The following is a 57,671-nucleotide window of genomic DNA, read 5'->3' as shown; positions in this document are numbered from 1 at the left end:
AAGTCCTCTCGCATAGAACAGCTGTTATTTCGAGTAAGCTTGATGACCTGCATGATATCGTCAAGTAACTCTTCTTTATCTATATGTTCTTTAATCTGATCAGCAGTAATGTCCAATAATGCAATCCACACTTCTTCAAAGAGCGCGCGAACTTCTTCAAGGTGATTGAGTAAGCCACCGTTCTTTATATTTTTCACACTGCACAAAGGATTTATAATTGCGTTGACACAGAGTTTTCGAAATAAAGCCCATTCTATTTGTTCATGAAAGACTGCGTTAGGGTGGCAATTTAGGAAAAATTGAGCGATTGATGGGTCTTGTTGTTCTACTGGTGTGTCAAACCAACCAAGATCAAGTTTGCCGCTTGCTGTTTGCTGACATTGCAAGCTTGAAGCTTTGAAGCCAGCATCAGTGGTTGTGCCAGCAAGGATCGGGTTAGTTGGGAAATGTGCACGCAGAGCATGCCCACCGCCCATCCCATTTTGTAAAAGAAATAAGGTCGTAGAAGGTTTGACTAGTAATTGGTATTGCTGACAGAACTCGCTTACTTGATAGCACTTTATTGGCAACAATAAGCAGTCGAAATTGCTCGATTTAAGTGAGGAAATATCTGTTAGTTTTGCTTGAATTGGCAAAGGTGATATCGAATCAAGTGACTCTTTGATTGTCAACGTTTGCTCATCGGTATACCGTTTTTTGTTTCGAATGAGGAAGCTTAGTGGGTTGGCTAGTTCTTTTTTGCTATTACCCCTCACAGCAGCACCATATGCTTTGGCGATGTATTGGCCTAGGATTAACCCAATCGCGCCCTTGCCGACGATTGCAATGCGGATAAGCTTACTTGCCTGACTTACCCCTACCACTGAATATCCTCAGGTTTAAAAGTTGATGTAAAAAAAGTATTTAGTGTTTGTGAGTTGAAAAAACTTCCTTCATTAGGCAAACAAGTGAAGGTGTATTGTTTTTTATTCAATTCAAAACTGATTAAATAGCTATGCAGGTAAAGCCTATCGGAGTTACTTCCTTTGTATCTACTATCACCGAGGATCGGCGCGGACAAAGCTTTAAGCGCAACACGAATTTGATGAGTTTTTCCGGTAATAGGTTTACAAACAAACAAGCGAACCTTGGGAGCAAGAGAAAAAGATTTAAATTGAGTTATCGCTGGATTATTTAAAGATTGCTTTAACTTGTAACTACCGTCGCGAGACTTCTCCATATCACCTTTGATTTTGCCTTGTTTCTTTTTGGGTTTTTTTTCACTTAAGGCTATATATAGTTTGTAGACCCATTTTTTCTCAAAGGCTTTTCCGAGTTCACTAGCAGTTTGTTTGTTTTTTGCCAGTAGCAAACAGCCAGAGGTGGGCGTGTCTAGTCGATGAGTAAGATATAGTTGTTCCAAGTTGAATAGTGATTTGCACTGTTCTATGACACCTAGGGAGTTGTTTTGACTGTGCATATCCAAGCCGATTGGCTTGTTAACAACTATAAAGTCATCATTTTCAAAAACGACTGGAATATGCATAACAACGGCTAATTGATTAATCGCAATGCTTCGATAATACTAAGTGTTGATTAGTGCAATCGCATCAGGGTAGTTAAGTTCTTCTATATATTTTATCAACAATTGCGCTTTATCATCCTCAATACGAAGCGCAGAGACCAGTTCGATAAGTGCATCATCATCGATAAACTCGTTGCGTTCCAATTTAGTAAGAAGAGCTTTTTTGCCGTCGCTTTCACTGATGTTGGTATCAACCATTTCTACAGGCACTTCGGCGCTATTCGCTTCTGAATGTATGTGGTTTATCGTCGCGGTAAGGATATCTTCATACACTTTAAGCAAGGGTTCTGGGCAGTTTTGGTTGCGCAACTCTGCGTCTAACTCTGTCGCACACGCATATAAAGCCTGTAACCCTAAGTTACCCGAAATACCTTTTGTAGTATGTACCTTGATTTTTGCGTCACTAAAGCGTTGCTCGGCCACAGCGTTTCTAATCAAGTCTATACTGCCTTTAAATTCGTCAACAAACTTACCAAGCATTTTGTCTAGTAAGGCTTGGTTACCGCCCAATTGAGAAAGCCCGAAGTCATGATTAAATAAAGGTTTATCTGCGCTCATATAGGTCTCAAAATAAATGTTTAAACATACGCTACTTCGTAGTGTACTCTTATAGAATTAAAAAGCATCACAAAATTAACAAAGGATTTTGAATGAGATTTCGATTTAGTCGCTTGTTTTACAAAGTATTATGGGTGTTGCTATCAATGCTAACAATTTCAGCTTGTTCTCATTCCACAAGTACCATAAAGAGTATAGCTAATGACCATATAATTGAAAGTATAAGCATAAAGCATGAGAAATATACGCTTGAAAATGGTCTAACGGTTATCATTCATCAAGACGACTCCGATCCTTTAGTTCATGTCAATCTCACCTATCATGTTGGTTCCGCTCGCGAAGAATATGGCAAATCAGGTTTTGCTCATTTTTTTGAGCATATGATGTTTCAAGGCTCTGAAAATGTCGCAGATGAAGAGCACTTTCAGATTGTGACCGAAGCAGGTGGTTCGATGAATGGGTCTACCAATTCAGATATTACTAATTACTATCAAACTGTGCCCGCAAATCAGTTAGAAAAAATATTGTGGTTAGAAGCTGACAGAATGGGATTTTTACTTGATGCAGTGACCCAAGAAAAATTCGAAAATCAGAGAGAGACTGTTAAAAATGAACGTGGCCAACGCGTTGATAATCGTCCTTATGGATTAAGAGGGGAGCGAGTCGGTGAGGCATTATATCCAGTTGGCCACCCATACTCATGGTCGGTAATTGGTTACATTGAAGACTTAAATAGAGTAGATGTTAGTGATTTAAAAGCGTTCTTTCAGCGCTGGTATGGTCCCAATAATGCAGTACTCACCATTGGTGGTGATCTAGACAAAGCACAAACGAAAGCATGGGTTGAGAAATACTTTGGCTCTATTCCTCGCGGTCCAGAAGTAGAAAAGGCAAAGAAACAACCCGCAATACTCAACGAGACTCGCTTTATTACGCTAGAAGACAATGTCCATTTGCCCTTATTGCAAATAACCTTACCCACCGTATATGTTGGACACGAAGACGAAGCCCCATTAGACGTACTTGCAGATATTTTGGGTGGCGGAAGAACCTCTTTGTTGTATAAAAATATGGTTAAAAATGGATTGGCAATTCAAGCACTTGCAAGCCATCCATGTCGAGAACTTGCTTGTGAATTTAATCTAATTGCCCTAGCCAACCCACAGCAGGTCGCCAATCTTGACCAATTGCAAACCATCGTTGAGCAAAGTCTAGCTGAGTTTGAAACCAGAGGCGTTGAAGATGATGACCTGCAACGGACGAAATCAGCGATCGAAACGGGCGCGATTTTCGGCCTACAAAGTGTTGAAGGTAAAGTCAGACGCCTCGCATCTAGCGAAGTGTTTTATGGAGAACCAGATCGCATAGAGTTTGATTTAAAACGCTATAATGCAGTTACGAAAGCAGACGTCATGCGTGTATACGAAAAGTACATAAAAGATAAAGCGTCAGTGACTTTGAGTATTGTGCCAAAAGGTCAAACTCTACTTCAGGCAAACGCGCCTAACTTTGAACTACCTACACGAGTGATTGAAGATGATGCAGAGCCTGTTGAATTAACCGTCGTTGAGATAAAAGATGACTTTGATCGTTCTATCGCACCTACTCCTGGCGTTAATCCAAATGTTAAATTACCTTCTTTTTGGCGAACAGAGCTTGCTAATGGAATACAGGTCTTGGGTGTCGAGTCAAACGAAACACCCACTGTTACTTTGTATTTAGCGCTTGAAGGCGGCGTGTTATTAGATCCGCTTGATAAAATTGGGCTAGCATCAATAACTGCTCAAATGATGAATGAATCAACTTCTTTATCGAGTAATGAGTCTCTCTCCAATAAACTTGCATTGTTGGGCAGCCAAATTAGTTTTAGTACCTCTGGTCGCTATACCAATATCTATGTGAGTAGTTTGGTGAAAAACTTAGATGCAACTATGGATATTTTGCATGAAAAACTGTTCCAGCCAGGATTTGTGCAAGCCGATTTTGAACGCGTAAAACAGACTAATTTACAAGCAATGCAGCAGGGGCTAAAAAATCCTTCTGTACTCGCAAATAGAGCCAGAGACTTAATTTTATATTCAGAGAAAACGCGAGTAGGTCTGCCAGATGCAGGCACTCTTGAGAGTGTAAATAGGATCACGCTTGAAGATGTAAGCGCATTTTATGATGCCAACTACTCTCCTAAAGTGGCTCAGATCGTGACTGTCGGTGCGATTAGTCAAGCCCAAATCCTGACTAAATTATCCAAGTTGTCAAAATGGCAAGGTGAGCAGGTGAATATCCCAAGTTTTAAGGATTTGGCTAACAAGCCTAAAAGAGCGATATATTTAGTAGATAAACCAGATGCCGTACAGTCAGTCGTGTCGCTTGTTAAGCCAGCAATGACCTTTGATGCTACAAAAGAGTATTTTCTGTCAAGCTTAATGAATTTTCCCTTGGGCGGAATGTTTAACAGTCGTATCAATTTAAATTTGCGCGAAGACAAAGGCTTTACCTATGGTGCTAGAAGTGGCTTTGCTGGGGGCAAAGACTTAGGCATTTTTAGCGCAGGGGCGGATGTAAACGCCGAGCATACTGTCGCAAGTATTCAAGAGTTAATAAAAGAGCTTAAGTTGTATGCCGAAGACGGTATGAATCAACAAGAGTTAACCATGATGAAGCGTTCAATTACACAAAGGGATGCGCTGAGATATGAAACACCGAATAATAAAGCTGGGTTTTTGATTCAAATGCTTAGCTATGGCTTAGAATCTGATTATCGCGACAAGCAAAGTGAAATTATATCAAACGTTGATATTGAGACACTTAATAAATTGGCGAATAAGTGGTTAGATCCGGATTCGATGGATATTATTGTGGTTGGGCAAGCGCAGACCCTTAGAGACGAACTTAAAGTTTTTGAAAGGAAAATAATTGAGATAGACGTTCCGCAATAAAAGAATGCAAAAGATGACGTTGACCTTAGTTTTGTACTAAACTTAGCAATATAATGATTTTAATGAACCAAGGCCCTTGCTACTCATACGCAAGGGTTTTTATTGTTCACCAGAACGGATATATGATTTGAATCAAGCCACTCCAGCTTCTCAGGCAAATAATACGGCCCAGCCTGAGCAAAATGAACACGATTTTCTGACTAGACTTTCACGTATAAACACTGATGCATTTAAACGTTCGTTGACAGGGATTAAGCGAGGTGTTGAGCGCGAGGCCTTGCGAGTTAATCCTCAGGGCGGGCTTGCAACTACGCCGCATCATTCAGCCCTTGGTGCGCCATTGTCTCATGAAACTATTACCACAGACTTTTCAGAAGCATTATTAGAATTTATAACGCCTCCAGAAACGTCTGTAAAAAGAACGTTATCGCAATTGGCCGATATTCATAAATACGTCCAGCAAAGCATTGGAGAGGAACGTCTATGGCCCTTGAGTATGCCTTGTTTTGTGAGTCAAGAAACCGCGATTCCTATTGCGCGCTATGGCACTTCCAATGTGGCCCAAATGAAAGAGGTTTACCGTAAAGGGCTGCACAATCGCTATGGCAGTATGATGCAGGTCATTGCTGGTGTTCATTTTAATTGGTCACTGCCCGATGAGTTTTGGCAGTTATGGTGTCAGTCTCAAGGGCTTGGCTTCAACAAACAAACGGTGAGTAATGGATATTTTGACTTAGTCAGAAACTTTAAGCGTTTGGCTTGGTTAGTACCCTATCTATACGGAGCGTCACCTGCTTTGTGTAAGTCTTTCCTAGCAGGGAAAGAGCAAAAGTTTGATTTCAAATTACTTGGCAAAGGAACATTATATTTGCCATATGCGACCTCACTTAGAATGAGTGATCTTGGCTATACAAACTCAGAACAGTCTGCACTTAATATTTGTTACAACGACCTGGATTCCTACGTAAAAACAGTCCGAGCGGCGATTAATACGCCATCAGAAAGTTATGCAAAATTCGCCAGTGGAGAGAACGGTGAATGGCAACAACTGAATTCAAACGTACTGCAAATTGAGAATGAGCTTTATTCTCCTATTCGTCCTAAGCAAGTTGCAAAGTCATTAGAAAAACCAAGTGATGCATTAGCGGATAGAGGGGTGAGTTATATCGAGGTGCGCGCGTTAGACGTCAATCCTTTCTCGAGCATTGGTATCAAATCAGAGCAGTTTTACTTCCTTGATGTGTTCTTGTTGTATTGCTTGCTTACACCGTCACAAAAATTTGAAGCGTCAGCTTATGCAGAGGCGAATTCAAACTTGACTAAGGTAGTATTGGAAGGGAGGAAGCCAGATCTTTCATTACTTGATAATGGTGAAGAAAAAACACTCAAAGTTTGGGGTGGCGAATTGTTTGAGGCGTTTGCACTAATCGCTAAGGTTTTAGATGAAGCAAATGGGACTGATTGCCACAGTGAGGCTGTAAAGTCGGAGCTTGAAAAGATAAACGATCCCGACTTAACGCCTTCAGCTCGGTGGCTAAATGAATTACTCGCTAGCAATCTCGATAACAGCAGTTTTGGGTTACAAAAAGCTGCTGACTATAAGGTTCATGCATTAGAGTTCGATTATTTGTATTTAACGAAAGCGACTTTTGAGCAACAAGCAAAAGACTCAATTGCTCAGCGAGAAGCAGTCGAGGCTTCTGATAATCAAGACTTTGCGTCCTTTATCAAAGACTATTTTGCGCAGGACAATAAATAGAATAAGCAGTAGTTCACACAAAAGGGAACTTAGAGGTAAAAAAAATGCCTGATAATAATCAGGCATCAAGGAGTTTCAGGGAAACAAATGAAAACTCATACACATTACTTAAGAGTGATAAATGTTTTATAAGTTCAAATTATTTGTCATTAAATGCAAATATTTTTTCGTTTCTGCGTTTTTAATAGTGTTTTTAAGTGCTTGTAGCACCACACCTCCCAAGAAAGCAGAGAACCTATGTGATATTTTTTATGAAAAGCGTGATTGGTTTTATGCCGCCCAAGATATGAATGAAAAGTGGGGCGTTCCGATTCATGTTCCCATGGCCATGATGTATCAAGAGAGTTCATTTAAACATGATGCTAAACCGCCAAGAGACTATATTTTGTTTGGCCTTATTCCATGGGGACGGGTAAGCACTGCCTATGGATACTCTCAAGCAAAAACGATGACTTGGGCAGATTATAAACGAGAAACCGGAAATAATTCGGCTGACCGAGATGATTTTGACGACGCCATTGATTTCATGGGTTGGTTTATCTCTAAAACACACACCATCAATAAAGTCTCCAAATGGGACGCTAATCTCCAATATCTAAATTATCACGAAGGGTGGGGCGGTTATAAACGTCGCTCATATCGCGCTAAGCCATGGTTAGTTAACGTCGCGAAAAAAGTCGATGCCCGCTCAAAGCGCTACGCTAGCCAGTTGCGCACTTGTAAAGATGATTTGGATAAGAGTTGGTTTTGGCGTTTATTTGATTAGTTGAAAAAAGCTTCGCTAACACGATCACAGTACCGCTATACTCCATAAAAATTCACGCCAAAAATCTACTTTTAATGCTAAACAATTGATCTAGATTAAACTTTTGTGCGAGTGTTACAAAAGCAGCTTTTAAAGTTGATCGAGATCATACTTCACCTCCGATAATTACCCTAATCTAAGTACATACAAACCGAATAACTCAATTTAAAACATGAGGTGATTTATGCTTTCTATGTTACTCAAAGATCCAGTGGTATGGGGTTCATTACTTGGAATATTTATCGTTTGCGTGATGGGTGCTTATTACACGTATCTATTTATTCATCATAGCTCACCAGAGTATCCTGACGAATCGTAGTATTAGGCAGACATAACAAGTGTGTGTGGCCATCTTTGTGGGTTAGGGGTGCATTAATCGTACTTGCTATGGATACCCTCTTGCTCAATGAGTACGAGCAATGCGCCATTTCCTCCCCATTCTAGGGGAGCTTGATGAAAACCAAGTACGTGAGGGTGTTGCACTAACCAACTCGGTACGCGCTGTTTGAGTATGCCCGAGCCTACCCCGTGTACAATACAAACGCATTGGTAGTGTTTTTTGCGCGCTTCAAACAACAATGCAGCGATTTCGTGCTTCGCGTTTTGGCTGTTAAAGCCATGTAGATCAAGTATTAATTCTGGCTGAATCTCACCTTTCCTTGCCATTTTGACCAGATCACTTCGTTCTCCTTCTTTAACGTATTTCAACGGGCCTTTTTCGCTAAATCTAGCTTCAAAACCGTCTGAAAATTCGAAACTGGCACTGGCTTGTTTATCGCGTAAGTTTTCATCAATCATTTGCTTCTTTTTGATTGCTCTTTTCTCTTCGCGAGAAGGCACGTATTTGTCGCTGACTACTGGCTTTGCGTCTGAAAACAGATTTGCAAAAGAGAGGTCTTTGTTGGGTTCGTTATCGTTTTGATTCATTTTTAGAGCAAAAGGCAGATTTTCAGCGATTAATTAAACGTATTTTAGTATTATAACGGGATAAATCATTACTTCGCATTAAATGCTGTATATTTCTTATCTATGAACGAACAAACAGTACAGAACGACGCGTCAAATTTACATACCGTACTTGATTGGGTGCGTTACGCCATTAGCCGTTTCACGCAAGCGGGTATTTTTTACGGGCACGGCACTGATAATGAGTGGGATGAGGCCAACAGCCTAGTGTTTCAGGCGCTTAACTTGCCACTTAATTTGCCCGAAAAACAACACTATGTGCTGCTTGATTCGCGAGTCACCGATACTGAAAAAACGATTTTAGACAACTGGATTAATGTACGAACGTTTGATCAAAAGCCATTACCGTATATCAGTCAACAAGCATTTTTTGCGGGCTTGCCGTTTTACGTTGATGAACGGGTACTTATACCACGTAGTCCTTTTGCTGAGCTATTAAGAGACCAATTTAGTCAGTGGTTAAACGAATCGCCTAACTACATTTTGGATATGTGCACAGGTGGCGGTTGTATTGCGATTGCGACAGCACTGACATTTGAAGATGCAGTGGTAGATGCAGTTGATATTGACATTGACGCCTTAGATGTTGCATCGATCAATATTCACGAATACCAACTAGATGAACGGGTATTTCCATTGCGCTCAGACTTGTTCGAAAATCTATCTGGACAAAAATACGATTTAATCATTTCAAATCCGCCCTATGTAGATGCCGTAGACATGGCTGACTTACCCAGTGAATTTGAACATGAACCCGAACTTGCGCTTGCCGCAGGTGACGATGGTCTTGATCTTGTTGAGCAGATTTTAATGCAAGCTCCTCATTACATGAACGAAAAGGCTTGGTTGTTCGTTGAAGTCGGTAATAGCGAAGTGCACTTTGAGGCTCGCTTCCCTGATTTAGAAGTTCAATGGTGTGAGTTTAAGCACGGTGGTAGCGGCGTATTTGCGGTCGACTATCAAACACTAAGCGCATATTGGGATAAAGCTTAGGTTGGTTTAAGAATCTCAAAAAATAAAGATGAATGGAATAAAGCATAAGTAATCTGTCTTCTCAATTCAGGTCGACTTCATTTACACTTCCAATCAAAGAAAAATGGGTGAGTAAACCTAGCGTAAAATGTATACGCGTTTACTGCCCTTGGCAAAGTATTAAAGGAAACATAAAACATGTCAGGTAACTCTTTTGGCAAGCTGTTTACAGTTACCACGTTTGGTGAAAGCCACGGAATCGCAATTGGTGGTGTTGTTGACGGTTGCCCTCCCGGTCTTGAATTACATGAAGACGATTTGCAGGTTGATCTAGACCGCCGCAAGCCAGGCACATCTCGTTATACCACGGCTAGACGCGAAGATGATGAAGTGAAAATTTTATCAGGCATTTTTGAAGGCAAAACAACCGGCACCAGCATTGGTTTGTTAATCAATAATAAAGATCAGCGCAGTCAAGACTATTCAAAAATTGCTAACACGTTTAGACCAGGCCACGCAGATTACACCTACCAACAGAAATTTGGTTTCCGCGATTATCGTGGTGGTGGTCGTTCGTCAGCGCGTGAGACAGCGATTAGAGTGGCAGCCGGCGGTATTGCAAAGAAATACCTTAAGCAAGTGTTTGGTATCGAGGTAAGGGGCTACCTTTCTCAACTTGGCCCGGTAGCAATCGACAAAGTAGATCATGAGTTTACCAATACCAACCCTTTCTTCTGCCCAGATGAATCGAAAATTGAAGCGCTTGATAGCTACATGAGAGATCTTAAAAAAGAAGGCAACTCAGTCGGTGCAAAAGTCAGCGTGAGCGCAACCAATGTGCCAGTAGGGCTGGGTGAGCCTGTTTTTGACAGACTCGATGCTGATATTGCGCACGCAATGATGGGCATAAATGCTGTAAAAGGTGTCGAGATTGGCGATGGTTTTGGCGTTGTTGAACAAAAGGGCACCGAGCACCGAGATGAAATGTCACCAGAAGGGTTTCATACTAATCATGCCGGTGGCGTTTTAGGCGGGATTTCAACTGGCCAAGAAATATTGGTGCATATGGCACTCAAACCAACATCAAGTATTAGTATTTCAGGAGAAACCATTGATATTGATGGCAATGCGGCCGAAGTTATCACAAAAGGTCGCCATGACCCCTGTGTTGGTATTCGAGCCGTGCCCATTGCAGAAGCAATGTTAGCCATTGTATTAATGGATCATTTGTTAAGACATCGCGCTCAAAACTTTGGTGTTAACTCACCAACACCTGCTATTCCTGCACAAAAATAAATAGCGCAATCCATTGAGAAACGCCTCTCCCGATAGTAACAAAAATATCACGGTGCTTTGTGTAACCTACTTTTTTTACTTCGGGATTTTAGGGGTGATGGTGCCGTATACGGGCGTATTCCTAGACGGGCGTGGCTTTACCTCTGAGCAAATAGGCAGTCTGCTAGCCGTGGTAACGATTACGCGAGTATTTGGTCCCAACCTGTGGGCAGCACTTGCTGACGAAACTGGCAAAGTCGGGCAAATCATGCGCTTTGGTTGTTTGATGGCGTTTATCTGCTTTTTATTTGTATTTGTCGCCCACGGTTTTTGGCAACTTAGTATCACCTTTGGCTTAATGATGCTGTTTTGGACAGCAGTTTTGCCGCAACTTGAAGTTATCACCGTTAATGCAACACGCACTCGAAAAGGTGGTTATGGTTCGGTTCGTCTTTGGGGGAGCCTTGGTTTTATCGTGTTGACTATATTTGTTGGCTTTTTGCTTGATGTGTATTCAACAGAAATCATCATTGTATGTATTGCCGGTTGCCTTTTCAGCCTATATCTAGCCACACTCTATGTCAGTTCGCCTAAAAATGGTCGAAAGCCTCGCCAAGCGGATGACAAACACTGGTCGTTAGTATTTAAAGCGCCCTTTTTGGCATTCATACTAGCCGCGGTGTTATTGCAAGTCAGCTTTGCAAGCTACTACAATTTTTTCGCGCTATATATGCAGGACTATGACTATTCGGGTAAGCAGACTGGCGTGTTATTAGCCTTGGGTGTGGCCGCAGAAATTCTAATATTTTTAGTCGCAGCGCGTTTAATCAGTAAAGTGGGCGTTAAATGGTTGTTGTTTATTGGTATGGCGATGACAGCCCTGCGATGGACTTTGCTTGCAGAATTACCTGAATATATTACTGCTGTTGTCTTTGCCCAACTTCTGCACGCATTTAGCTTTGGTTTGACTCATTCCGTATCCATTCATTTTTTACATACTTACTTTCCTGAAAGCTTTCAAAGCAGAGGACAAGCTATCTATGGCAGTATCGCATTCGGTTTTGGTGGTGCGCTTGGTAGTTACGTTTCTGGTTTGACTTGGCAGCAAGGGCAGGGCGCATATTTCAGCTTTATGATGTCTGCTGCGTTAGTTGCATTTGCCGCTTTTGTTCTTTTTATGGTGCCGAGTCAACGATTTAAGCGATAGGCGTTTTTTGTTGTGCCTCAAGGCGCTTACGTGCCATGATATTAAAAAAACAAGAAGAGTATTTAGCCAATCATGTTTAACTTGTGCAAACAGTACCTATTAAAACTTTTATTTATCACTTCGATTTTTTCTTTCAACGTGTTCTCCACCATCGCTTACGCTCAGACACCTCCTGGCTCTAATATATGGGTTGGACAATTAGTTAAGGAGGAAGAGTCGATAGTGATTAAAGGGCTAAAGAAGATGACTGACTCTGATGATTACACCAATCAGCCCTATTTTTTGAGTGAAGAAACACTTTTATTTACACAAGCGGTTAATGATAAGAATATCAGCGAAAATGAACAAACCGATGTGTTTAAGCTCAATCTAGTTACGGGTGAGCAAACTAACTTAACAAAATCTTCGACTAGCGAATATTCGCCGACACCTATGCCTAAACAAACTGGATTATCCGTTATTCGTGTGAATGAGGCTGGGTTACAAGAACTGTGGCAACTGGACTTTAATGGTAAGCCGATTAGCAACTTGTTACCCGCTATTGAACCTGTTGGCTACCATGTTTGGCTCAACGAACACGAACTCATGCTCTTCGTGCTGGGTGAACCTCACCAATTGGTAAAGGCTAATATAAAAAAACCAAGTTCAAAAGGCACAGTCCTTGATACAAACCCTGGCCCAAGCTTATTTAATATTCCAAATACCCGACTATTCTCATATACACAACAACCCAATACAGACAACGCCGAGGTTTGGCAATTAAAAATCCAAAGCTTTGTAAATTCATCAACCATTGCTCTTGATAGTATTCTCTTGCCTGATACTGCCTATTATTACGCCTGGTCGCACGAGGGCGATTTACTGACAAGTGATAATGGCGCTTTAGTTGCTATGGATTTATCTGAGAAACCGCGTCTATTTACTCAGGTAAAGGGAGCTTGTAAAACTAACGTTTCTAGAATCGCGGTCAGTGCTGCTGGGAAGATAGCGTTAGTTTGTAGTGTGTAAATGGAAAGTGTTTCGACTTGGTAATGAGCAATACTTTTAACAAGAATTGCGCCAATAATTCTGGCCTATAAATTCGAGAACACCTATTGATAAAGAAGCAAAACACAGAAAAAACAACGATTGCGATCATTGCGGCTGGCGCCTCTGTTCGAATGGGAAAAGTAAAACAAAACCTTATGTGGGATACACGCACTTTACTGCAAGTGAGCGTTGAAAATGCGCTCCAAGCTAATCCTGATTCGGTGTTCACCATTCTCGGGGCAAATTATGATGAGATATTGCCTACATTGAATACTTATGAAATTGAAGTCTTAAAAAACAAACAGTGGCGGGCTGGAATGGGCACTAGTATTGCGCTAGCGGCCGATTACGCTCTCGAAAAAGGCTTTGATAGAGTGTTGATGATGCTTTGTGATCAACCCAGTGTTGATGCTCAATATATCGAGCAACTTTTCAGGCAAGCCAATATGAGTGAAGCGCAGGTTGTGGCTAGTCAATATGGTGAGCGAAGGGGAGTTCCCGCTGTGTTTGATAAAACCATTTTACATAGACTATTAACGCTTGATGAAGATATGGGAGCAAGGACGCTGTTGAATCAAGCGTCGACAAGCATTGAGTCAATTTCGTCCCCTCAGCCTTTGTTCGACATCGATACCGCAGAAGACTACGAAGCGTACAAGCGCTTATACCTGTAAAGCCTGAAAGGGAGCGAGTATTGCTTTTGACTCATGATGATAAAGCGTTTGATGTATTTCAGCTAATGTTGCCAGCGCGATACTTTCTGGGAGACGAGCGCCAATATCAAATCCGATTGGACCGTTAATACGTTTGTGATGCTTATCAAATGATAACTGCGCTTGCTCGAAAACCTGTTCTTTTCGATGTACTGGACCTAATAGCCCAATATATCCTAAATTGGTGTGTATAAGCTGCTTTAGTGCATGTGCATCTAAAGCAAGTGTGTGTGTCATTAAGACGGCCGCGTGGACTTGTTCCTTTTCGACAAAGTACTTAAAGTCCAGTGCTTTATCGCTTAGGCACCTTGTCGCATGCTGAAAATGTTCAAGCCGCGCATTAGCTGGCCTAGGGTCCCATATACTTACTTCCCATCCTACCTTTGATGCAAACTCTGCTAATGGCCGAGCATCAACACCTCCACCGCAAATCAGTAGATGCGCCCGAGGGAATATGTGGCTTTCTAACACCGATTCTTCGTCAATTGATATCAAACTTGTTTTGGTATCACTAAAACTATTAGGGGGACTCGAGCTACTTAACTCGATACTTGATTCAAGCTTTTCACAAGATATGAATTGGCGGTAGATTATCGACTGTTTGTTGACTAGGGCTGTGCGAATTTTATCTAGATTTAGGTAGCTGTTATTGCTGTTAACTGCTTGGAGCATGATATGCACCACACCACCGCAACCTATGCCTAACTGATAAGACAGGTCATCCTCATCGGTAGCGTCATAACAAACAAGCATCGATTTACCGGTTTCCATGACTTGCCTTGCTTTTCTGACGATATCTGATTCTAGGCAGCCACCACTCAACAAACCCAGTTGTTGAGTGGATGAAGACAACATCATCATTGCCCCCGCTTTGCGGTAACTTGAACCTTGTGTTTTATAAATCGTACCTAGCACCCAGTCATGGCTATCTTTTTGTGGATACCATTGCTCGAGCATGCCGTGGAGCGTGTTATGTGCCTGGGACAATGTCTTGCCTCCCTATGCGCGCAGAGGCTGAATTGGTAAGCTTCGATAGCGTTTTCCCGATGCTTGGTAAATTGCATTGATTAATGCAGGCGCAAATGGGGCCATACCTGGCTCGCCTAAACCTGTTGGCGCAGCGTCTGATTCAATAAAGTGAACATGCACCTCTGGCATATCATTAATACGCATCACTGGATAATCATGGAAGTTACCATTAACAACGGCGCCCTCCTTGAAAGTGATTTCACAATATTTAGACAACGACATACCCATTACTACCGCGCCCTCTTGTTGGGCGGCTGCACCATCCTTGTTGAGTACTTGTCCGCAATCAACTGCGCTGTCTACACGCAGCACTTCAAAATCATCTCCTTTCATTTTTACGTGCACAGCCATAGCAACATAGCTTTGGAAACTATAATGGACCGCGATGCCAATTCCTTCGCCTTTTGGTAGTGGTTTTCCAAAGTTTGATTTTTCAGCGGCAAGTGCGAGAACAGCTTTCGAACGTGCAACCTGTTCTGCTTGTTCAGCGTTTTTGTTCGCATCGTAAATACGATTAAGCATGGTGACCGTATCCACACCAGCCGCAACGGCTAGTTCATCGGCAAACACTCCATAGCCGAGGCCGTAAAAAATAGCATAAACCGCACGATACCAACCGATACGAGTATGTGCAGGTGCTAGACCAGATTCACTTCGCAAGTTAGTAATTCCAAATGGATGATTTTCTATTTCACCTACTGCGTTTGCAGGCGCAAATTGTACAGAAGGGTCAAATAACGTATTGATAGAAGGAAACGCTATTCGATGAAGCCATCCGCTGACATTGCCATCTTTGTCTAATGAAGCTTGAATATGTTGGGCACTATTAGAGTGATAATATCCCGTCCGTGTGTCTTCTTCACGAGTCCAGGTTAACTGAATAGGTGTACCTACCGCCCTAGAAATGGCAGCAGCTTCCTGCACATAGTCACATTTAAACTTACGTCCAAATGCACCGCCACAAATCATCACGTTTACTTTTATTTTCTTTTTATCCATCCCTAGAAAGCCAGATAGCACCGATTGAATGTCATTTGGGCTTTGAGTAGGGGCCCACACTTCGCAATGGTCATCATGAACCCATACCACACTGGCATTGGGCTCCATCGGGGCGTGCACTAAATGACCTTCTGTGTAGGTTGCGGATATTGTTTGCGCGGCATTAGCAAAAGCGGCATCAAGATCACCACGTTCGGCTATTTTGTTTGCAGGTTTTTCGACATTTTTTACTAATTCGGCCATGTACACATCGGTATCATAATTGCCGTGTTCACCTTTATTCCATTCAACCTTTAGCTTATCGACGGCCTGTTGTGCAGTCCAAGAGTTATTAGCAATGACCGCCACGCCACCAAGAGAGCCAAAGGGAACTTTTAAAGGTTTAACTTCAACAACTGCGGTGACACCCGGCACTTTCATGGCTTCAGTTTTATCAAATGATTTTAGTGTGCCTCCCATGACAGGGCAGTGAACAATCGCAGCGTATTGCATACCAGGCACTTTTACATCCACACCATACGTTCGCTTACCTTCGATGACCATGCCAACATCATGCCTAGGCAGTTTTGTGCCTATATAACGAAAGTCTTTACTGGATTTTAGTGCGGGTGTTTCTGGGACGGGCAAAGTGGCGGCAATGGCGACTAATTCGCCGTATGCTAGCTTTTCTTGGCTTCCTTTTTTGTGAACGAAATGCTGTTTTGCGTAGCAATTATCTGCTGAAGTGTTCCAAACTTTCGCTGCCGCGGCGACCAACATTTCTCGTGCTGATGCACCTGCTTTTCTCATTGGCTCGTACATCACACGTATACTTGCTGAACCGCCGGTTGCCTGAGAGCCAAACTTTTCCTCATCACCTTCAGCTTGCTCTACTTTGACTCGCTGCCAATCCGCTTCCATTTCATCAGCAACGACAGAAGGCAACGCAGTGCTGATCCCTTGGCCCATTTCACATCGTCCGGAGTAAATCAGCAGGTCCCCATTTTCTTGCAAATGAATAAATGCATTTGGGTTAAACTCTTTCACGCCTGCTGAATTCGCTGCCATGGCACTGGATGGCATGGATACGCCAATAAATAACCCACCTGCAGCGATACCTGATAGCTTTAGAAAGTTTCGTCTGTCAACAGTGAGGTTGATTGGAGTATGCTCATTTAGGCTTGCTACTTCGTTTGCTTGTCTTACTCTTTCTTCTTTTAAGAAGCTTTCAATATCAGCACGCATTACGAAACCTCCTTGGCTAACTCATCGGCGGCAATATTAATTGCTTTTTTAATGCGCTGATATGTACCACAACGACAAATGTTACCTTGCATGGCATTGTCTATATCTTGTTCATTTGGCGCTGGATTAGTTGCTAATAGACTTGCCGCATTCATAATTTGACCTGCTTGACAATAGCCACATTGCGGCACACCTACTTCTAACCACGCCTTCTGCAGAGGATGATCAGCGTTTTCAGATAACCCCTCAATTGTGGTAATACTTCTTCCCGCAAGCGCACCAACAGGCATTACGCAAGAACGCGTGGCTTGACCATTTACATGCACTGTACACGCTCCACAAAGGCCTTTGCCACAGCCAAACTTGGTACCAGTAAATGCTAAGCGATCACGCAGAAACCACAATAATGGCATGTTATCGGGCACATCAATGTCAAACTCTTGGTTGTTGATGGTTATTTTTTGGTCATCATTCTTCTCGTTGTATGCGGCTAATGTCAGAAATTCTATTTGTCTTACTAATACTATTATTTGAGTATATGTCTTAACAAGTCAATTACATAATTGAGGGTAGTAAAATCTGCAATAAAGGAAATGCAAGCTATTCATTTAGTTTTCACACTAACTTCTTAATGCAGCATAGGCCTTATCGGATCATATTAAGCCAATTATATTCATATACGCCGGTTCTATTGCTCGGGTGTTCGATATACACTTCATTAAAGTATAAAAATAAATGGAAGTTCTGATGAATATTAATGCAACACTATTTTGTCAAATCATTGTTGTTCTTGCAATTTTCATGGCTGTCGTAGGTTTTTACCTTGGAAAACGCAAAACTAAAAATCCTATTCTTACCTCAGTGATCGCCTTTTTTACGGCGGTCGTGCCAGTGTTTGCTTTTGTCTTTTTGGCGTATCTTGTTATGAAAGAAGATCTGCCAAAGGATGTGAGTAACTAGCACTGTGGTGAGTTATTGATTGCGCAGTGGTCGTATTTTCAGGAAGCAAATGGATGGATATAAGAACAGATGATCTAAGTGATGGAAAAGTAATATCACTAATGGAAGAACACTTATCAGATATGTACGCCACATCGCCTCCTGAGTGTGTTCATGCATTAGATTTAAACTCGCTTAAAAATCCGAGTGTGACTTTTTTTAGTGCTCGAGAGAATAATGAAATTGCAGGTTGTATTGCTATTAAACGTCTCTCAACAACAGCAGCTGAAATTAAATCAATGCGCACGGTTCACGCCTATAGAGGTAAACGTGTTGCCTCAAAACTGCTATCTCACTTACTAGCATTCGCTAGGCAGAAGGGCTATACCTCGGTTAGCTTAGAAACTGGCACTCAAGCTTACTTTTTACCCGCTTGTAAACTCTACAAAAAGTTTGGTTTTAAAGACTGTAGTCCTTTCAGTGACTATAAAGAAAATCCTAATAGCCAATTTATGACCTTGAACCTCTGAATTAATATTGAGTAAAGCTTGTTCAGTAAAGCAGCGATCATGGCGGGCATAAAAAAACCAAGCAGATGCTTGGCTTTGAAAAAGAAACTAGCGTGTTTGCTTATGCGAAGTTTTCTGCCGCGAAGTCCCAGTTAGCTAGTGCCCAGTATGCTTCTAAGTAGTTAGGGCGTACATTGCGGTAATCGATGTAATAAGCGTGCTCCCACAAATCGCATGTAAGAAGTGGTGTGACGCCATCTTCTGTAATAGGTGTTGCAGCGTTACTTGTATTAACGATGTCTAAAGAACCGTCAGCTAGTTTTACTAACCACGTCCAGCTTGAACCGAAGTTGTTCACTGCTTTATCGTTAAAAGCTGCTTTGAAGTCTGCAAATGAGCCCCACTTAGCGCTGATCGCATCAGCTAATGCGCCAGTTGGTTCACCGCCACCGTTAGGACTTAAGCTGTTCCAGTAGAAAGTGTGGTTCCAGATTTGAGCAGCGTTATTGAACACACCACCGTCAGAGTTCTTAACGATCTCTTCTAGTGATTTGTTCGCCATGTCTGTACCTTCAACTAGACCATTTAATTTAGTCACGTAAGTCGCGTGATGCTTACCGTAATGAAACTCCAGTGTTTCTGCTGAAATATGCGGCTCTAGCGCGTTTTTTTCGTAAGGTAATGCTGGTAATTCAAAAGCCATTTTGTTCTCCGTTAAGGTCTAGATTGTTCAACTGTGTTTTTATAAAAAGATAAGTATGGTCTATTTTAAGTAAACCAAGGGAATATTGCTTAAAAAAGTTTTAATAACCATGACCTTTTTATCTAATTTATGCACATAAGATCATTTTTCTTAGAAATTTCGTTTTATAATAGGCATTGAACTTTTAGAGGTGCATTCTTTTGTAAGCGGATTACTTGTAGGCGGAAGCTTTTATAGGTAATCACGGCTTGATTATTTACATCTTGACCCAAAATACAAAGCAACTCTTCGAATTAATAAGGTATAGCATGGAAACGGTAGATAAGATTAAAGAACAAATTAGCGAAAACTCGATTTTGCTTTATATGAAAGGCTCACCTAAGCTGCCAAGTTGTGGCTTTTCAGCTCAAACTGTTCAAGCACTTATGCAATGTGGTGAACAATTCGCTTATGTGGATATTTTGCAAAACCCAGATATTCGCGCCGAATTACCAAAATATGCAAACTGGCCGACGTTTCCTCAATTATGGGTAAACGGTGAGTTGATAGGCGGTTGTGATATCGTGATGGAAATGTTTCAACAAGGTGAATTACAGCCATTGATTAAAGAAGCGGCTGATAAACCTGATAGTGCTGAATAACACTATTACCTGTTAGTAATAAAAAAAGGGCTGATAGCCCTTTTTTTGTGGTTCGTTTTTATGTTTTATTTGATAAATAGCTTTGTTAAATAACTAGCCCACATCTTTAAACAAGGATTCATCCATAATAGTGTCATCAATAATGTCTTGAGCCATTTGTACACATTTACCACATTGACTTCCAAGCGCCATCATCTGCTTAAGTTCGCGAACATTGCCCACGCCCTCTGACTGCACAGCAGCTTTGATTTGCTTATCGGTAATGCCGTAACACATACATACAAACATCTAGGATCTCATTACTATTGAATATGGTAATGATAATAGTTGTTATTTAGCTTTGCGGCAAGTGTTTTTTTTAAATACTCTATACTTTCATTCAACAGATAATGGCCATCCACCTAATGCCTTATATTTATTGACAATAAAGCAAAACAGTTCAGCAGTTCGTTGAGTGTCATAAAGTGCAGAATGTGCTTCTTTTTGATCAAAGCTGATATTGGCAGCTTGGCAAGCCTTCACTAACACTGTTTGTCCAAGTGCAACTGCGGCGATAGAGGTAGTATCAAATGATACAAAAGGATGAAAAGGATTGCGCTTAATATTGCTTCTGGTTAGCGCTGCGTTCACAAAGCTTTGATCGAAGGTCGCATTATGAGCAACGATCACCGAACGCTGGCAATCGGCTGCTTTTTGATGTTTTCTGACAAATTTACACAGTTCTTTCATCACTTCACTTTCGTCAATAGCACCTCTTAATGCACAAAAGGGATCAATACCATTAAACTCAATCGCCGAAGGCTCGATGTTTGCATTTTCAAAAGGGTTAACGTGGGCATGAAAAGTTTGGTCAGGAATCAAATCGCCGCTGGCGTCCATTTTAAGTGTGACCGCTGCGATTTCGAGCAGGGCGTCAGTCTGTGCATTAAAACCAGCCGTTTCAACATCAATGATAACAGGGAAGTAGCCTCTAAATCGCTTTGCCAATTCTGGTTTTTCAGCGTTTTCTGACACGTTTTGTTTCCCTTTACGACTTCTACAATTCAAGACCGCAAGTATGCTATATCGTTATATGGATTACTAGGTTTGTCGATTTTTAAGGCACTTGCTTCAAAACACTAAAAACACGGTCAAATATGAGTTTTTGGTTAAGCATTATTTTATGTCGACCGATAAACTGAGTAACCAAGAGGCGCCAAAATGAAACTATTAATCACTATCTTAAGTTTGTGTTTATCCGCAGGGGTAATGGCCAACATGCGCCACTACAAAGCTTCGATTGAAGATTCAAATTGGCAAGTCACTGAATACACGCGTTTAAAATGTGAACTCAATCACAATATTCCTGGCTATGGTCAAGCCCAGTTTTTCACCGAGGCATCTAAACAGCTCAACTTGGAGTTTGTATTAGACATGCTCAGGTTGCCTAATAACTATGACGTAGCAACCATATATTCTGTGCCGCCATCTTGGATGCCGGGCGTTATGAGAAAAACAATTGGTCAAATGGATATACGTCGTCAATACGACGGTGATATGCCTGACGTGCCTGCTTGGGAAATGCTCACTGAACTAGAGAAAGGATTTTGGCCAACCATTTATTATCAGGACTGGAATAATCGACACGACAAAGTTGCGGTATCTTTAAATGCGAGCAACTTTAAGCCTGTCTACAATGAATTCGCACAATGTGTTTCACAACTACTGCCATATAGTTTCGACGACATAGCTTATACAGTGCTGAGTTACCGCAAGAACTCCTCTCAACTCACCAAATATGCGCAAAAACGTTTGGATATGATTGGTGAATATTTAAAAGAAGATCCAGAATTAGAGTTAGTGCTTTTAGATGGTTACACCGACAGTTGGGGGGGCTCTTGGTTAAACGAGCAATTATCGTTAAGACGTGCCAATGAAGTGAAAGATTTCTTTGCCGCCCAAGGTGTCGATGACTCTCGCATTGAAATTACGGGCCATGGTGAAAAACGCCATATCTCACCTAACGACAATGAGATTGATCGCGCTAAGAACAGACGTGTGGTTATTCGTTTGAGTAAACCATAGTCATCAAAGCCATTGGATAAGTTTAATCGGCTTTGTTTGTTTCCAGCCAACTCAAAACCGTATCGGTATGGTCGGTGAAAATACCGTCCACTTGTATGTCGTTGTGCATTATCTTCATGACTCGGGCAGCAGAATAGCCGTCGGGTAGGGCATCTTTTCTAAATGTATAAGGATGAATTGCTAAGCCAACCTTTTTTGCGTGCTCGGCAAGTGGATGCATAAAACTACTATCAAAGTCATATAGTTGAGGCATCCATGGCCCTATACCTTGAGCATAGGTCGCAATAAACGCTAAGCCCGCTTCACTTTTTAAGTAATCATAGTCAGCACTAGATTCTGTCCAACTATTTTCGCCTATCAATTGTACCAGCTTAACGTTTAAGCCTAACTCGTGTCTCAAATATTGAAGTGACTTTGGCTCGAACGACTGCACATAAATATTAGTATCACTTCGGTTAAGTTGATTTTTCTCAAGTGTATCGTATAAAGCAAGTGCGATGTCTTTACCTTGCGTTAAGTGCCATTCGGGGGCTTTTATTTCAGGATAAATACCAACAAAAGCTTGATTGGTTATATTGTGTTTTGATACTCGTTTAATGTGTTCATCAAAGGTCGCGATTCGAAAGACGCCATCCCCTGAATATCTATCTGGATAAACCTGTTCTTGTTGGTTATTTTGCCGTTCGTGCACTCTTAGTTGTTTGAGTTCAGCGAGCGTGAAATCTATCGCATAGTAACGCCCGTCTTTTCTGGCACGGCTTGGAAAAACATCTTCGACGTTAGTCACGGTTTCTATATGAATATCATGGAGCACAACTAATATATCATCGGAGGTTAATACCAAGTCTTGCTCAATATAGTGAGCACCTTGTTCGATTGCGAGTTGAGCGGCTTCGATTGTATGCTCTGGCAGGTAACCTGAAGCACCTCGGTGAGCGATCACGATAAAGCCATCGTTGGCATCAATGGGTTTTCCAAAGTGGGGAAGTTGTGAAGAACAGCTGGCGACGATAACGCCAGCCATTATGAAAACAAAGATTCGCGCCTTAAAGCTCGCCGCCGTTTGTACTTTTTTGAATAAGTTCAATCGCATATCCGTTTGGGTCCCTAACAAAAGCAATTACCGTTTTACCGCCCTTCACTGGGCCTGGTTCTCGGTAAACGTCTCCGCCTTTTTGTTTGATTTGTTCACAAATGCCGTAAATATCTTCCACACCGATCGCGATATGGCCAAAAGCATCTCCATGTTCGTATTCGGTTTTACCCCAATTGTATGTCAGTTCGATGACACTGTGGTCCTCTTCGCTACCATATCCGACAAAGGCGAGTGTGTACTCATATTCTTTGTTTTCACTTTGGCGAAGCAATTTCATGCCCAAAATCTCGGTGTAAAACGCAATTGAATCTTCTAGGTTTTTGACGCGTAACATGGTGTGTAACAGTTGCATTACTTTGTTCCTCTATTTTATTGCTCTATACAAAATTTGATTAATTCAGATAAGGCACTGTTTTTTAGTTCTTTTAAATATACCAAATAAGTGTTTATCTCAATATCTTCTGCTCTGGCAATTAGTGTTAATGGACGTGTTGCACTGAAATGTTCGGCAAGTGCTTGGGTTAAAAATACGCTTCCACCTGTATATTCGATCTGATCCTTAGCAATACTAATCGCACTCGTTTTCAACTTTGCTTTTTTGACTTGAGGAAACTGCTTAAGCAAGCGGTCATTAAGTTTGCTGCCCCAGTCAATATGAACATAGTTTTCAAAGGCTTGCTCTAATTGGTCTGTTTCACTGGAGTATAACGCCAATGAGTCTGTCATTAAGCACTTATGGTCAACGTCTTCCGCTTTAATCACTTCAGTGGTAAATGCAATGTCGATGATTCTTTCATGCAGTTGTCTCGATAATTGCTCTGTATTCAATATCTCAACCCTGAGAGATAAGTCGTAGAAATGAGCATTAAACTGGTTAATCGCGTGTTTTAGATATAGCTCACTGGCGTTTGGGCTGGCGGCGCAGACCAAATACGATACTTCATCTTCATTTAACGCTTCTCGTGCAAGATTAAGTGTATGCGTCATTGATTCTGCGAAAGGAATGAGTTTTTCACCCGCTGAAGTCAGTTGAATACTGTGACGATTGCGAAAAAATAACGAAGTATTAAAATATTCTTCGATCAATTTAATTCTTGCGCTAACTGCTGATTGAGTGAGATATAGGTTTTCAGCAGCTTTGCCAAAGTGACGGGTTTTCGCAACCTCTAAAAAGGTAGTCAAAAAACGCAAATCCATTGTGATGCTCATAATAAGAGTCGATACGCGTTTTTATCTTGAATATGAGTGTCTGGCAAGTGAATTTATAATGAAAACCGGATGAGATGTAACTTAAAGCCTGATGCCTAACGGGACTATTACTTGCCCAAGACATCAGGAATGAGTTTGGTATTACTAGCTATCTATCAGGCTGAAGTGCTTTAGTTTGCTGACGTAGGCGTCGTTGGTATGAGTAGTCAGCTTTAACGTTATCTTGGTTAGACTTGTATGAACTCCGTCTTTTGTTTTTAGAGTCATTGTAATCTTCATCACCATCAAACAAATATTCACGCTTGTTGAATCGCTTGTCTTTGCTCATTGTCTTGCTTCAATTTAATCAATTAATCGAGTTCTCAGTATAGAGCGAATATTGAGCAGTGTGAAAATGAAATAATTTTATCGTGACCACAATATTTTTTCGTTTTTCTGATTGAGTTGAATAGATTAAAAAGACGACGGATTAAGTGAAACTCAAAATATCGAAACATAAACAGCAATGTCTATCGGAACATAAAAAATGCAAAATGTAACTATACGCAAAGGCAATAAAGTTTTTTCTGACGCAAAGCAGTTTCCATACGGTTTTAAAAAGTCGGGTGATTTTAGTATTGCAGAAGCGAACATCTTATCTGCTTACGGCGATACCTTGTTTAACCTTGAGTTTGGTAGTTTGTTACCTGAAAACGAAGAAGAAGCGCGATTTGTCAAGGTCGTTAGAGGTGAATACGAGGCGCAAAGTTTACTTGAAAAAGCATGGTTGAAGTATGTGAAACTGGCCAGAACCAGACGTAATTTCTACACCATGCACAGCACGCGAGCACACGATACAGATGTTGCTGAAGACGTTGATTATGATGGAAGCGATCTTGAAATTGAGGCCTAACAAGTCTTAATGCACCTTTTGTTAGGTTAAAGCCCTATTTTTTTGACGCTTTCTTTTTCACGTTTTTGTTTAAGAGCAACGCTCGCTTGGCTTGCTCTTTTAACACTTCGTTGATAAAGCTTTTGCGGCCGTATTGCCGGGTAATTATGCACTTATCTAAAGAAAAGCCTCTTGCTGGGCAGTATTCTCGACCGTAAAAGATAATTTGTAGATGCAAGTCATTCCATTTTTCTCTTGGAAACAGACGTTTGGCGTCTCTCTCGGTTTGCTCCACACTTTTGCCATTTGACAACCCCCAACGGTACATCAATCTGTGTATATGGGTATCTACTGGAAATGCAGGCACACCGAAGGCTTGCGACATGACAACAGAAGCGGTTTTATGACCTACCGCTGGCATTGCTTCTAGTGCTTCAAAACTTTGCGGCACTTTGCCATCGTGAAGTTTGATGATCATATCAGACAAATGCCAAATGCCTTTTGATTTCATCGGAGATAAACCACAAGGTTTGATGATTTCTTTTATTTCTTCAATACTCATCATGACCATGTCGTAAGGATTATCAGCTTTTGCGAATAGCTTTGGCGTGATTTGGTTAACACGTTCATCCGTGCACTGCGCAGATAGCAGCACTGCAATTAGCAGTGTATATGGGTCTTTATGATCAAGAGGAACAGGGACTTCAGGGTAGAGTTGCTCTAAGATTTCGATAATCGCAGCAACTTTGTCTTTTTTACTCATACTGAGCGTCATATATCCGTTCCCGTCACGCGCGCGCGTTGCACGACTTTTTTCTCTTGTTTTTGCTGTTGTCTCAGCTCAACTTGCTTGTCTATTACATTTTTAGCTGCGATGAGCAAACCCATACCCAAAAAGGCACCCGGTGGCAAAATTGCGAGTAAGAAAGGGCTTTCTGTTTGGAATACAATGATTTCGAGGTTTTCAGCCCATGCACCCAATAACAAATCTGCGCCTGTTAACAGCGTGCCATAACCCAACAACTCGCGCATTGCACCTAAGACCACCAAAATGATTGAAAAGCCCAAGCCCATCATCAGTCCGTCGTAGGCCGCGAAATTAACAGGGTTTTTTGAGGCATAGGCTTCTGCTCTGCCGATGATAGCGCAATTAGTGACGATCAATGGGATGAAAATCCCTAGGATTTGATAAAGTTCGAAGGTAAATGCATTCATTAATAATTGCACGATGGTAACGAATGCTGCAATGACCATGACAAATATGGGAATGCGTATTTCGTTTGGTACAAAATTACGAACCAAAGATACAGTGACGTTAGACCCTATCAATACCAGTGTGGTAGCAATGCCCAAGCCAAGCCCGTTTATCACCGTTGCTGTCACTGCTAATAAGGGGCAAAGCCCTAATAACTGGACCATCGCAGGGTTGTTTTTCCACAACCCTTGAATGCTTAATTCTTTATATTCGTTCACGATAATTGCTCACTTCTTTCGATGCTAACGGGGCAGTTTGAACGCGTATCATACAAAAAGTCTTTATTTTGTTGCGCATAAATGACTGCGTTCTTCACACCTTCAACAACGGCTCTTGGTGTAATCGTAGCACCGGTAAACTGGTCAAATTTACCGCCATCTTTCTTCACCTCCCAACGTTGTTCATTTTCTTCGCTGTAGTCGATGTTATTAAACGATAATATCCAGTCAGAAACACGCAAATCAATTTTGTCTCCCAGGCCCGGTGTTTCTTTATGGTCTAGCACACGAGCACCCATTGAATAACCATCGACACTCACGGCAACTACCATTTTGATGTCACCGCTGTAGCCGTTTGGTGTGGTGGTTTCAAGTATTAGCGCAACGCTTTGAGCGCCCTGACGCGCTCTAAATACGCGCTTTTGAGTGGGTGTGCCAAGCAAAACTGGATCTTCAACCAATAGGCAATCCAAGTGCATATCGTTATTGTGCATTTGGGGTGGGACAAGCTGGTTTAATACCGACAGTAGTTGTCGTTCTTGTGCCTCTGCAATTTTAGGGGCAGTGAAAAAATTAGTTAGCGCGATTAAACCAGTCGTAACAAGCGCAAAGCCTCCGAGGATAGCGCCATTTTTGGTTATGTAATCTTTCATGACGACTTGTGCCCATAGGTTCGAGGTTGAGTGTAGTAATCAATCAGCGGAACGGCCATGTTCATTATTAAGACAGCAAAAGCAACAGCGTCTGGGTAGCCTCCCCAGACCCTTATAATGATAATCCAAAGCCCAATAGCAGCGCCAAAAATCACACGCCCTTTTACCGTTGTCGCCCCTGACACAGGGTCAGTGGCAATAAAAAATGCGCCGATGATTAGACTGCCGTTCATTAGGTGAAACAATGGAGAAGCATAAATATCGGGTTGTACCAGATAAAACAGTCCACTAAACAATACCGCCGCTAGAATCATGCTGCCGGGAATGTGCCATGAAATGACTTTTGTTTTGATAAGCATTAGTCCACCGAGCAAGTATGCCAAGCTAACAACTGCCCAGCCCTGACCATAGATGCCAGAGAAGATTGAGTTTGTGTAGGCTTCGGTCAATGTAAAGCCTTGAGATAAATCGGTTTTAACTGAGTCTAATGGCGTTGCCATTGTCACACCATCAACCCCTATACGCAGCTGTTCGATATTAAAGCCAGTACTAGTATAGCCTGTGAATACCATATACACGGCATCAATAAAACCGTGCGTTTGCTCTGCGAGTGATAAAGGAGGGAGCCAAGACGTCATTTGCATAGGAAATGAAATTAATAGCATGACATATCCACCCATCGCTGGATTGAACATATTATATCCCAACCCTCCATATAGCTGCTTGACGATAGCGATGGAGAAGAATGTACCAATGACGATAACCCACCAAGGTGCAAACGATGGTATTGATATAGCGAGTAAAAGTGCTGCTAAAACCGCACTATAGTCTTTGATAACGCGCTCAGTATTCTTCTTTCTTAGTTCTAGAATAATGGTTTCGGTGACAACCGCCGTCACGATCGCAAGAAAAACTTGAATTAAGGTACCAAAACCAAAATACCAAGTTTGCGCGATGATTCCGGGGATGCAGGCATAAATAACTAAGCGCATCACTTGGCCCGTATCGCGGCGGTTATGGTGGTGGGGAGAGCTTTTGAGCGTGAGTTTCATCTAGTCGTTGCTCTCGTTTTGCGTATTCGCTTGGGTATTATCTTGTTCGTTCATCTTTGCTTTTTCTAATTTTTTGGCTTTCGCTTTTGCAATCGCAGCGGCTACTTTTGCCTTTTTATCATTTGCTTTCTTTTCTGGTGAATCACTCGATGTCGTAACGGTTGAATCTACTGCCGCGTTTTCGGCAGCACCTTGTGCCGAATCTTCCTTTTTTCGGTCAGAAGAGACGATGTTAGATTCTTGGCTAACTGCTTCGTTATCACTTTTTTTGTCTTCTGAAACTGCCTCTGATTTTGCTAATTTCTTCGCTTTGGCTCGCGCAATTGCAGCGGCGACTTTATCTTTTTTATCGCTAGGCGCCTTTGATTCAACGCGAGCTCTTCCGCTTGTTTGCGTACTTTCTTGGGGTTCAGTATTTGTAACAGTGGCATTATCACCTTGTTGTTGCGCTAGAGCTTCTTTTTTAGCTTTTGCTCTCGCCAGTGCTGCCGCAATTTTATCTTTTGCTGCACCACCGTCTTTATTCATTGATTGCTTTCTAGCTTCAGCGGCTTTGCGATGCTTTTCTTCTCTTTCAAGTTTTTCTTTTAGCAATCGTTCTTGACGAGCCTCAAAACGTATACGTGCCTTTTCGGCTTTTTCTTTTTCTTCTTGTTGTATTCGAATGTCTGCTTTTGCTTTTCGATAATAGTGCACTAAGGGGATTTCGCTTGGACAAACATATGCGCATGCACCGCATTCTATACAATCAAATAAATTATACTCTTGAGCTATATCGTATTCTTTGGCTTTGCTGTACCAAAATAACTGTTGTGGCAGCAAGGATGCTGGACATGCTTCAGCGCAAGCTGAGCATCTGATGCATGCACGTTCATCTTCTGGTGTGGGCAACTCTTTGTCCGCCGGTGCGAGTAAACAGTTTGTAATTTTAACCACGGGTGTCTGTAGTGATGAAACGGTAAAGCCCATCATTGGTCCGCCCATAATCACTCTTGGCGACTCTTGTTTACTGGTAGAATAGCTACCTGCAGATAACAAATGAGAAATCGGCGTGCCTAATCGAGCCCAAACATTTTTGGGTGCGTCAAAAGCGTCTCCAGTAAGGGTGACAATACGTTCGATAAGCGGTTTGCCCTCCATAATTGCATCTGAAATTGCAAAACAAGTACCGACATTAAACATCATACATCCAACATCAGCTGGTAGTCCGTCAGTGGGAATCTCCCGTGATGTAAGCACTTGAACGAGTTGTTTTTCACCCCCAGCAGGATACTTAGTAGGAATGCTAACGACTTGATATTTTGTTTGTTGTTGGCAGGCAACAGAAAGCGTTTCTATGGCTTCTGGTTTGTTATCTTCAATAGCCACCAATACTTGTTTGGGTTTTATTAAGTGGACCAGGATATCGATGCCTTGTCTGATTTGCCAAGCATGTTCGCGCATCAAGCGATCATCTGAGCTAATGTAAGGCTCGCACTCCACACCGTTGATTATCAAAAATTCTATGTCTTTGTGTTCACCAGCCTTGATATGAGTTGGAAAACCAGCGCCGCCCAAGCCACTGATTCCTGCTTTACAAATAGCATTCACCAAATCGTGCTTGGGATGATTTACGTAGTCTTTAAGTGGGACCAGATCTGTCCATTTGTCTAAACCATCTGGTTTTATGCAAATCGTGAGTTCACCAATCCCACTTGGGTGGGCTGAAACATGCTCACCTATGTTGGTAACAGTGCCGGATGTTGGTGCGTGAACTGGGACGCTAAGCGCTAGATCATTCGCGCTCAGTGCTTGTCCTTTGAGCACGTAATCCCCCTCATTAACAAGTATTTGACCACCGGTACCAATGTGCTGTTTTATAGGGACGTAAAACATGTCGGGTAATGGGAGTGTTTCTATCGGCGTAGTGTTAGAAAGTTCTTTTTGTTGAGGAGGATGTACACCGCCAGGAAAATCCCAGAGTGCTTGCACTGAAATACGTTCAATAATTTCATCGTAATCTGCGTACATAATACCGCCTAGGAAACTTGCTTTATCGGAATGTCGCCGATTTTTGCTGTGTTAAAATCCCATTGCCAATGCGCACTGTCTTGATGTAAGGGGATCATATCAATGCAATCTACAGGGCAGGGGTCTACACACAAATCACAACCGGTACACTCATCAATGATGACAGTGTGCATTTGCTTTGCTGCCCCTATAATTGCATCTACAGGGCACGCTTGGATGCATTTAGTGCAACCTATACACTCATCTTCTCGGATAAATGCGACCTTTTTAACATCTTCGGTGCCATGCGCATCATCTAAAGGTTTTGCTTCAACACCCATTAGTTCGGCCAGCTCTTTTATAGTTGCCTCACCACCCGGTGGGCATTTATTTATTTCGTCGCCATTGGCGATTGCTTCAGCGTAGGGTTTACATCCTGGGTAACCACATTGACCACACTGAGTTTGTGGTAGAATGGCATCAATTTGCTCAACCAAAGGGTCGCCTTCGACTTTGAACTTAACTGCAACCCAGCCGAGCAGGCTGCCAAAGATGAGGGCAAGTACAACGATTGCGAGTAGTGCGCCAATTTCAAACATCTATTTTATTAACCCTGAGAATCCCATAAACGCAAGTGACATCAGTCCAGCGGTTATCATAGCAATTGAAGCGCCTTTGAAGGCAACAGGTACGTCGGCTGCTGCAAGGCGTTCACGCATGGATGAAAATAAAATTAAGGCAAGTGAAAATCCTACCGCAGCGCCAAAACCATATACGATCGATTCGATTAGGTTGTGTTGCTCGGTGATATTGAGCAAGGCAACCCCTAAAACAGCGCAGTTGGTGGTAATTAGCGGTAAGAATATACCCAACAAACGATACAGGGTAGGGCTAGTTTTATGTACAACCATTTCGGTAAATTGAACAACTACTGCGATAACAAGAATAAAACTAAGTGTACGCAAATACTCAATGCCAAGCGGGGCTAAGATATAGGTTTCGACTAGGTAGCTAGACATTGAGGCTATGGTCAATACAAAAGTCGTTGCCATTGACATACCCATCGCGGTTTCTAATTTTCCAGAAACACCCATAAAGGGGCACAACCCAAGGAATTGGATCAATACAAAATTATTCACCAGCACTGTACTAACTAATAGTAAAACAATTTCTATCATTTATAAGGCCACATAAAGAGTATGAATATGCTTGAACTCAGCACGATACGTCGATTTCATAGAAGACCGAAACGCGGGTTTGTCTCTACAAATACTATTACGGTTTTATTACGTAGATTATCGCTTTTATGAGCACAATTAACAACAATGAAAGTAGTGTGGTTTTTAGTTTACTTGTAAATTTTCGTTTGAACTAACAAAGAGATGGGATAATTTGGCTCCCCCTCCCCGACTCGAACGGGGGACCTGCGGATTAACAGTCCGTCGCTCTAACCAACTGAGCTAAGGGGGAACAAATCATTGCAGTTGTAGTTGGCTCCCCCTCCCCGACTCGAACGGGGGACCTGCGGATTAACAGTCCGTCGCTCTAACCAACTGAGCTAAGGGGGACCTGACATACAACGGATGCGCATAATAAAGAGGTGTAGCGGTGCTGTCAACAAAGAAGTGCGTGTTTTTCTCGCATTTAACTGACTGCTTAATATGTGTGCAGGCAGCAAATCAGTGGAGTCGCAGTTTTATCTAAGTTTGAGGTTCTTAGTGATAACTAAGTTATTAATAAAATTGAATTTTTACAATTTAGACTAAAAGTTATGTGACTTGCGATCGTTTTAAATAACTGTTTATTAATAAAACTCACATATAGAGTTTAAAAAGTTATTAAAAAACCTTTGACTGCTGTATATAAAAACAGTTTTTAATAAAACTGTAACCTGAACTTTGATACACAAGGTTAGTGTTTGCTAACGTCTAAATTATGCAAATGGTTTGTAAATAGCGTCATTATTAGGTCGCAACCACTTATCCACTGCATCTGTGGATAAGTGTGTGGAAGAAAATTAATTTCGTGTTGGATATTAGCTTGCCAAAAATGTCAATGATTTAGTTTGAAAAAATTAGAATAAAATAAAAGCTATATAAATCATTGGTATACAAAATCAACCTGATTTCACTCATTAAAGATAACTTTGGTGAATGGTTAACCAATTTGCCTGTGTGTTATTTTGGGGCATTGCACAAAAATAAACACTTGTGACAAATTTTTGACGTAAATTTAACGATTTATTTAAATTTAAAGTGCGCAAAAATTTGGCTTGAAGCAGTGTATAATATGCAATAACGTGTGGTCTTTTTAGACGAAACAGCATATTTATAATCAAATAAGAATTTAAAGCTGGTTTATTCCGCTTTTCTATGAAAAATTCTCCATAACACTGCTCAATATACAAGTTAGGAAGTAAATATTTAGTGTCTTCAAAAACAAACAAACACGATATGCTCAAGGGAGACATTAAACAAACCCTTATCTCTATGACGGTGCCTATGATTTTAGGCATGATTATGTTGATGACATTTAGTTTAGTAGATACTTTTTTTGTCAGTATGTTAGGAACCGAAGAATTAGCCGCTTTGAGTTTTACGTTTCCTGTCACATTTACTGTGATTAGTTTAAACATTGGACTCGGTATTGGCACATCTGCAATTATTGGTCGATATCTAGGAAGCGGTGAGAGTGAGCATGCTAAAGCACTTGCTACGGGTGCTCTAATGTTATCAGCTTTATTGGTTGGCATTCTTGCGCTTGTTGGTATTAATAGCATTGAGCTTATTTTCGGTTGGATGGGAGCTACACCTGAACTGATGGTACATATCAAAGCTTATATGGTTCCTTGGTTTCTCGCTGGCGTATTTTTGGCTTTACCTATGGTGGGGAACAGTGTACTTCGTGCCTCAGGAGATACAAAAACACCGAGTATTATAATGGCGGCGGGTGGGGCAATAAATGCTGTCTTAGACCCTATACTTATTTTCGGGTGGGGACCTATACCTGCGATGGGAATTCAAGGCGCAGCGATAGCAACCGCTGTCGCATGGGGCGTCGGTGTGATATGGATTCTTTATTTATTAGCGGTACGGCGCAAGTTAATGGAGCCACGATTGCTAAGCATTAAAGAGTTCACACAGGCTGCTTCTGGTGTATTGAAAATAGGTTTGCCGGCTGCAGGAGCAAATATGCTCACTCCTATAGCTGGTGGCGTGATGACGGCTATCGTTGCTACTTACGGCGCAGAGGCGGTAGCTGCATGGGGAGTGGGCAATCGACTTGAGTCTATCGCGAGTATTATTGTTCTTTCATTGTCTATGTCTTTACCACCGTTTATTAGTCAAAACTTCGGTGCTAATAATTATGAACGAATTGAACAGGCCTTTGACTTGAGTGCCAAATTTGTCCTTGTGTGGCAACTCGGGGTTTTTGTGGTCATGGCGATATTGGCAAAGCCAATTGCCAACGTTTTCGCTCAGGAGCAAAGCGTAATTAGAGACATTACTTTATTCCTTTACATCTTGCCATTGGGATATGGATTACAAGGGATAATTATTCTCAGTAATTCTTCTTTTAATGCTATGCACAAACCCATGGCAGCTTTGATGTTAAGTATTTTGCGGTTGTTTGTGTTTTATGTGCCTATTGGGTATCTGGGCAGCCATTTTTATGGGCTACTTGGGCTATTCTGGGGGTGTGTGATTGCTAATGTAGTGACCGCGTTGGTTTCATACACTTGGATTAAACAATCTATCAGGCAGCAAGCTCAGATTAATGCGCGTTACTCTAAGGAGAGCATTTAAAAAATGCAAAGAAGTTTTGATTTAGTTTCAAAGTACGAACCTGCAGGTGACCAACCCAACGCAATAGCAGCTTTGGTAGACGGCCTTGAATGCGGGTTAGCTAAACAAACGCTGCTAGGCGTGACAGGTTCAGGTAAAACCTTCACGATGGCCAATATAATATCAAGTGTACAAAGGCCTACTCTAATCCTCGCGCACAATAAAACGCTTGCCGCTCAACTTTATGGCGAAATGAAAGAGTTTTTTCCCAATAACGCTGTTGAGTACTTCGTTTCCTATTATGATTATTATCAACCAGAAGCATATGTGCCGAGTACAGACACTTTCATTGAGAAAGACTCCTCGATTAATGATCATATCGAACAAATGCGTTTGTCAGCGACTAAAGCACTGATGGAAAGAAGGGACGTCGTCATCATTGCTTCGGTTTCTGCTATTTATGGCTTAGGTGACCCTCAAAGCTATATGAAAATGCTTTTGCATTTGCGACAGGGTGATATTATCAATCAACGAGATATTCTGCGACGTTTGGCAGAGCTTCAATATAAGCGAAACGATTTGGCTTTTGAACGCGGTAGTTTTCGGGTACGTGGAGATGTTATTGATATTTTCCCTGCTGATTCCGAGAAACAAGCTGTTCGTGTGGAGTTATTCGACGAAGAAATAGAAGCTATAAGCCTGTTTGATCCACTCACAGGTGCGGTGGACAAAAAAGTAGCCCGCACAACGGTATTTCCAAAGACTCACTACGTGACACCTCGAGAGAAGATTGTAGCAGCGGTTGAACGCATTAAAGAAGAGTTGAAGGATAGGCAAAAGAACTTAAAAGAAAACAATAAATTAATTGAAGAACAACGTATTTCTCAGCGTACTCAGTTTGATATAGAAATGATGTTAGAGCTCGGATATTGTTCTGGTATAGAAAACTATTCTCGATATCTTTCTGGTAGAGCTCCCGGAGAGCCACCACCGACACTTTTGGATTACTTCCCTGCTGACGGGCTTTTATTCATCGATGAATCACATGTAACGGTTTCTCAAGTAGGCGCGATGTACAAGGGAGACCGTTCTCGCAAAGAAACACTTGTTGAGTTTGGCTTTAGACTGCCGTCTGCACTGGATAATAGACCGTTAAAGTTTGATGAGTTTGAGCACATATCACCACAAACAATTTATGTATCTGCGACGCCCGGTGATTATGAGCTAGAAAAATCCAGTGGTGAAATCGTCGAACAGGTAGTAAGGCCCACTGGCTTGATAGACCCTACTATTGAGATTCGGCCTGTAGCCACTCAAGTTGACGACGTCTTGTCTGAAATCCATAAGCGAGTAGCCGTTGATGAGAGGGTGCTAATTACTACTTTGACTAAACGAATGGCTGAAGATTTGAGTGAATACTTAAATGAACACGGTGTCAAAGTGCGCTACCTCCACTCCGATATCGATACGGTTGAGAGGATCGAGATTATTAGAGACCTTCGTCTCGGTAAGTTTGATGTTTTAGTCGGGATTAACTTGTTAAGAGAAGGTTTAGACATGCCTGAGGTGTCATTGGTCGCAATATTGGACGCTGACAAAGAAGGTTTTTTAAGGGCGGAGAAATCACTTATACAAACAATTGGTCGCGCAGCGCGTCACATTAATGGTAAAGCAATCTTGTACGCTGACAAAATCACTAAATCTATGAAAAAAGCGATGGACGAGACCGACCGGCGTCGAAACAAGCAGATCGAGCACAATCAAAAACACGGAATAACGCCTCAAAAACTTAATAAACCAATCACCGATATAATGGATTTAGGCGATACAAACCATCCGGCATCAGGCAAGGTTAAGCTTCGAAAAGTCGCTGAGAAAGAAAAGACATACAAAGCGATGACGGTGACGCAAATGATGTCAAAAGTAGCAGAGTTAGAAAAACAAATGTTTGAGTATGCGAAAGACTTAGAGTTTGAAAAAGCAGCTGCAACACGTGATGAAGTTGAAAAACTAAGAGCAGAGATAGTCAAAATTTCCTAGTAGTTTGAGCTTAGTTAGCGGCATAAATATATGCTTTTTGCGACATTTATGCCGTTTTTGTAAGCAGAAGACATTTTTTCCGCCTATTTGGTTGTAAATCTTAAAGCCTTTCCATACCATTGCCGATGAGTATACATGGCAATACCTAAGTAGGTGATGATATGTTAAATAGACTTCAAGAATCGGATATTAAGCTTTTACGCGTGTTTTATGCTGTTGCATCATGTAACGGTTTTACCGCGGCTGAACCCGTTTTGCGTATGCAACGCCCCAATATAAGTGCGGCGATTAAAAAGCTCGAAGAGCGCTTAGACTTGGTTTTGTGTCATAGAGGGCGAGGTGGCTTTCAAATGACCAAAGAAGGAGAAGTTGTTTTTCAAGAAACAAAACGTATATTCAATGCATTCGATAACTTCGTCTTTAACCTCAAAAGCCTTCATGATGACTATTCTGGTCACATTACTATCGTTTTAATGTCAGGGCTTGCGACTTCGATGCAACTAGCAGTAAGTAAAGCTGTCAAAAGCACAATGAAGAAATTTGATGACATTCACGTAAACATCCAAACGAGATTGTATAACGAAGTGGAGCATGTTGCGTTGTCAGGCGAGTGCCATTTAGTCCTGTCCACTTATGACATGGTAAAACCTGAATCTGTTATGTTTCACCCGATTGGGGTTAAAGTTGAAGGGCGCTTATATTGTGCACCTACACATAAACTCGCCAAATATCGTGAAGCGGAAGCATTACCGGACGATATCAATATTGGAGACTACCCAGCAATTGGCATTTCAGGATTATCATCTTCTAATTATATTAGCAATGAAAAGCGCCTTGCGATTCAAACATTCTCTGACTCCTATGATGTATGTATGGCAGCAGTAATGACAGGCGAGTACATCGGTTTGCTGCCGGATTACATCGCAAAAGAGCAAGGTGCTGCAACTGGTTTGGTTCCGTTGTGTAAAGGGTCGATGTTTCCGTTTTCTCACGAATTATTTGTGATGAACGGTAAAAACACACGACTTAACCCCGTTCTAAGGCATTGTATTAAAGAGTTAGAGTACTTTATTGCAGAAAGCCAAAAGTAAGATGCTCAGGTTTATCAAGAGAATAACGACCTGCTATTCATAAGCTAGCGGGTCTTTAATGCCATTTTTTTCGAAAGCTTCTAAGCGTTCTTGGCACGCTCCACATTTTCCGCAAGCCTTTTCACGGCCGTTATAGCAGGTCCAAGTGTCGGCATAGTCCAAGTCCATCGCTAAGCCGTCTGCTAGAATTTCAATTTTATCGCTTTGTAAATAAGGAGCTCGAACCTCAACTGCCTGATAATTGGCAATTTTGCAGACTTCATTCATTGCATCTACAAACTCAGTACGGCAATCAGGATAGATGGCGTGATCGCCAGAGTGAGCGCCAAAGTAAACAGCCTCTGCTTCAACAGATACAGCATAACCCACTGCAAGTGAAAGCATGATCATGTTTCTATTGGGAACAACCGTTTGTTGCATACTCTGTTCTTCGTAGTGACCCTCTGGAACGTCAATATCATCGGTTAAAGCAGAACCAAGGATAAGTTGATTGATTGCACTGATATCAACGATTTTATGTGGGATGTTTAATTTTTCCGTTACACGCTTGGCAAACTCCAGTTCTTTGCTGTGTCTTTGACCATAATTAAAAGACGTTGCGTGCACTTCATATCCTTGTTGAAGGGCTTTATTGAGCACCGTAAATGAATCCATGCCCCCAGAATAAATCACCACTACTTTTTTACCCAAAAGTCTCATCTCCACAGTTGTTTTGCATCTTGATTGAAAAAGGGTGATGATTTTAGCTCAAGCCTGTTAAAATCCCAATGTTAATTATTATAAAGAGGTCCAGCATTGCAGGCACTAAAAGTAAATGAAGTTTTTCAATCGGTTCAAGGTGAAGGCGCTTATACCGGTGTTCCCTCGATATTTGTAAGGCTGCAAGGGTGCCCGGTGGGATGCCCATGGTGTGATACTCAGCACACATGGGCAATTGACTTGGCTCATGAAAAGTCTGTACAAGAAGTAATGAAGCAGGATGAGGAGACGCAAGATTGGTTTGCTTCAGATGCCGAGGCATTGTTTAGACTGTTTGATAATTGTGGATATACCGCAAAACATATCGTTATAACGGGCGGCGAGCCTTGTATGTACGACTTGAATGAGCTTACTAACCTTGCTCACGAAAAAGGGTTTAGTACGCAAATAGAAACCAGCGGTACCTTTGAAGCTCGCTGTCATGAAAGCGCATGGGTAACGCTTTCTCCCAAAATAAATATGCCCGGGAAGTTTGAAATCTTAGACAAGGTATTGTTTAGAGCAAACGAAATTAAACATCCAATTGCTATGCAAAAACACGTAGACGAACTGGATGAACTTTTAACCCGTTACACTCACCAACCACACCCTTTGATATATTTACAACCGATTAGTCAGCAAAAACGAGCGACCGATCTAGCAGTTTCTGTTTGCATAGCACGCAATTGGCGTTTATCTTTACAAACACACAAGTTTATTGGTGTTGAGTAAGCTTCACACTAAACATTGATAGCTTTTTATCGCAATAATTGGATTTTCCATGTTCAGATATGTCTTGCTGGTCAGTATCATCATTGTTAGTTTTCCCTTATATGCAGCTACTTGGCATATTACTTATCCAAAGGCTGAATTTGAAGGAGATAAACGTGCGGACTATCCACGTGATTTATTAGAATTAGCGCTAAGTAAAACTAACGTGCGATATGTCATTACTCCATCAGAGGGGTATTTAAGGCAAAGCAAAGCAATAAGAAAGCTCAAAGAAAACATTGAAATCAATGTTGTTTGGAGTATGACAGACAGACAACGTGAAGCAGAAATGACGCCAATTCGCGTGCCTATCGCTAAAGGTCTCATTGGCTGGCGTATGCTAGTTACTCCCAAAAACTCAGCTTTTTATCGCCAAGAAATCACAAACTTTGTTGACCTATTGTCATTTATTCCTGTCCAAGGCATAGATTGGCCGGATACTAAAGTGCTCCAGGCAAGCGGGTTTAATGTTGCTACTTCACAGGATATGCTGGAAGGGTATGAGTTAGTAAAACGAAACGAGGTCGACTTTTTTCCTCGCTCAGTGATCGAAGTTCTGCAAGAACTCGCGGCTGAGCAACAAGGTTCAGGGTTAGCCTTCAAACCGAAACTCGTCATTCGCTACCCAAGTGCTATGTACTTTTTTGTGAATAAACGAAACAAAACCTTAGCTAAGGTCATTGAAACAGGACTCAATAGAGCGATAGATGATGGTAGTTTCGATGAGCTTTTTTTAAAGTATCACGGAGAAATGATCAAGCATTTTGACTTGGAACAAGCGCGTGTTTTTCAAATTGAAAACCCATTATTGCCGTTTCAAACCCCGATTTTTGATGAGCGCCTTTGGTATGATCCAGTTTCCAATACCCTAGACACTTTAAAATAAGTGTCTTGATGAAAGTACGTTAGTTACCTAGAGCTTACACCTCGATCATAACGCGACGATATAATACATTGAGCAAAAAAAGGCCGCATCAATCCAGTATGCGACCATTTATCACGATAAAACTCAAAATGTTTTAATCTTTAAATTCACCGGTATGCACGCTTGCCATCGAGCGGCCTGATGGGTCGGCTGCTTCTTTAAAGCTAGCATCCCACTCTAACGCTTCAACAGTACTACACGCGATGGACTTACCACCAGGTACACACTTGGCTGCACTCTCTTGTGGGAAGTAGTCTTCAAAAATAGTGCGATAGAAGTAACCTTCTTTAGTATCTGGTGTGTTTACCGGGAATCTAAATTCAGCATTGGCCAGTTGTTGATCAGTGACATTTGCATCAACATAGTCTCTGATTGAATCAATCCACGAATAACCTACGCCGTCGCCAAACTGTTCTTTTTGACGCCATAACACTTCTGCCGGTAGATATGTTTCATCGTCAAATGCTTTGCGAAGAATCCATTTTTCCATTCGTCCGTCAACGCACATTTTGTCTTGAGGATTAAGGCGCATTGCCACATCCATGAAATTCTTATCTAAGAACGGTACGCGCGCTTCGACACCCCAAGCAGATGTCGCTTTGTTGGCTCTCGCACAATCAAACATATGAAGTCGGTCAAGTTTACGCACGGTTTCTTCGTGTAACTCTTTAGCATTTGGTGCTTTATGGAAGTACAAGTAACCGCCGAATATCTCATCTGAACCTTCGCCAGACAATACCATTTTAATGCCCATTGCTTTGATTTTGCGCGTCATCAAATACATTGGCGTGGCAGCACGAATAGTCGTAGTGTCAAAGGTCTCAAGATGATAAATCACGTCTCTTATCGCATCTAAACCTTCTTGAATGGTAAAGTGAATTTCGTGATGCACTGTGCCAATCATGTCTGCTACTTTTTTAGCGGCTAGCAAGTCTGGCGCGCCTTCTAGACCGACAGCAAAAGAGTGCAGGCGAGGCCACCAAGCATCACTTTGGTCTTCGTCTTCTACGCGTTTAGCGACATATTGCGCAGCGACAGCAGAAACTAAAGAGGAATCTAGACCACCTGACAATAAAACTGCGTAAGGTACGTCAGACATCAAATGAGATTTAACGGCCTTTTCAAATGCTTCTTTTAAGTCTTCAAGGCTGGTTTCGTTGTCTTTAACTGCATCGTAAGACATCCAGTCGCGCTCGTAGTATTTTACAAGCTTGCCATCTGAACTATGCAGATAGTGTCCTGGCGGGAACTCTTGAACTGTTTTACAAACTGGGACTAAGGCTTTCATTTCAGACGCGACATAAAAATTACCAAACTCATCAAAGCCTGTGTAAAGCGGAATAATGCCAATGTGGTCACGTGCAATTAAGTATGAGTTTGTTGCTTGGTCATATAAGACAAAGGCAAACATGCCTTCAAGTTCATCTATGAAGTTCACGCCTTTTTGTTGATACAAGGGTAAAATAACTTCGCAGTCAGACTTAGTTGCAAAACCGTATTCTGTCGACAAGTTTTTAGCGAGTTCTTTGTGGTTGTATATTTCACCATTAACCGCTAGAACTTGATTTCCATTATCGCTGATCAAAGGTTGTGCACCTGTGTCAACGTCAACGATCGCAAGGCGTTCGTGACATAGAATTGCGTTATCATTATTCCAAATGCCCGACCAGTCAGGGCCGCGATGGCGTAATAACTTAGAAAGTTCTAGAGCTTGGGTACGTAGCTCCGATACGTCTGTTTTGATATCTAAGATACCGAAAATACCACACATAGGATAATTCGCCTTTTTATTTGTAGGTGACTGTTACTGGTTTTTCATGTCGTCTTGCCATTAGTTTTTGGTTTATTAGCACTCAAAAAACTAAAGTGAGGTAGGTGAATTGAACTGCGGATTACGCTCTCATTTCTTATTATTTTGTTTTTAATTATTTCCCTAAAACCTGCCCCATGAATGTGCCATTTTGAGAATAAAAAGCAAGCCTTTTCTAAAAGAAAGGCGCATTTTAATGCGCCTTTTTAGTATATCTTATTTAATTACTATTTATTTGCGCTGAAATTCGCTACTTGCATTCCATTGTGGCCATGTTTCGCTGTTTGCGATGTCATATCCAACATGGAAGAGCAACTGTGTGTCTTCTTCAATGCCGCCAAAATCCCAACTTTCTCTAAACTGGTCACATACTTGATGGTAGCAGCCCGTGACGATGACGTTAGTCCGTTTGCGATAAGCGGCAGTTTCTTCGTCAATTGGCTCAGCGCCGCCTTTGGCATACAACGCAGGTACGCCTAGTTTGGCAAAACTAAAATGATCAGAACGATAATAATAACCGGCTTCAGGTCTGTCTTCTTGAGTCAGTACGCGACCTTGTTTGTCTGCAGCTACTTTTAGGTAGTCTTCTAACTCTGACTTGCCCATACCGATAACAGACACATCTTTTGTCCTACCTAAAACGTTCATTGCATCCATATTGATGTTGGCAACGGTCTTGTCTAAGGCAATAATCGGGTTTTCTGCGTAGTATTTTGAGCCAAGTAAGCCTTGCTCTTCAGCAGTAACAATCAGCATGCTCACTGAGCGTTTGGGCGTTTTGTCTAATTTAGCAAATGCTTCAGCCATCACAAGACTTGCGGCGGTGCCTGTCGCATTGTCATGCGCGCCATTGTAAATCTGGTCGCCTTCTTTGCTTTCGTCTTTACCTAAGTGATCCCAATGAGCAGTATAAATGATGTGCTCATCTGGTTTTTCAGATCCCGGCAAAGTGGCAAACACGTTATAACTCTTAGACTTTTCAATCTCGTTATTAACGGTCACTGAAGCAGTCAATGGCACTTCAACCGAATAACTGCCTTGTGCCGCATAGTCTTTATGTTCTTGGAAACTCATACCCGCATCACTGAATATTTTTTCAGCCGCCGCCAAGCTTATCCAACCTTCAACTGCAACTCTGGATGCACCTTGATCTGGCGATACCAAACCATACTGGGGGCCGCTCCAGCTATTGGCAACAACAGACCATCCATATGAAGCTGGGGCTGTTTCGTGAACGATGAATACCGCTTCTGCGCCCTGGCGACTAGCTTCTTCATATTTATAGCTCCAACGACCGTAGTAAGTCATTGTTGCGCCTTGGAACAAGTCAGTATTTTGGTTTTCAAAACCCGGATCATTAACTAAGACGATTACTGTTTTGCCTTTAACATCAATGCCTTCGTAATCATTCCATTCATACTCAGGCGCATTAACGCCATAGCCCAAGAACACGATAGGTGAATCCGTTAAAGATATGCTCGCTTGTTCCCGTTTTGAGCTTGCCACCATGTCTTCTTTGTATGCAAATTCGTTATCACCCATTTTCAGGGTCATGTTTTCATCCGCGGTAATTTGCATTAGGTCAACTTGTTGAAAAAAGCTATCGCCATTCCCCGGTTTAAAACCTGCTTTTGTCAATTCTGTCGTCAAGTAATCTAATGTTTTTTCTTCACCAATGGTGGTGGGTAAACGCCCTTCAAACTCATCTGATGCAAGGACTTTTGTATGCGCTTTTAGCGTCTCGCTGCTAATCTGCGAATACACTTGTTCGAAGTTGCTTGCACTTGTTTCTTCTTTGACTTCGGGGTTAGAGCAAGCGGCAAGCACTAAGGCGGCAGCGCTTAACGGCAATAGTCGTTTAAAAGAACGATGTGGTTCGTTCATGTAAATACCTCATTTTTGTTATCGTTATCTATTGGGTACGCGAGCAAGCTCGTTCAAAGCCGTGCGCAAATCACGTCTACAGTATAGAGAATTGTGGTTCAATGACAAGCCATGTAAAATGCGGCCTCTTTAAGGTTTGTTTAAGATTCAATAGAGGTAAAACGCAAAGATGAATCAGGATTTAATGGTCAGATCAATTAATACCGAGCCGTTAAAATCAGTATTTGAGTCATTTGCTTTGGCGAATAAAGATATTGAGCAAGGTCTTTGCTTAAGCGCTAAAGAAATCATACGGTTAATGAAATTTACAACTGAATACTTACCGTCTGCTCAATCAAATTTTGATGACGATTCAAGATATTACGAACAAATCATATTTGAAGATAAACAAATACCGACGCGAGACGACAGTTGGCATGACTTTTTTAATGCATTGATATGGTCTGATTTTCCAACGTGTAAAGCATACCTTAATCACTTGCACATGGTCGATATTAAAGCCCACGGCGTGCATCCACGCACAAAGCTTCGAAACAAAATTACGCTATTGGACGAGTGTGGCGTCATCGTCTTAACTACCAATAAAGAGCTTAAACACGCTTTTGAACAACAAAACTGGCAAGCCATATTTTTAAATCCTCGTGTTAGTTGGTTTGAAAATACGATGCCATATATGTTTGGACATGCGATATACGAATCCTTGCTCCAGCCCTTTATTGGCCTAACAGGTAAAGCCATGATAATAGAAGTAGCGTCTATCGAGACGATTAATAAGTGCAAAGATAAACACTATTTAGACGCGTTAGTTTTAGAGTATCTGCAACAAAGTTCAGTGTTTGAAAAGGCTAAACCATTCTTCCCACTGCCTATTTTAGGTGTCCCAACTTGGTATTCGGAGAGTCAAGATGCTGAGTTTTACGCCAATACTGATTATTTTATGCCGAAGCGAAAAGCTAAATATGATTGAAGTAATTTAAAGGGGAACAACAAGCAACTTTTTTGCTGATTGGTCTTTAGTTATTGGGCAACAAAAAGAAACGAACAATAAAGAACGACAATCATATGATTGTCGTTCTTGAATCAGTCTTTCTAATTTCGGTTGCTGTAGCTTACAACGTGAAGGCTGCAGTTAAGCCAAGAATAATTAGCGTGGGGATTACCGCGACAATCACTGATTTTTGCTTAGAAAAATTTGTCCATTGACTAATACAAACACTGGCTAAATAGATACTCCAAATGCTTTCTAATCGAATGCCCATCATTAATGAAAAGAACGAAGAGGTCTTTTCAACACCGAAAATATAAGCTAAGGAAAATGGTGCTAAAATCGCTTCAGACTGCTGGGCGCCTGGTTCAAGCAGTAAAATCAATACACAAGCCGCCAAGGCACTTAGTACGCTAGGCAAGAACATCCACCATTGCGCGCCATACCAATCTAAGAAGCTATGGATGCTTTTTTCATCGTTTCTTGTCACCAAGGTATGATAAAGCGCCTGTACTGCAGCCACGATAATCAACCCGATTATACCCGAAATAAGCACAATCATTTGGTTCATGTCGGCACTACTTGCAGCTTTATAGCTTTCAATCTCAGCAGGGCTTGCATCAGGCATCGATTGTTGAATTTGCATCGTTTGGAACCAATCAAAATCAACGATGCCAAAATATAAATAACCTGGCACGGTTGCAAACACGACAACGATGAAAAAAGGCAACCAAGACCAATTGTCTTTTTCGCTTATCGCTTTAAACACGCCATTGGGTTTTAAAAATATATCGTTACACGCTTGGATAGGGTTTGTTACTTCGCTCATTGCGTTTCCTTCTTTTTGATTTTCTTGCCTTCCATTGTTTCATAGTATTTGACTTATCATTTCAATTCACAAGTAAAAAGTACAGTTTGTAGTAATTTGAAACACTTTTTCCACAATTTTAATGAAAACAGTGTAATAACTCGTGGATTACAAAGACTATCTAACATACTCTTTAATCCTATCTGTCAAAAACGGCAACAAGGAAGATATAAACGATGATAGAAATTACAAATTTGGCGAAGAAGTTTAAAGTCGAAAACCCCAAGAAACTCAGTGAGCAAGATAAAAAAGATCCTAGGTTGAATGGACGTTTTTTCCATTCCGTTAAAGAAGTTAGTTTCTCATGTGCCGAAGGGCAAGTGTTAGGTTTACTTGGTCCCAACGGAGCAGGCAAAACGACCACCTTAAGAATGCTCTCAACCGCACTCAGACCTGACGCTGGAAGTATCAAGATTGACGGCGTAGACATCGTTTCTGATCCCTTGTTGGCAAGAAAAACCATTGGTTTTCTATCTGGCGCAACGGGCTTATATGGTCGTTTGACGGGAAGAGAAAATATTGCCTATTTCGGCCAGCTTAATGGCATGCAAGAAGCGGAAATCAATAGCCGTATAGACGAGTTATCACAACGTTTAGACATGGAAACTTTTTTAGACAGACGCAGTGAAACCTATTCAACAGGGATGAAACAAAAAGCATCCATTGCGCGAGCGGTTGTGCACTCACCCAAAGTTGTTATTCTCGATGAGCCTACTACTGGGCTAGATATTATGGCCACTCAAACCGTTTTAGACTTTATTCGTGACTTGAAAGCTAAAAAAGTACCCGTGATTTTTTCTACCCATCACTTAGATGAAGTCTCTGAATTATGTGATGCGGTCACTGTTATTGACAAAGGCGTGACTAAGTTTGATGGCTCTTTTGATGAATTTAAAGGCCTTGCAGATGGTTCGCTTCATCAATCATTTATTAACACACTGGGCATTGATGCTAAGTCAGTGAGCATTTAAGGAGCATATTATGTGGTTAGTATTTTTTAAAGAAATGAAAGAATTATTGCGAGACCGCAAGAGTTTATTTTTCATGATTGCTTTGCCAATAGTTGTATTTCCTTTACTAATTGGTATCGCCGCTTATGTAGGTTCGCAAGCAATAAAAGACGTTGAAACTAAGACCATTTCCTATTCAGTGATAGGCGCAGAATACGCACCTGACTTAGTGTTAAAAATGGAAGAGATAGAGCAGTTTGAGCGCGTAGAATTGAGCACTAGTTTTGCTGATGACAATGCCATTAAAGAGCACGTAAAAGCGGGTAATGTCGATTTTGTGCTCGTTATTCCTGATAACTATGGGGCTGATATTCTATCGACAGGGCAAATTACACTGCGCGTGTTTTTAAATGACTCTGGCCTAAATATGGTTAATCGTCGCCTAACTGAGATCACCAAGGAAATTGCTGAAGTTAATCAAGCAAGTGCGTTCATGGCATTGCAGGTTAACGAATCTCAACAGGTTGGTTTGCTCGAGCCGATTGTTATCGAAAAAGTTAACGTCGCAGACGAAAGAGAAAACTGGGGCGAAAAAATTGGAGCATTCTTCCCATACATCATTTTTATTCTTTGCCTACAAGGCGCAATGCTACCGGCAAGTGACTTGGGCGCGGGCGAAAAAGAAAGAGGTACTCTCGAAACACTTTTAATTTCGCCTATTGAGCGCAACAAATTAGTGATGGGTAAGTTTTTAACTATCGCGTTTGCTGGAGTAACCTCTGCACTGATAACGGTCGTGAGTATGGCGATTTGGGGACTAGTATTAAGTCAGGGAGTAGGCGTTGAAGCTGTCGCAAACTTTATGGCGGCAATAGGTGCGATTGACTTTATTCTGATGTTCTTAATGTTAGTACCTGTTGTGGCTATTTTGGCATCGACATTATTGAGTCTCTCAATTTATGCACGCTCATTTAAAGAAGCCCAAGGCTATATGCAACCTTTGGTGTTTATAGTGATCGTGCCTGTTTTAATTGCAATGATGCCGGGCATTCAACTCAAGGGAATATATGCTTGGATACCGCTCACCAATGTCGCGTTAGCGATTAAAGAGTTGATTAAAGGCACGATGGATTACATGCAACTGTTTGCTATTTTTGCCTCAACAACACTTATCGCGGTCGCGCTTATTGGATTTTGTATTTACTGGTTCAAACAAGAAAAGGTGTTATTCAGATAGTCGTTGTTTGAATTATGACCTTTCTCATATGAGAAATAATGAAGCTTAACTCTTTATAGGGTTAAGCTTCTAAATACCTTTCAACAATTATCACATTTACTTTAGAATGGCGGCCATGTCTGAAATTTCATATTTTTTTTCCGAGCAAGGGCCGCTTGCTGAAGTTATTTCTGGGTTTACGCCCCGCCAGGCGCAAACTGATATGGCTGAAGCGGTAGTTGACGCTATCAAAACAAAGTCTGCCTTAGTGGTCGAAGCGGGTACCGGAACCGGTAAAACGTTTGCCTACCTTGCACCTGCCTTGCTTTCAAAACGACGATTTATAGTTTCTACGGGCACTAAAAACCTGCAGGAGCAGCTCTTTCATCGCGACCTGCCACTAGTTAAAAAAGCAATCGATAAATCAAAGAAAACTGCTTTGCTAAAAGGCCGCGCAAACTACGCTTGTTTGCATCGTATTGCGCAACACGGTGGAGGCAATCAGCTTTTTGAAAAAGAAGTCCTGCACGATTTTAGCTTGGTTAAAAAGTGGGTAACGACTACAAATTCGGGCGATATCGGTGAGTTGACTAGCATTAAAGAGGATTCGCAAGTGATTCCGGTTGTTACCTCTACGGTAGATAACTGTTTAGGTAAAGATTGCACTCATTATGATGACTGCTTTTTAGTCTTGGCGCGAAAAAAAGCCATGGAAGCTGATGTGATTGTAGTTAACCACCATTTGTTCTTTGCTGATTTAGCATTAAAAGACACTGGATTTGGCGAGTTAATCCCTGAGGTTGACCTTGTTATCTTTGATGAAGCGCATCAGGTGCCAGACATTGCCAGTGAATACTTTGGCGAAAGTGTTTCTAGTCGACAATTAAATGACCTTTTGCGCGACATGATTGCGATTCAAAAGAGTGTGCTCAAAGATGCCGCCCAGTTAAGTTTGGTTGCTGAAAAGACGCAACGTATTATTGCCGATTTACGCTTGCTATTTCCCTATGATCCCAAACGAGGTAATTGGGCACAAAAGTTAGAGGACCCAAAAATCGCCGAAGCCATGACCTCAATTCGTGAGAATGTTGAACAAGTACAAGAAGTTGCCAAAGTGCATGAGGGACGAGATAAAGACTTGGATCTAATGATTGAGCGTTTGAGCGAGATTCTCAGTGCAATGGACGCTGTATCGGACGTCACTCGTGAAAACGTCAGTTTGTGGTATGAAACCACTCCCAAGCACATTATTTTGCACTTAACTCCCTTGTCGATTGCCGATAAATTTTCAGCAATTATGGACCAACAAGACTCGGCTTGGGTGTTTACTTCAGCGACCTTAATGGTTGAATCTGATTTTTCGCATTATCAGAGCCAGATGGGGCTTAATAACGCCAGTACACTTTTATTAGACAGTCCGTTTGATTATCAGCAACAAGCCATGTTGTGTGTTCCTCGATTCCTACCTGAACCTAACGATAGAAGCATCAGATCTCATCTCTTATCAATCTGCTTGCAGTTGATTGATGCAAGTAAGGGCAGGGCATTTATGCTGTTTACCAGCCATGCGATGATGCGTGATATCGCCAATCAGGTTAAAGAGGAAATTGATACTCAAGTGTTGATTCAGGGCGATACGACTAAACAGGCACTGTTAGACACGTTTTTAAGTGATCAATCAGCGGTGTTATTTGCGACTGGTGCCTTTTGGGAAGGCGTTGATGTCAAAGGCGATGATTTGTTGTGTGTATTAATTGATAAACTGCCTTTTTCATCGCCCGATGATCCTCTTTTGCAAGCTCGCATAGAAGATTGTAGAAAAAAGGGGGGCAATGCGTTTTCGGAAATTCAAATTCCGCAAGCAGTGATTACGCTTAAACAAGGCGCGGGGCGTCTTATTCGAGACGGGAATGATCGCGGCGTACTTGTGATTTGCGACAACCGTTTAGTGACAAAACAATATGGACAAAGTTTTATTGGTAGCTTACCCAATATGAAGCGCACCCGTTCTATTCAACAAGCGTGTGACTTTTTAAGCTCAATAGATTAAACAAACATTACAAGAGAAACAAATGAACATACTTGCTATCGATACGGCAACAGAAGCGTGCTCAGTCGCCTTATTAAAAGGCGAAGAAGCATTTTCAACTTTTGAAATATGCCCTCAACAGCACAGCCAGCGTATTTTGCCGATGATTGATGATCTGTTAAAAAAACAGGATATCAAACTAAAAGAATTAGACGCTATTGCTTATGGGCGCGGACCTGGCAGTTTCACAGGTGTTCGCATTGCAACCGGTATCGCGCAGGGGCTGGCGTTTGGTGCTGAACTGCCTGTTTTGCAGATTTCCACCTTGGCAGCGATGGCTCAAGAAGCTTACGAAAAAACAGGTGTTGCGCATGTTCGAGTGCTAATTGATGCGCGCATGCAGGAAGTTTACTTTGGTGACTATGTGGCCGTTAACGGTTTGGTTGAAGCGAGACAAGAAGAAGCGGTATTACCTCCTAATGAAGCATTTGAGAAGTTTGAAAGCGAGCATGCTCAAGGTGAACAATACACTTTTGCAGGTACGGGTTGGCAAGCGTACGCAAGTGATCTACACTTTAGCTCAAGCATTGAGGTTTTATACCCCAATGCTAAAGCCATGTTGAAATTAGCAAAACAAGCATATTTGTCTGCACAAACTGTCAAAGCTGAAGAAATACAGCCGACCTATTTACGAGACAAAGTGACTTGGAAGAAATTACCAAACAAAGAGTAATAGAGAATTTTAATGGACGTCACTAATAATATTGGTAACGGTGTCGCGTTTATTCCGCACCAGCCAGAAAAAAATAAAGCAAGTGAACGCGTCACCCCCGAAAGCAAAGCGCTAACGATTGAACATTCAAGTTCACCTACTGGTCAGCAAATTGTTAAAATGCCGTCTCCAGAAGCGGTTGCTCGTTCAGATGAGTTCGAACGAGATGCAGAGCATTTTAGGTTTAATGCTCAATTTGCTGAAAAACAGGTAGCGGCCTACGCCTCTCTTGAAAATGAAAGTAAAAAAGAAGCGCTCAGTCAAATGATGGGCGTCGATGTTTACGCTTAAGTATTAAATTATTTTTAGTATCGCCAAACACCTTTGACCTGTCAGGCTTTTAAGAGTATCGTTTTAGCACAGGGATGTTATATCGTAGTTAACCTTAAGGGATTTAAAAAAGGGCGGTACTTATTATGAAACTTAAAAAGCTAGCATCTGCAAAGCTATTAATCGGGCTGCTTGCGTTTGGTTTAGCAGGTTGTTCAATCACACCAGATACTATTTCTACTGAAAATATAGGCGAACTCGTTGAATTTGACCAAGTCATTGGCACTGAAGCGGTGGACTCTGGAAAGATTGCAAGGTGGGGCGGTGAAATCGTCTCAGTGGATAATCTAAAAGACTATTCCGAAATCGAAATTTTGCACTATCCGACCAATCACTATGGCAAACCCATGAACTCCAAAAATAGTGAGGGGCGCTTCAAAGTAAAAGTCAAAGGATTCGTTGATCCATTGGTGTTTGAAAAGGGCAGACTCATCACTGTAGTCGGTGAGTTATCGGAACCTAAAAGCGATTTGATTGGTGAGCAGGAATATTTATACCCTGTTGTGGCAGCCGAGGGTTACCACATGTGGAAAAAAGTTCAGGAAGTAGAGGTGTCGCCATTCTACTTCAATCGTTTTGGTTTGGGTTGGGGCTCTCACTATTTCACACATTACCGTCATCCACCTTTGCACTTGCGCGGTTTGTATTCAGATACTCGTCGTATCACTTTAAAAGATACAAGGTCAGGTCAGTTTACAACAAGCTCTAGAAGCGATCGCCTAGCGGACAATACACGTTCAACAGGTCAAAGAAGTACAGAAGTGCAAAGTAAGATTGACTCGATAAAAGACAATCGCTAATTCAAGTGCGACTACTTAACCCCAAAAGGCCCATAATCTATGGGCTTTTTTAATGAACGATAAATAGAAAACAAGTCAGGCTAAGAAAAAATTTATGATCAAAGAACATGTCTATGAACTCTCTAATAAACAAGTAGCCGCAATTTGTAACAGACAAAACACAAAGCCACTTGATGAGCACGACAATCAGATAGTCACTTTGATGCTTCACGGTTGGTTAGATAACGCCGCAAGCTTTCTTCCCCTTTTTGATTATCTAGATGCTTTTAATCTAGTCGCAATTGACTTGCAAGGGCATGGAAAATCTAGCCATCGCCCAATATCGAGCGATTACAATCTTGTTGACTATGTGCAAGATGTCTATCAATTTGTCACTGAACAAAAGTGGGATAAGATCAACCTGATAGGTCATTCGTTAGGCGGCATCATTGGCGCGATGTTTTGTGCTTGTTTTCCTGAAAAAGTAAATCGCTTTGTATGCATCGAAACCGCAGGGCCATTAACCGAGCCAGAAGATACAAGCGTTCAACAACTACGAGAGTCGATTATTAGTCGTGTTAAATCTGCATCTTCAGTGGTTAAGCAACCAAAGTCGCTCGAACAAATCACCGCCAGTCGAATGAAAGTCAGTGACTTAAATGAACAAAATGCGCGCATTATTTTGCAAAGAAATATTGAGTATTCAAAAGATAATTCCGAAATAGTGTGGAGAACAGACCATCGTCTGCGAACCAAATCATCTATTCGACTTACCGAGCCCCAAGCCTTGAACATCATAGAACATATTGAAGCCCCGTCTTTACTGTTGTTAGGGGATAAAGGCTTCGAAAAGGTTAGACGAAATTACGATAAGCGAAAATCACACTACAAAGCACTCAAAATGAAGGTAACCTCAGGTGGGCATCACGTGCATATGGACAGCCCTAAAGCAGTTGCAGACCATATTCGTGCGTTTTTACAACAATAATCGAACTCATTTAAGTACCCGAATTATTCAAAGCTTTTTAATTTATCAATCATCCTTTAGTATTGAGGGTATTAAGTAATTGGCTATGCCGTACAGCGTCGTTTTGTTCTGTTAGAAACGTTGATTAATGGCCAGCACTCAAATTAGGAAGTTAAGTACGTGGAAAAAGTTTGGTTAAACCAATACGACGCATCAATTCAGCCCGAAATTAACCCCGACCGTGTCGCCTCTTTAGTTGATGTATTTGAAGATGCTATTGCTAAATACGCCTCCAAAACAGCTTTTATTAACATGGGCCATGAACTAAGTTTCGAAGACTTGGACGTGTTGTCAATGCAGTTTGCTGCTTATTTGCAGAATCAAGGCCTCAAAAAGGGGGATGCTGTTGCGATAATGATGCCGAATTTACTTCAGTATCCTGTTGCATTATTCGGGGTATTACGAGCAGGTTTAACGGTCGTAAATGTGAATCCACTTTACACTCCTAGGGAACTTGAGCATCAATTAAAAGATGCCAATGTTAAAGTTATTGTCATTGTTGAAAATTTCGCCTGCACACTAGCCGAGATAATTGATAAAACACCGGTTCAGGAGGTGTTGCTGACGTCTTTAGGCGATATGCTCCCGGCACCTAAAAAGTGGATTGTGAACTTTGTTGTTAAGTACATAAAAAAGTTAGTGCCAAGTTTTGATTTACCTAACGCTAAAAGATTCTCTAAAGCACTGCAAAAGGGAGAAGGCCAGTCATACTCCCGTCCTGACTTAAAAGGAAGCGATATCGCTTTTTTACAATACACAGGCGGAACCACGGGGGTGTCAAAAGGTGCCATGCTTACTCATCGCAATATGGTCGCCAATTTAGAACAAGTTTCAGGGATTTTAGAGAATGCTGTTGAACCTGGTAAAGATATGGTGGTTACTGCTTTACCGCTGTATCACATTTTTGCACTTACCAGTAATTGCCTCACATTTTTAAAGTATGGTTGTCCGAATTTGATGATTACGAACCCTCGTGATATGAAGGCGTTTGTTAGTGAGTTAGGTAAATACCCCTTTGCTGTGATAACCGGCGTTAATACGCTTTTCAATGGCCTGTTAAATACACCTGGCTTTGCTGAATTAGATTTTAGTCAATTCAAATTTGGTTTAGGTGGTGGAATGGCGGTGCAAAGACCGGTTGCGGAGCGTTGGGAACGGGTGACTCAAACAGTTCTATTGGAAGGGTATGGATTGACTGAGTGCTCACCAGTTGTGACCGTTAACCCGACGAACATAAAAGAATACCGCGGTGCGATTGGCTTACCGCTGCCCTCAACAGATATAAAACTTTTAGACGAAGATGGTAAAGAAGTTGCGCTAGGTGAAGCAGGAGAAATGTATGTTCAGGGACCACAGGTAATGCTGGGCTACCTTAATCGACCTGAGGCGACAGATGAAATTCTTAAAGACGGTTGGCTAGCGACCGGCGATATAGCCAAAATGGATGAAGAGGGATATTTTTATATCGTTGATCGCAAGAAAGATATGATTCTAGTGTCTGGATTTAATGTATTTCCAAATGAAATAGAGGAGGTCGCCGCTATGCATGAAGGAGTACTTGAAGCGGCTGCAATCGGCGTTCCTCATGAAGTGTCTGGAGAGGTTGTTAAGTTGTTTGTTGTCAAAAAAGACCCACAAGTAAGTGCCTCAGAAATAACTAAACATTGCAAAGAGTTGCTAACAGGCTACAAGGTCCCTAAATTTATAGAATTTAGGGATGAATTGCCCAAGACAAACGTGGGTAAAATTCTGCGTCGAGAATTAAGAGACTAATGCAATACGATCTCATTAATACTAAAGACGCATTGCATGAGTATTGCGCTAAAATTTCAGAAGCAAAGGTGTTAGCGGTCGATACTGAGTTTGTTAGAACGCGAACACTGTTACCAAAACTTGGCCTTGTTCAGGTATATGATGGTGAACATCTTGGATTGATTGATACGGTTGAAATCAACGACCTTTCACCTTTAAATGCAATATTGGCTGACACTAAGGTCCTCAAAGTACTTCATTCTTGTTCAGAGGATCTAGAAGCATTTAGGGCTAATTTGGGTCTTATTCCCAGTCCTATTTTTGATACACAAATCGCAGCGGGTCTTCTGCAGATAGGTCCTAGCATTGGCTATGCAAACCTAATCGAAAAATTGCAAAATGTTGTTTTGGACAAGGGAGAATCTAGGACCGATTGGATTGCGCGACCGCTGTCTACAGAACAATTGCGATATGCAGCAGCTGATGTTTATTACTTACTGCCGGCTTATCATCAGCTTTCCGAACAAATTGAAAGCAAAGGTATGACGGAGATTGTTTTATCAGAAGTAGCGTGTATCGGACAGAAAAAAACACATACCTTGCCGCCTGAATATGCTTACTTGAACATCGCTAATGCGTGGAAATTAAGTCCTAAATCTCGATTAGCGCTTAAACTGCTTGCTGAATGGCGTTTACAACGTGCACGAGAAAAGGACATCGCTATTAACTTTGTGTTAAAAGAACAAGTTATGGTTTCAATTGCAATGAAGTTGCCCAGTCACGTTGCACAATTAAGTGCAATTGATGGCTTTCTGCCGCGAGATATTAGGCAGCACGGTGACCATCTCCTTCAACTAGTCTCTAGAGCAAGCCAAGCAGACGAAAGCGAGTGCCCGCTTAAAATTAAGCGATTGATAGACTTTAGAGAGTATAAAAAAGCGCTTTCGGATTTGAAGCAACTCTGCCAAGAAGTTTCTAAAGCCAATGACATTCCAATAGAGCATTTAGCATCTAAAAAGCAACTCAATCAGTGGTTAAAATGGTGTTGGTTCGAAATAGACGAAACTGAAAAAATGAAGCTGAAACCTGATATTATTAGCGGGTGGAGAGCAAGTTTGTTTACGCCAAAGCTACGCACATTATTTAACAATGACACAGGACGATATCATGCTTTGCGCGATTTATAAGTCTTCAAAAAAAGCTGATACTTATCTTTACATTCCTAAAAAAGATTACTTTGAAGATATTCCAAAGGCACTAATGGAAACCTTTGGACAACCTATCTTCGTGACGTTGTTAGCGTTAAATAAAAAGCCAAAGGTTGCTGGTAAGCCGTCAATCGAGCTTCAAGAAATACTTGTTCAACAAGGCTTTTACTTGCAATTGCCACCTAAGCCAGAAGATTTACTAGCTAAACACCGAAAAGATTTAGGATTGAGTGAAACCCCCGATGTTAAATTCAACTAAGTATCAACATCGATTTTCAGATAATCACGAAGGGACTGAATTACCGGTTGGTAAGGTGGTATGTGTCGGAAGAAATTACCTAGACCATATTAAAGAGTTGGGTAATGAAATACCTTCGCAAGCCATCTATTTTATTAAACCGAGCACTGCTATACGTGATATGAGCAACGACATCGTTATCCCTCAAGATAAAGGTGCATGTCATAACGAACTCGAATTGGCTTTTTTAGTAGCTAAGACGTTAACAAAAGTAACGCCAGAAGAGGTGAGTGAAAGTATTGCAGGGGTTGGGTTGGGGCTAGATTTAACGCTTAGAGAAGAGCAAGAAAAATTAAAAGAAATGGGGCACCCTTGGGAGCGTGCTAAGGCCTTTGATGGTTCGTGTCCTTTGAGTGAGTTCCGACCATGGAATGAACTGAAAGAATTGCCATATTTCGAATTCTCGTTGTATGTAAATAGTCAACAAAGACAAGTGGGAGATAGTCGATTGATGATTCGAACCGTTTTTGAATTGATTGCAGATATGTCTCAATTTTTTACACTTGAAGCCGGTGATGTTGTGCTGACGGGGACTCCAAAAGGCGTTGGGCCGTTGCACGTTGGGGACGTCATTAAGGCAACTTTATCGGGTTACATCGAAATAGATACACGTGTTGTTGCAGCATGAGTAAATCACTCTACAGTAAGGACCTTATAAAATCACAGTATTGGTTGGACACACCACTGGCTGATATGAGCAAAGAACAATGGGAATCAATTTGTGACGGCTGTGCCAAATGTTGTCTACATAAGTTTATAGATGACCAAAGTGTCAATGAGGAGGATGACTTTGCACCTACGGACGTACTCCGAGAAGGCGAAGAAATACTATTCACCAATATTGCTTGCCATTTGTTGCACACAAAAACCTGTGCATGCACATCTTATGAAAAGAGAAGCACTCTCGTACCGGATTGCGTCACTCTTACTAAAGAGAATTTAGAGTCCATTTTCTACATGCCGAAATCTTGCAGTTACAGACGCTTGCATGAGGGGCGTGGATTAGCATCTTGGCATCCTTTGCTCAACAAAGGTAAAAAAGCGAAAATGCACGAGTCGCGCATAAGTGTGCGAGGGCGCACTGTGAATGAGCACGATATCTTGTACGATGAATTCGAAGATTATGTGGTCACTTGGCCTGAAAATGATATCGATTGAATAAAGCCAGCGCTAGCCTCAATGGTTAGGCTTAAATTTGCGATAAGTTAGCTTCAACATTACTACAAAAGCCCAAGTTAATGCATAAATTGCAAAGATGATTTGCATCCAAGCCGGCATTCCTAATCCTAAAAACTGCCAACTCTGATCTAGGCAATCACCTGGCGCACCGAAAATAGAAGGTACCCAGTCGTATAGTGGTAGGGGGAAGTTTGGTACGATAGGGCAAGGTGTAAAAAATGGATTAGGCGAGTTCAAGATACTTAAGTGTTCGCTTGCCAATAGCCATCCCCATATGCTTGCTGCCCCCCATCCCAAGTATGCAATCAGGCGTACTAATGAATTTGGCATTAAAAGCGGTAATAAAGCAGAAAGCACTATCACAACCATTGCACTGCGTTGATAAATACACATGACACAAGGCGCATGACCTAATCCATGTTGAAAATATAGCGCACATGCGACAAGTGCTAATGAAGATAAGAACAAGACAAGCCATGGGGACTTATTTTGTGACCATTTATTTAGTTTAACGAGTAGCAAATTGACTTCCCTAAGTTCTAACTTCTTCTTGTATTCTATGCTTTGTGAGTTATTAAGTCATGTAAGTTTTTGAATTTACTAGTTGGGATAACATCATAAATCTAGTCTCCAAAATTACCGACTATTGCGCTTTTATTTGCTGCCAAACAGTCGAATTAACCTCCATTCCATTTTTAAGGCTCTCACGTCTCTTTCGCAACGAGGTTTCCCCTGGATAAACCACCTTGCTTCCATTCGTTTTGGGGGGGGCGCTATTTGAGTAGTTTATGATTTCATTGAGAAGACGATCTTTAAGAGAAGCATCATGAAATTGCTTGGTGTCGATGCACAGAAACACTTGAGAAATGTTGGTTTCGTATTTTTCTTGGCTGATTCGGTAGGTTGACTGCCCAGCTGCCAAAAGAGTTGCTAGCATATCAAGCACCATCGAAAATGCTGATCCTTTCCAATATCCAATTGGTAAACCGCTCTCGGTTT

General features: G+C 41.6%; 59 protein-coding genes and 2 tRNA genes (2 of these 61 cut by a window edge). 32 read left to right on the top strand and 29 right to left on the bottom strand.

What is annotated here, in order from left to right:
• The 3 genes in view from KUL10_RS03890 to KUL10_RS03880 are tightly spaced (at most 39 nt apart) and all read right to left on the bottom strand, a layout consistent with a single transcriptional unit that may run on beyond the window.
• On the bottom strand, positions 1-863 hold the 5' portion of the coding sequence (locus KUL10_RS03890; RefSeq protein WP_110427550.1) for a ketopantoate reductase family protein. The gene continues 133 nt to the left of window position 1, outside the view; only the first 863 of its 996 coding nucleotides appear in the window; it begins with the start codon at positions 861-863; its stop codon lies beyond the left edge, outside the window.
• Positions 857-1,525: a TIGR01621 family pseudouridine synthase gene (locus tag KUL10_RS03885; protein WP_110427549.1), complete on the bottom strand. Its 669-nt coding sequence runs from the start codon at positions 1,523-1,525 to the stop codon at positions 857-859. The genes KUL10_RS03890 and KUL10_RS03885 overlap by 7 nt, the downstream gene beginning before the upstream one ends.
• 39 nt (positions 1,526-1,564) lie before the next feature.
• Positions 1,565-2,122 carry an Hpt domain-containing protein gene (locus KUL10_RS03880; protein WP_110427548.1) on the bottom strand — a complete coding sequence of 186 codons (558 nt, stop codon included), beginning with the start codon at positions 2,120-2,122 and terminating at the stop codon, positions 1,565-1,567.
• A gap of 92 nt (positions 2,123-2,214) precedes the next feature.
• Between KUL10_RS03880 and KUL10_RS03875 the strand changes: the two genes are divergently transcribed.
• The 4 genes from KUL10_RS03875 (at position 2,215) to KUL10_RS03860 (ending at position 7,941) form a co-directional block, all read left to right on the top strand.
• The gene (locus KUL10_RS03875; protein ID WP_110427547.1) at positions 2,215-5,058 is read left to right on the top strand and encodes a pitrilysin family protein; all 2,844 of its coding nucleotides are present in this window, start codon (positions 2,215-2,217) and stop codon (positions 5,056-5,058) included.
• Positions 5,059-5,254: 196 nt separating this feature from the next.
• Entirely contained in the window at positions 5,255-6,817 is a 1,563-nt protein-coding gene (gshA, locus tag KUL10_RS03870) for a glutamate--cysteine ligase (protein WP_110427619.1), read from the top strand.
• A 121-nt stretch (positions 6,818-6,938) separates the two neighbouring features.
• Complete coding sequence (locus KUL10_RS03865; protein WP_199509180.1) at positions 6,939-7,583, top strand: hypothetical protein; 645 nt, start codon at positions 6,939-6,941, stop codon at positions 7,581-7,583.
• 223 nt (positions 7,584-7,806) lie between these two features.
• Positions 7,807-7,941: a DUF3149 domain-containing protein gene (locus tag KUL10_RS03860; protein ID WP_110427546.1), complete on the top strand. Its 135-nt coding sequence runs from the start codon at positions 7,807-7,809 to the stop codon at positions 7,939-7,941.
• A gap of 53 nt (positions 7,942-7,994) precedes the next feature.
• Here KUL10_RS03860 and smrB read toward each other — a convergent pair whose 3' ends face one another.
• Positions 7,995-8,549 carry an endonuclease SmrB gene (gene smrB / locus KUL10_RS03855; protein WP_110427545.1) on the bottom strand — a complete coding sequence of 185 codons (555 nt, stop codon included), beginning with the start codon at positions 8,547-8,549 and terminating at the stop codon, positions 7,995-7,997.
• Between the two features lie 102 nt (positions 8,550-8,651).
• Between smrB and prmB the strand changes: the two genes are divergently transcribed.
• The 5 genes from prmB to KUL10_RS03830 all read left to right on the top strand — a co-directional run bounded on the left by prmB (position 8,652) and on the right by KUL10_RS03830 (position 13,745).
• Positions 8,652-9,581: a 50S ribosomal protein L3 N(5)-glutamine methyltransferase gene (prmB, locus tag KUL10_RS03850; protein ID WP_110427544.1), complete on the top strand. Its 930-nt coding sequence runs from the start codon at positions 8,652-8,654 to the stop codon at positions 9,579-9,581.
• A gap of 177 nt (positions 9,582-9,758) precedes the next feature.
• The gene (aroC, locus tag KUL10_RS03845) at positions 9,759-10,856 is read left to right on the top strand and encodes a chorismate synthase (RefSeq protein WP_110427543.1); all 1,098 of its coding nucleotides are present in this window, start codon (positions 9,759-9,761) and stop codon (positions 10,854-10,856) included.
• A gap of 13 nt (positions 10,857-10,869) precedes the next feature.
• Entirely contained in the window at positions 10,870-12,042 is a 1,173-nt protein-coding gene (locus tag KUL10_RS03840; protein ID WP_110427542.1) for an MFS transporter, read from the top strand.
• 222 nt (positions 12,043-12,264) lie between these two features.
• Positions 12,265-13,050, top strand: a complete 786-nt coding sequence (locus tag KUL10_RS03835) for a hypothetical protein (protein ID WP_146216749.1) — start codon at positions 12,265-12,267, stop codon at positions 13,048-13,050.
• Between the two features lie 86 nt (positions 13,051-13,136).
• Positions 13,137-13,745 carry an NTP transferase domain-containing protein gene (locus KUL10_RS03830; RefSeq protein ID WP_110427540.1) on the top strand — a complete coding sequence of 203 codons (609 nt, stop codon included), beginning with the start codon at positions 13,137-13,139 and terminating at the stop codon, positions 13,743-13,745.
• Here the strand turns inward: KUL10_RS03830 and KUL10_RS03825 are convergent.
• The 3 genes from KUL10_RS03825 to KUL10_RS03815 are packed head-to-tail and all read right to left on the bottom strand — an operon-like array spanning position 13,734 to position 17,494.
• Positions 13,734-14,771 (bottom strand): XdhC family protein, encoded by a 1,038-nt coding sequence (locus KUL10_RS03825; RefSeq protein WP_233499684.1) that lies wholly within the window; start codon positions 14,769-14,771, stop codon positions 13,734-13,736. The genes KUL10_RS03830 and KUL10_RS03825 overlap by 12 nt on opposite strands.
• Positions 14,772-14,783: 12 nt before the next feature.
• Positions 14,784-17,036, bottom strand: coding sequence for a molybdopterin cofactor-binding domain-containing protein (locus KUL10_RS03820; protein WP_110427538.1), 2,253 nt, complete (start codon positions 17,034-17,036; stop codon positions 14,784-14,786).
• Positions 17,036-17,494, bottom strand: coding sequence for a (2Fe-2S)-binding protein (locus KUL10_RS03815; RefSeq protein ID WP_255417684.1), 459 nt, complete (start codon positions 17,492-17,494; stop codon positions 17,036-17,038). The genes KUL10_RS03820 and KUL10_RS03815 overlap by 1 nt, the downstream gene beginning before the upstream one ends.
• Positions 17,495-17,783: 289 nt before the next feature.
• Here KUL10_RS03815 and KUL10_RS03810 point away from each other — a divergent pair, with 289 nt between their 5' ends.
• Positions 17,784-17,996, top strand: coding sequence for a hypothetical protein (locus tag KUL10_RS03810; RefSeq protein ID WP_110427536.1), 213 nt, complete (start codon positions 17,784-17,786; stop codon positions 17,994-17,996).
• 53 nt (positions 17,997-18,049) lie between these two features.
• Positions 18,050-18,505, top strand: a complete 456-nt coding sequence (locus KUL10_RS03805; RefSeq protein WP_110427535.1) for a GNAT family N-acetyltransferase — start codon at positions 18,050-18,052, stop codon at positions 18,503-18,505.
• A gap of 100 nt (positions 18,506-18,605) precedes the next feature.
• Here the strand turns inward: KUL10_RS03805 and KUL10_RS03800 are convergent, their stop codons facing one another.
• Complete coding sequence (locus KUL10_RS03800; RefSeq protein WP_110427534.1) at positions 18,606-19,187, bottom strand: Fe-Mn family superoxide dismutase; 582 nt, start codon at positions 19,185-19,187, stop codon at positions 18,606-18,608.
• 308 nt (positions 19,188-19,495) lie between these two features.
• Here KUL10_RS03800 and KUL10_RS03795 point away from each other — a divergent pair, with 308 nt between their 5' ends.
• Positions 19,496-19,828: a Grx4 family monothiol glutaredoxin gene (locus KUL10_RS03795; protein WP_110427533.1), complete on the top strand. Its 333-nt coding sequence runs from the start codon at positions 19,496-19,498 to the stop codon at positions 19,826-19,828.
• A gap of 93 nt (positions 19,829-19,921) precedes the next feature.
• Here the strand turns inward: KUL10_RS03795 and KUL10_RS03790 are convergent, their stop codons facing one another.
• Positions 19,922-20,116, bottom strand: a complete 195-nt coding sequence (locus KUL10_RS03790) for a bacterioferritin-associated ferredoxin (protein WP_110427532.1) — start codon at positions 20,114-20,116, stop codon at positions 19,922-19,924.
• Between the two features lie 87 nt (positions 20,117-20,203).
• Complete coding sequence (gene rnt / locus KUL10_RS03785; protein ID WP_110427531.1) at positions 20,204-20,842, bottom strand: ribonuclease T; 639 nt, start codon at positions 20,840-20,842, stop codon at positions 20,204-20,206.
• Between the two features lie 186 nt (positions 20,843-21,028).
• On the opposite strand from rnt, the gene KUL10_RS03780 reads away from it, so the two are divergent.
• Positions 21,029-21,892, top strand: coding sequence for an OmpA family protein (locus KUL10_RS03780; RefSeq protein WP_110427530.1), 864 nt, complete (start codon positions 21,029-21,031; stop codon positions 21,890-21,892).
• Between the two features lie 22 nt (positions 21,893-21,914).
• Here the strand turns inward: KUL10_RS03780 and glpQ are convergent, their stop codons facing one another.
• The 4 genes from glpQ to KUL10_RS03760 all read right to left on the bottom strand — a co-directional run bounded on the left by glpQ (position 21,915) and on the right by KUL10_RS03760 (position 24,525).
• The gene (gene glpQ, locus KUL10_RS03775; protein WP_233499683.1) at positions 21,915-22,979 is read right to left on the bottom strand and encodes a glycerophosphodiester phosphodiesterase; all 1,065 of its coding nucleotides are present in this window, start codon (positions 22,977-22,979) and stop codon (positions 21,915-21,917) included.
• Positions 22,939-23,340, bottom strand: a complete 402-nt coding sequence (gloA, locus tag KUL10_RS03770) for a lactoylglutathione lyase (RefSeq protein ID WP_110427528.1) — start codon at positions 23,338-23,340, stop codon at positions 22,939-22,941. The genes glpQ and gloA overlap by 41 nt, the downstream gene beginning before the upstream one ends.
• 17 nt (positions 23,341-23,357) lie before the next feature.
• Complete coding sequence (locus KUL10_RS03765; protein ID WP_110427527.1) at positions 23,358-24,197, bottom strand: LysR family transcriptional regulator; 840 nt, start codon at positions 24,195-24,197, stop codon at positions 23,358-23,360.
• Between the two features lie 148 nt (positions 24,198-24,345).
• Positions 24,346-24,525, bottom strand: coding sequence for a hypothetical protein (locus KUL10_RS03760; protein ID WP_110427526.1), 180 nt, complete (start codon positions 24,523-24,525; stop codon positions 24,346-24,348).
• A 198-nt stretch (positions 24,526-24,723) separates the two neighbouring features.
• On the opposite strand from KUL10_RS03760, the gene maoP reads away from it, so the two are divergent.
• Positions 24,724-25,089, top strand: coding sequence for a DUF413 domain-containing protein (gene maoP / locus KUL10_RS03755; RefSeq protein ID WP_110427525.1), 366 nt, complete (start codon positions 24,724-24,726; stop codon positions 25,087-25,089).
• Between the two features lie 34 nt (positions 25,090-25,123).
• Here the strand turns inward: maoP and nth are convergent, their stop codons facing one another.
• From nth to KUL10_RS03710, 9 genes are all read right to left on the bottom strand, one after another.
• Positions 25,124-25,843, bottom strand: coding sequence for an endonuclease III (gene nth / locus KUL10_RS03750; RefSeq protein ID WP_199509179.1), 720 nt, complete (start codon positions 25,841-25,843; stop codon positions 25,124-25,126).
• Positions 25,840-26,541, bottom strand: coding sequence for an electron transport complex subunit E (locus KUL10_RS03745; RefSeq protein ID WP_110427524.1), 702 nt, complete (start codon positions 26,539-26,541; stop codon positions 25,840-25,842). Before KUL10_RS03745 ends, nth begins: the two co-directional genes overlap by 4 nt.
• Positions 26,538-27,194, bottom strand: coding sequence for an electron transport complex subunit RsxG (gene rsxG, locus KUL10_RS03740; protein ID WP_110427523.1), 657 nt, complete (start codon positions 27,192-27,194; stop codon positions 26,538-26,540). Before rsxG ends, KUL10_RS03745 begins: the two co-directional genes overlap by 4 nt.
• Positions 27,191-28,246 (bottom strand): electron transport complex subunit RsxD, encoded by a 1,056-nt coding sequence (rsxD, locus tag KUL10_RS03735; RefSeq protein WP_110427522.1) that lies wholly within the window; start codon positions 28,244-28,246, stop codon positions 27,191-27,193. The genes rsxG and rsxD overlap by 4 nt, the downstream gene beginning before the upstream one ends.
• Complete coding sequence (gene rsxC, locus KUL10_RS03730; RefSeq protein WP_110427521.1) at positions 28,247-30,256, bottom strand: electron transport complex subunit RsxC; 2,010 nt, start codon at positions 30,254-30,256, stop codon at positions 28,247-28,249.
• Between the two features lie 8 nt (positions 30,257-30,264).
• Positions 30,265-30,834 carry an electron transport complex subunit RsxB gene (gene rsxB, locus KUL10_RS03725; RefSeq protein WP_110427520.1) on the bottom strand — a complete coding sequence of 190 codons (570 nt, stop codon included), beginning with the start codon at positions 30,832-30,834 and terminating at the stop codon, positions 30,265-30,267.
• Positions 30,835-31,413 (bottom strand): electron transport complex subunit RsxA, encoded by a 579-nt coding sequence (rsxA, locus tag KUL10_RS03720; RefSeq protein WP_110427519.1) that lies wholly within the window; start codon positions 31,411-31,413, stop codon positions 30,835-30,837.
• A 215-nt stretch (positions 31,414-31,628) separates the two neighbouring features.
• Positions 31,629-31,705: transfer RNA gene (locus KUL10_RS03715), tRNA-Asn, on the bottom strand.
• Positions 31,706-31,726: 21 nt separating this feature from the next.
• Positions 31,727-31,803: transfer RNA gene (locus tag KUL10_RS03710), tRNA-Asn, on the bottom strand.
• An 885-nt stretch (positions 31,804-32,688) separates the two neighbouring features.
• On the opposite strand from KUL10_RS03710, the gene KUL10_RS03700 reads away from it, so the two are divergent.
• The 3 genes from KUL10_RS03700 (at position 32,689) to KUL10_RS03690 (ending at position 37,151) form a co-directional block, all read left to right on the top strand.
• Positions 32,689-34,041 carry an MATE family efflux transporter gene (locus KUL10_RS03700; protein ID WP_110427616.1) on the top strand — a complete coding sequence of 451 codons (1,353 nt, stop codon included), beginning with the start codon at positions 32,689-32,691 and terminating at the stop codon, positions 34,039-34,041.
• 3 nt (positions 34,042-34,044) lie between these two features.
• Complete coding sequence (gene uvrB / locus KUL10_RS03695; RefSeq protein WP_110427517.1) at positions 34,045-36,060, top strand: excinuclease ABC subunit UvrB; 2,016 nt, start codon at positions 34,045-34,047, stop codon at positions 36,058-36,060.
• 161 nt (positions 36,061-36,221) lie between these two features.
• The gene (locus tag KUL10_RS03690) at positions 36,222-37,151 is read left to right on the top strand and encodes a LysR family transcriptional regulator (RefSeq protein WP_110427516.1); all 930 of its coding nucleotides are present in this window, start codon (positions 36,222-36,224) and stop codon (positions 37,149-37,151) included.
• A 33-nt stretch (positions 37,152-37,184) separates the two neighbouring features.
• Here the strand turns inward: KUL10_RS03690 and queC are convergent, their stop codons facing one another.
• Entirely contained in the window at positions 37,185-37,850 is a 666-nt protein-coding gene (gene queC / locus KUL10_RS03685) for a 7-cyano-7-deazaguanine synthase QueC (protein ID WP_110427515.1), read from the bottom strand.
• Positions 37,851-37,946: 96 nt separating this feature from the next.
• Here queC and queE point away from each other — a divergent pair, with 96 nt between their 5' ends.
• Both queE and KUL10_RS03675 read left to right on the top strand, forming a co-directional pair.
• The gene (queE, locus tag KUL10_RS03680) at positions 37,947-38,621 is read left to right on the top strand and encodes a 7-carboxy-7-deazaguanine synthase QueE (RefSeq protein WP_110427514.1); all 675 of its coding nucleotides are present in this window, start codon (positions 37,947-37,949) and stop codon (positions 38,619-38,621) included.
• A 49-nt stretch (positions 38,622-38,670) separates the two neighbouring features.
• A complete protein-coding gene (locus KUL10_RS03675; protein WP_110427513.1) occupies positions 38,671-39,546 on the top strand; it encodes an amino acid ABC transporter substrate-binding protein in 876 nt (291 codons plus the stop codon).
• Positions 39,547-39,679: 133 nt separating this feature from the next.
• On the opposite strand, the gene asnB is transcribed toward KUL10_RS03675, so the two are convergent.
• Both asnB and KUL10_RS03665 read right to left on the bottom strand, forming a co-directional pair.
• Entirely contained in the window at positions 39,680-41,356 is a 1,677-nt protein-coding gene (gene asnB, locus KUL10_RS03670) for an asparagine synthase B (RefSeq protein ID WP_110427512.1), read from the bottom strand.
• 270 nt (positions 41,357-41,626) lie between these two features.
• Positions 41,627-43,279 (bottom strand): M28 family metallopeptidase, encoded by a 1,653-nt coding sequence (locus KUL10_RS03665; RefSeq protein WP_110427511.1) that lies wholly within the window; start codon positions 43,277-43,279, stop codon positions 41,627-41,629.
• A gap of 184 nt (positions 43,280-43,463) precedes the next feature.
• Here KUL10_RS03665 and KUL10_RS03660 point away from each other — a divergent pair, with 184 nt between their 5' ends.
• Positions 43,464-44,246 carry a DUF3025 domain-containing protein gene (locus tag KUL10_RS03660; protein WP_158525304.1) on the top strand — a complete coding sequence of 261 codons (783 nt, stop codon included), beginning with the start codon at positions 43,464-43,466 and terminating at the stop codon, positions 44,244-44,246.
• Between the two features lie 142 nt (positions 44,247-44,388).
• Here the strand turns inward: KUL10_RS03660 and KUL10_RS03655 are convergent, their stop codons facing one another.
• Entirely contained in the window at positions 44,389-45,093 is a 705-nt protein-coding gene (locus KUL10_RS03655; protein WP_110427509.1) for a YIP1 family protein, read from the bottom strand.
• Positions 45,094-45,308: 215 nt separating this feature from the next.
• Here KUL10_RS03655 and KUL10_RS03650 point away from each other — a divergent pair, with 215 nt between their 5' ends.
• The 12 genes from KUL10_RS03650 (at position 45,309) to KUL10_RS03595 (ending at position 56,651) form a co-directional block, all read left to right on the top strand.
• Positions 45,309-46,103 (top strand): ATP-binding cassette domain-containing protein, encoded by a 795-nt coding sequence (locus KUL10_RS03650; RefSeq protein ID WP_110427508.1) that lies wholly within the window; start codon positions 45,309-45,311, stop codon positions 46,101-46,103.
• Positions 46,104-46,113: 10 nt separating this feature from the next.
• Entirely contained in the window at positions 46,114-47,319 is a 1,206-nt protein-coding gene (locus KUL10_RS03645; RefSeq protein WP_110427507.1) for an ABC transporter permease, read from the top strand.
• Between the two features lie 115 nt (positions 47,320-47,434).
• Entirely contained in the window at positions 47,435-49,348 is a 1,914-nt protein-coding gene (locus tag KUL10_RS03640; RefSeq protein ID WP_110427506.1) for an ATP-dependent DNA helicase, read from the top strand.
• Positions 49,349-49,370: 22 nt separating this feature from the next.
• A complete protein-coding gene (gene tsaB / locus KUL10_RS03635; protein WP_110427505.1) occupies positions 49,371-50,060 on the top strand; it encodes a tRNA (adenosine(37)-N6)-threonylcarbamoyltransferase complex dimerization subunit type 1 TsaB in 690 nt (229 codons plus the stop codon).
• A 12-nt stretch (positions 50,061-50,072) separates the two neighbouring features.
• Positions 50,073-50,390: a hypothetical protein gene (locus tag KUL10_RS03630; RefSeq protein ID WP_110427504.1), complete on the top strand. Its 318-nt coding sequence runs from the start codon at positions 50,073-50,075 to the stop codon at positions 50,388-50,390.
• 125 nt (positions 50,391-50,515) lie between these two features.
• Positions 50,516-51,229, top strand: a complete 714-nt coding sequence (locus KUL10_RS03625) for a Slp family lipoprotein (RefSeq protein ID WP_110427503.1) — start codon at positions 50,516-50,518, stop codon at positions 51,227-51,229.
• Between the two features lie 94 nt (positions 51,230-51,323).
• Entirely contained in the window at positions 51,324-52,196 is an 873-nt protein-coding gene (locus KUL10_RS03620; protein ID WP_110427502.1) for an alpha/beta fold hydrolase, read from the top strand.
• Between the two features lie 159 nt (positions 52,197-52,355).
• Positions 52,356-54,008 (top strand): long-chain-fatty-acid--CoA ligase FadD, encoded by a 1,653-nt coding sequence (gene fadD, locus KUL10_RS03615; protein ID WP_110427501.1) that lies wholly within the window; start codon positions 52,356-52,358, stop codon positions 54,006-54,008.
• Complete coding sequence (gene rnd / locus KUL10_RS03610) at positions 54,008-55,174, top strand: ribonuclease D (RefSeq protein WP_110427500.1); 1,167 nt, start codon at positions 54,008-54,010, stop codon at positions 55,172-55,174. Before fadD ends, rnd begins: the two co-directional genes overlap by 1 nt.
• Positions 55,155-55,454, top strand: a complete 300-nt coding sequence (locus KUL10_RS03605) for a YcgL domain-containing protein (RefSeq protein WP_110427499.1) — start codon at positions 55,155-55,157, stop codon at positions 55,452-55,454. Before rnd ends, KUL10_RS03605 begins: the two co-directional genes overlap by 20 nt.
• A complete protein-coding gene (locus KUL10_RS03600) occupies positions 55,438-56,121 on the top strand; it encodes a fumarylacetoacetate hydrolase family protein (protein WP_110427498.1) in 684 nt (227 codons plus the stop codon). The genes KUL10_RS03605 and KUL10_RS03600 overlap by 17 nt, the downstream gene beginning before the upstream one ends.
• Entirely contained in the window at positions 56,118-56,651 is a 534-nt protein-coding gene (locus KUL10_RS03595) for a YcgN family cysteine cluster protein (RefSeq protein WP_199509178.1), read from the top strand. Before KUL10_RS03600 ends, KUL10_RS03595 begins: the two co-directional genes overlap by 4 nt.
• A gap of 18 nt (positions 56,652-56,669) precedes the next feature.
• Here the strand turns inward: KUL10_RS03595 and dsbB are convergent, their stop codons facing one another.
• Complete coding sequence (gene dsbB, locus KUL10_RS03590; RefSeq protein WP_110427497.1) at positions 56,670-57,194, bottom strand: disulfide bond formation protein DsbB; 525 nt, start codon at positions 57,192-57,194, stop codon at positions 56,670-56,672.
• A 121-nt stretch (positions 57,195-57,315) separates the two neighbouring features.
• Positions 57,316-57,671 carry the 3' end of a 3-dehydro-L-gulonate 2-dehydrogenase gene (yiaK, locus tag KUL10_RS03585; RefSeq protein WP_110427496.1) on the bottom strand. It continues 658 nt past the right edge of the window, so the window shows 356 of its 1,014 coding nt (coding positions 659-1,014); its start codon lies off the right edge, out of view; the stop codon is at positions 57,316-57,318.

Source organism: Glaciecola sp. KUL10 (assembly GCF_003203515.1).
Lineage (GTDB): Bacteria > Pseudomonadota > Gammaproteobacteria > Enterobacterales > Alteromonadaceae > Glaciecola.
The sequence above is the reverse complement of the archived record's forward strand: the minus strand, read 5'-3'. Positions and strand labels throughout refer to the sequence as shown.

Excerpts from the sequence above, each read along its gene's own strand:
- KUL10_RS03885 (WP_110427549.1), bottom strand. The coding sequence starts at position 1,525 with ATGCATATTCCAGTCGTTTTTGAAAATGATGACTTTATAGTTGTTAAC.
- KUL10_RS03880 (WP_110427548.1), bottom strand. The coding sequence starts at position 2,122 with ATGAGCGCAGATAAACCTTTATTTAATCATGACTTCGGGCTTTCTCAA.
- KUL10_RS03875 (WP_110427547.1), top strand. The coding sequence starts at position 2,215 with ATGAGATTTCGATTTAGTCGCTTGTTTTACAAAGTATTATGGGTGTTG.
- KUL10_RS03865 (WP_199509180.1), top strand. The coding sequence starts at position 6,939 with ATGTTTTATAAGTTCAAATTATTTGTCATTAAATGCAAATATTTTTTC.
- KUL10_RS03860 (WP_110427546.1), top strand. The coding sequence starts at position 7,807 with ATGCTTTCTATGTTACTCAAAGATCCAGTGGTATGGGGTTCATTACTT.
- smrB (WP_110427545.1), bottom strand. The coding sequence starts at position 8,549 with ATGAATCAAAACGATAACGAACCCAACAAAGACCTCTCTTTTGCAAAT.
- prmB (WP_110427544.1), top strand. The coding sequence starts at position 8,652 with ATGAACGAACAAACAGTACAGAACGACGCGTCAAATTTACATACCGTA.
- aroC (WP_110427543.1), top strand. The coding sequence starts at position 9,759 with ATGTCAGGTAACTCTTTTGGCAAGCTGTTTACAGTTACCACGTTTGGT.
- KUL10_RS03820 (WP_110427538.1), bottom strand. The coding sequence starts at position 17,036 with ATGCGTGCTGATATTGAAAGCTTCTTAAAAGAAGAAAGAGTAAGACAA.
- KUL10_RS03810 (WP_110427536.1), top strand. The coding sequence starts at position 17,784 with ATGAATATTAATGCAACACTATTTTGTCAAATCATTGTTGTTCTTGCA.
- KUL10_RS03805 (WP_110427535.1), top strand. The coding sequence starts at position 18,050 with ATGGATATAAGAACAGATGATCTAAGTGATGGAAAAGTAATATCACTA.
- KUL10_RS03800 (WP_110427534.1), bottom strand. The coding sequence starts at position 19,187 with ATGGCTTTTGAATTACCAGCATTACCTTACGAAAAAAACGCGCTAGAG.
- KUL10_RS03795 (WP_110427533.1), top strand. The coding sequence starts at position 19,496 with ATGGAAACGGTAGATAAGATTAAAGAACAAATTAGCGAAAACTCGATT.
- KUL10_RS03790 (WP_110427532.1), bottom strand. The coding sequence starts at position 20,116 with ATGTTTGTATGTATGTGTTACGGCATTACCGATAAGCAAATCAAAGCT.
- KUL10_RS03780 (WP_110427530.1), top strand. The coding sequence starts at position 21,029 with ATGAAACTATTAATCACTATCTTAAGTTTGTGTTTATCCGCAGGGGTA.
- gloA (WP_110427528.1), bottom strand. The coding sequence starts at position 23,340 with ATGCAACTGTTACACACCATGTTACGCGTCAAAAACCTAGAAGATTCA.
- KUL10_RS03765 (WP_110427527.1), bottom strand. The coding sequence starts at position 24,197 with ATGAGCATCACAATGGATTTGCGTTTTTTGACTACCTTTTTAGAGGTT.
- KUL10_RS03760 (WP_110427526.1), bottom strand. The coding sequence starts at position 24,525 with ATGAGCAAAGACAAGCGATTCAACAAGCGTGAATATTTGTTTGATGGT.
- maoP (WP_110427525.1), top strand. The coding sequence starts at position 24,724 with ATGCAAAATGTAACTATACGCAAAGGCAATAAAGTTTTTTCTGACGCA.
- nth (WP_199509179.1), bottom strand. The coding sequence starts at position 25,843 with ATGACGCTCAGTATGAGTAAAAAAGACAAAGTTGCTGCGATTATCGAA.
- rsxG (WP_110427523.1), bottom strand. The coding sequence starts at position 27,194 with ATGAAAGATTACATAACCAAAAATGGCGCTATCCTCGGAGGCTTTGCG.
- rsxD (WP_110427522.1), bottom strand. The coding sequence starts at position 28,246 with ATGAAACTCACGCTCAAAAGCTCTCCCCACCACCATAACCGCCGCGAT.
- rsxC (WP_110427521.1), bottom strand. The coding sequence starts at position 30,256 with ATGTACGCAGATTACGATGAAATTATTGAACGTATTTCAGTGCAAGCA.
- rsxB (WP_110427520.1), bottom strand. The coding sequence starts at position 30,834 with ATGTTTGAAATTGGCGCACTACTCGCAATCGTTGTACTTGCCCTCATC.
- rsxA (WP_110427519.1), bottom strand. The coding sequence starts at position 31,413 with ATGATAGAAATTGTTTTACTATTAGTTAGTACAGTGCTGGTGAATAAT.
- KUL10_RS03700 (WP_110427616.1), top strand. The coding sequence starts at position 32,689 with ATGCTCAAGGGAGACATTAAACAAACCCTTATCTCTATGACGGTGCCT.
- uvrB (WP_110427517.1), top strand. The coding sequence starts at position 34,045 with ATGCAAAGAAGTTTTGATTTAGTTTCAAAGTACGAACCTGCAGGTGAC.
- KUL10_RS03690 (WP_110427516.1), top strand. The coding sequence starts at position 36,222 with ATGTTAAATAGACTTCAAGAATCGGATATTAAGCTTTTACGCGTGTTT.
- queC (WP_110427515.1), bottom strand. The coding sequence starts at position 37,850 with ATGAGACTTTTGGGTAAAAAAGTAGTGGTGATTTATTCTGGGGGCATG.
- KUL10_RS03675 (WP_110427513.1), top strand. The coding sequence starts at position 38,671 with ATGTTCAGATATGTCTTGCTGGTCAGTATCATCATTGTTAGTTTTCCC.
- asnB (WP_110427512.1), bottom strand. The coding sequence starts at position 41,356 with ATGTGTGGTATTTTCGGTATCTTAGATATCAAAACAGACGTATCGGAG.
- KUL10_RS03665 (WP_110427511.1), bottom strand. The coding sequence starts at position 43,279 with ATGAACGAACCACATCGTTCTTTTAAACGACTATTGCCGTTAAGCGCT.
- KUL10_RS03660 (WP_158525304.1), top strand. The coding sequence starts at position 43,464 with ATGGTCAGATCAATTAATACCGAGCCGTTAAAATCAGTATTTGAGTCA.
- KUL10_RS03655 (WP_110427509.1), bottom strand. The coding sequence starts at position 45,093 with ATGAGCGAAGTAACAAACCCTATCCAAGCGTGTAACGATATATTTTTA.
- KUL10_RS03650 (WP_110427508.1), top strand. The coding sequence starts at position 45,309 with ATGATAGAAATTACAAATTTGGCGAAGAAGTTTAAAGTCGAAAACCCC.
- KUL10_RS03645 (WP_110427507.1), top strand. The coding sequence starts at position 46,114 with ATGTGGTTAGTATTTTTTAAAGAAATGAAAGAATTATTGCGAGACCGC.
- KUL10_RS03640 (WP_110427506.1), top strand. The coding sequence starts at position 47,435 with ATGTCTGAAATTTCATATTTTTTTTCCGAGCAAGGGCCGCTTGCTGAA.
- tsaB (WP_110427505.1), top strand. The coding sequence starts at position 49,371 with ATGAACATACTTGCTATCGATACGGCAACAGAAGCGTGCTCAGTCGCC.
- KUL10_RS03630 (WP_110427504.1), top strand. The coding sequence starts at position 50,073 with ATGGACGTCACTAATAATATTGGTAACGGTGTCGCGTTTATTCCGCAC.
- KUL10_RS03625 (WP_110427503.1), top strand. The coding sequence starts at position 50,516 with ATGAAACTTAAAAAGCTAGCATCTGCAAAGCTATTAATCGGGCTGCTT.
- KUL10_RS03620 (WP_110427502.1), top strand. The coding sequence starts at position 51,324 with ATGATCAAAGAACATGTCTATGAACTCTCTAATAAACAAGTAGCCGCA.
- rnd (WP_110427500.1), top strand. The coding sequence starts at position 54,008 with ATGCAATACGATCTCATTAATACTAAAGACGCATTGCATGAGTATTGC.
- KUL10_RS03605 (WP_110427499.1), top strand. The coding sequence starts at position 55,155 with ATGCTTTGCGCGATTTATAAGTCTTCAAAAAAAGCTGATACTTATCTT.
- KUL10_RS03600 (WP_110427498.1), top strand. The coding sequence starts at position 55,438 with ATGTTAAATTCAACTAAGTATCAACATCGATTTTCAGATAATCACGAA.
- KUL10_RS03595 (WP_199509178.1), top strand. The coding sequence starts at position 56,118 with ATGAGTAAATCACTCTACAGTAAGGACCTTATAAAATCACAGTATTGG.